The organism is Ectopseudomonas composti, from assembly GCF_900115475.1.
Classification (GTDB): Bacteria; Pseudomonadota; Gammaproteobacteria; order Pseudomonadales; family Pseudomonadaceae; genus Aquipseudomonas; species Aquipseudomonas composti.
In genome coordinates, this window is record NZ_FOWP01000010.1 from 171,988 (window position 1) to 214,335 (window position 42,348).

At 61.6% G+C, this 42,348-nt stretch carries 38 protein-coding genes, 1 tRNA gene and 3 riboswitches; of the genes, 22 read left to right on the forward strand and 17 right to left on the reverse strand.

All coding sequences use genetic code 11. The annotated features are described in order from the left end of the window. On the forward strand, positions 1–6,093 hold a 6,093-nt coding region (locus BM059_RS18110; RefSeq protein ID WP_139220765.1), incomplete at its 5' end, for a tandem-95 repeat protein. Positions 6,094–6,219: 126 nt separating this feature from the next. Further along, positions 6,220–6,561, forward strand: coding sequence for a hypothetical protein (locus tag BM059_RS18115; RefSeq protein WP_037003749.1), 342 nt, complete (start codon positions 6,220–6,222; stop codon positions 6,559–6,561). 50 nt (positions 6,562–6,611) lie between these two features. On the opposite strand, the gene lapD is transcribed toward BM059_RS18115, so the two are convergent. The 4 genes from lapD to BM059_RS18135 form a co-directional block, all read right to left on the reverse strand. Continuing rightward, complete coding sequence (lapD, locus tag BM059_RS18120) at positions 6,612–8,579, reverse strand: cyclic di-GMP receptor LapD (RefSeq protein ID WP_074940722.1); 1,968 nt, start codon at positions 8,577–8,579, stop codon at positions 6,612–6,614. An 8-nt stretch (positions 8,580–8,587) separates the two neighbouring features. Beyond that, positions 8,588–9,295, reverse strand: coding sequence for a cysteine protease LapG (lapG, locus tag BM059_RS18125; RefSeq protein ID WP_370737372.1), 708 nt, complete (start codon positions 9,293–9,295; stop codon positions 8,588–8,590). Positions 9,296–9,424: 129 nt separating this feature from the next. Next, positions 9,425–9,670: a DUF1145 domain-containing protein gene (locus BM059_RS18130; RefSeq protein WP_074940725.1), complete on the reverse strand. Its 246-nt coding sequence runs from the start codon at positions 9,668–9,670 to the stop codon at positions 9,425–9,427. Between the two features lie 194 nt (positions 9,671–9,864). Further along, positions 9,865–11,652: an alkyl/aryl-sulfatase gene (locus BM059_RS18135; protein ID WP_074940727.1), complete on the reverse strand. Its 1,788-nt coding sequence runs from the start codon at positions 11,650–11,652 to the stop codon at positions 9,865–9,867. Positions 11,653–11,749: 97 nt separating this feature from the next. On the opposite strand from BM059_RS18135, the gene BM059_RS18140 reads away from it, so the two are divergent. Then, positions 11,750–12,670, forward strand: coding sequence for a LysR family transcriptional regulator (locus tag BM059_RS18140; protein WP_074940729.1), 921 nt, complete (start codon positions 11,750–11,752; stop codon positions 12,668–12,670). A gap of 8 nt (positions 12,671–12,678) precedes the next feature. On the opposite strand, the gene BM059_RS18145 is transcribed toward BM059_RS18140, so the two are convergent. Continuing rightward, on the reverse strand, positions 12,679–13,104 hold the full coding sequence (locus tag BM059_RS18145) for a hypothetical protein (RefSeq protein ID WP_074940732.1): 426 nt from the start codon (positions 13,102–13,104) through the stop codon (positions 12,679–12,681). Positions 13,105–13,336: 232 nt separating this feature from the next. Beyond that, a riboswitch (guanidine-I (ykkC/yxkD leader) is annotated at positions 13,337–13,454 on the forward strand. A gap of 48 nt (positions 13,455–13,502) precedes the next feature. Here BM059_RS18145 and BM059_RS18150 point away from each other — a divergent pair. The 3 genes from BM059_RS18150 (at position 13,503) to BM059_RS18160 (ending at position 16,721) form a co-directional block, all read left to right on the forward strand. Further along, the gene (locus BM059_RS18150) at positions 13,503–14,564 is read left to right on the forward strand and encodes a putative urea ABC transporter substrate-binding protein (protein ID WP_074940735.1); all 1,062 of its coding nucleotides are present in this window, start codon (positions 13,503–13,505) and stop codon (positions 14,562–14,564) included. Between the two features lie 184 nt (positions 14,565–14,748). Next, a riboswitch (guanidine-I (ykkC/yxkD leader) is annotated at positions 14,749–14,849 on the forward strand. Between the two features lie 199 nt (positions 14,850–15,048). Then, positions 15,049–15,864 (forward strand): ABC transporter permease, encoded by an 816-nt coding sequence (locus BM059_RS18155; protein ID WP_074940738.1) that lies wholly within the window; start codon positions 15,049–15,051, stop codon positions 15,862–15,864. Between the two features lie 41 nt (positions 15,865–15,905). Next, positions 15,906–16,721, forward strand: a complete 816-nt coding sequence (locus BM059_RS18160) for an ABC transporter ATP-binding protein (protein ID WP_074940804.1) — start codon at positions 15,906–15,908, stop codon at positions 16,719–16,721. Positions 16,722–16,968: 247 nt separating this feature from the next. On the opposite strand, the gene BM059_RS18165 is transcribed toward BM059_RS18160, so the two are convergent. Together BM059_RS18165 and BM059_RS18170 are read right to left on the reverse strand one after the other, a co-directional pair. Continuing rightward, positions 16,969–17,901, reverse strand: coding sequence for a hypothetical protein (locus tag BM059_RS18165; protein WP_074940741.1), 933 nt, complete (start codon positions 17,899–17,901; stop codon positions 16,969–16,971). Next, the gene (locus tag BM059_RS18170; RefSeq protein ID WP_074940743.1) at positions 17,898–18,923 is read right to left on the reverse strand and encodes an isopenicillin N synthase family dioxygenase; all 1,026 of its coding nucleotides are present in this window, start codon (positions 18,921–18,923) and stop codon (positions 17,898–17,900) included. The genes BM059_RS18165 and BM059_RS18170 overlap by 4 nt, the downstream gene beginning before the upstream one ends. Positions 18,924–19,256: 333 nt before the next feature. Beyond that, positions 19,257–19,354, forward strand: a riboswitch (guanidine-I (ykkC/yxkD leader). A gap of 68 nt (positions 19,355–19,422) precedes the next feature. Between BM059_RS18170 and BM059_RS18175 the strand changes: the two genes are divergently transcribed. From BM059_RS18175 to BM059_RS18215, 9 genes are all read left to right on the forward strand, one after another. After that, positions 19,423–20,490 (forward strand): putative urea ABC transporter substrate-binding protein, encoded by a 1,068-nt coding sequence (locus tag BM059_RS18175; RefSeq protein ID WP_074940745.1) that lies wholly within the window; start codon positions 19,423–19,425, stop codon positions 20,488–20,490. Positions 20,491–20,572: 82 nt separating this feature from the next. Further along, entirely contained in the window at positions 20,573–21,301 is a 729-nt protein-coding gene (locus tag BM059_RS18180; RefSeq protein WP_074940748.1) for an urea amidolyase associated protein UAAP1, read from the forward strand. A 137-nt stretch (positions 21,302–21,438) separates the two neighbouring features. Then, entirely contained in the window at positions 21,439–22,074 is a 636-nt protein-coding gene (locus BM059_RS18185) for an urea amidolyase associated protein UAAP2 (protein WP_074940750.1), read from the forward strand. 165 nt (positions 22,075–22,239) lie between these two features. After that, positions 22,240–25,920 carry an urea carboxylase gene (gene uca, locus BM059_RS18190; RefSeq protein WP_074940751.1) on the forward strand — a complete coding sequence of 1,227 codons (3,681 nt, stop codon included), beginning with the start codon at positions 22,240–22,242 and terminating at the stop codon, positions 25,918–25,920. Positions 25,921–26,325: 405 nt separating this feature from the next. After that, complete coding sequence (locus BM059_RS18195) at positions 26,326–27,792, forward strand: sensor domain-containing diguanylate cyclase (protein ID WP_074940753.1); 1,467 nt, start codon at positions 26,326–26,328, stop codon at positions 27,790–27,792. Next, positions 27,792–27,995, forward strand: a complete 204-nt coding sequence (locus BM059_RS18200) for a cysteine-rich CWC family protein (protein WP_074940755.1) — start codon at positions 27,792–27,794, stop codon at positions 27,993–27,995. Before BM059_RS18195 ends, BM059_RS18200 begins: the two co-directional genes overlap by 1 nt. A 3-nt stretch (positions 27,996–27,998) precedes the next feature. Then, a complete protein-coding gene (locus BM059_RS18205) occupies positions 27,999–28,691 on the forward strand; it encodes a pseudouridine synthase (protein WP_074940757.1) in 693 nt (230 codons plus the stop codon). 393 nt (positions 28,692–29,084) lie between these two features. Next, positions 29,085–29,972, forward strand: coding sequence for an alpha/beta fold hydrolase (locus BM059_RS18210; RefSeq protein WP_074940759.1), 888 nt, complete (start codon positions 29,085–29,087; stop codon positions 29,970–29,972). A gap of 73 nt (positions 29,973–30,045) precedes the next feature. After that, positions 30,046–30,119: transfer RNA gene (locus tag BM059_RS18215), tRNA-Gly, on the forward strand. A gap of 25 nt (positions 30,120–30,144) precedes the next feature. Here BM059_RS18215 and BM059_RS18220 read toward each other — a convergent pair. The 8 genes from BM059_RS18220 to BM059_RS18265 all read right to left on the reverse strand — a co-directional run bounded on the left by BM059_RS18220 (position 30,145) and on the right by BM059_RS18265 (position 34,405). Further along, positions 30,145–31,170 (reverse strand): phage integrase, encoded by a 1,026-nt coding sequence (locus tag BM059_RS18220; protein WP_074940806.1) that lies wholly within the window; start codon positions 31,168–31,170, stop codon positions 30,145–30,147. Continuing rightward, positions 31,170–32,417 carry a hypothetical protein gene (locus BM059_RS18225; protein WP_074940761.1) on the reverse strand — a complete coding sequence of 416 codons (1,248 nt, stop codon included), beginning with the start codon at positions 32,415–32,417 and terminating at the stop codon, positions 31,170–31,172. The genes BM059_RS18220 and BM059_RS18225 overlap by 1 nt, the downstream gene beginning before the upstream one ends. A gap of 296 nt (positions 32,418–32,713) precedes the next feature. Beyond that, the gene (locus tag BM059_RS18235) at positions 32,714–32,962 is read right to left on the reverse strand and encodes a hypothetical protein (protein ID WP_074940765.1); all 249 of its coding nucleotides are present in this window, start codon (positions 32,960–32,962) and stop codon (positions 32,714–32,716) included. A gap of 126 nt (positions 32,963–33,088) precedes the next feature. Beyond that, a complete protein-coding gene (locus BM059_RS18245) occupies positions 33,089–33,487 on the reverse strand; it encodes a hypothetical protein (RefSeq protein ID WP_074940767.1) in 399 nt (132 codons plus the stop codon). Continuing rightward, entirely contained in the window at positions 33,480–33,821 is a 342-nt protein-coding gene (locus BM059_RS18250; RefSeq protein WP_074940769.1) for a hypothetical protein, read from the reverse strand. Before BM059_RS18250 ends, BM059_RS18245 begins: the two co-directional genes overlap by 8 nt. After that, positions 33,814–34,029, reverse strand: coding sequence for a hypothetical protein (locus BM059_RS18255; RefSeq protein WP_074940771.1), 216 nt, complete (start codon positions 34,027–34,029; stop codon positions 33,814–33,816). The genes BM059_RS18250 and BM059_RS18255 overlap by 8 nt, the downstream gene beginning before the upstream one ends. Then, on the reverse strand, positions 34,026–34,190 hold the full coding sequence (locus tag BM059_RS18260) for an Arc family DNA-binding protein (RefSeq protein WP_074940773.1): 165 nt from the start codon (positions 34,188–34,190) through the stop codon (positions 34,026–34,028). Before BM059_RS18260 ends, BM059_RS18255 begins: the two co-directional genes overlap by 4 nt. Then, positions 34,187–34,405 (reverse strand): hypothetical protein, encoded by a 219-nt coding sequence (locus BM059_RS18265; protein WP_059390727.1) that lies wholly within the window; start codon positions 34,403–34,405, stop codon positions 34,187–34,189. Before BM059_RS18265 ends, BM059_RS18260 begins: the two co-directional genes overlap by 4 nt. 120 nt (positions 34,406–34,525) lie before the next feature. Here BM059_RS18265 and BM059_RS18270 point away from each other — a divergent pair, with 120 nt between their 5' ends. Beyond that, complete coding sequence (locus BM059_RS18270; protein WP_074940808.1) at positions 34,526–34,792, forward strand: DNA-binding protein; 267 nt, start codon at positions 34,526–34,528, stop codon at positions 34,790–34,792. A gap of 55 nt (positions 34,793–34,847) precedes the next feature. Then, positions 34,848–35,315 (forward strand): hypothetical protein, encoded by a 468-nt coding sequence (locus tag BM059_RS18275; protein WP_074940775.1) that lies wholly within the window; start codon positions 34,848–34,850, stop codon positions 35,313–35,315. A gap of 23 nt (positions 35,316–35,338) precedes the next feature. On the opposite strand, the gene BM059_RS18280 is transcribed toward BM059_RS18275, so the two are convergent. Further along, positions 35,339–36,190 (reverse strand): hypothetical protein, encoded by an 852-nt coding sequence (locus tag BM059_RS18280; protein WP_139220762.1) that lies wholly within the window; start codon positions 36,188–36,190, stop codon positions 35,339–35,341. Positions 36,191–36,284: 94 nt separating this feature from the next. Continuing rightward, on the reverse strand, positions 36,285–37,043 hold the full coding sequence (locus BM059_RS18285) for a hypothetical protein (protein WP_074940779.1): 759 nt from the start codon (positions 37,041–37,043) through the stop codon (positions 36,285–36,287). 540 nt (positions 37,044–37,583) lie between these two features. Between BM059_RS18285 and BM059_RS18290 the strand changes: the two genes are divergently transcribed. The 5 genes from BM059_RS18290 to BM059_RS18310 form a co-directional block, all read left to right on the forward strand. Then, entirely contained in the window at positions 37,584–37,889 is a 306-nt protein-coding gene (locus BM059_RS18290; RefSeq protein WP_074940781.1) for a YceK/YidQ family lipoprotein, read from the forward strand. Positions 37,890–38,099: 210 nt separating this feature from the next. Next, positions 38,100–39,233 carry a mechanosensitive ion channel family protein gene (locus tag BM059_RS18295; RefSeq protein WP_074940784.1) on the forward strand — a complete coding sequence of 378 codons (1,134 nt, stop codon included), beginning with the start codon at positions 38,100–38,102 and terminating at the stop codon, positions 39,231–39,233. 428 nt (positions 39,234–39,661) lie between these two features. Further along, positions 39,662–41,113 (forward strand): high affinity choline transporter 1, encoded by a 1,452-nt coding sequence (locus BM059_RS18300; RefSeq protein WP_074940786.1) that lies wholly within the window; start codon positions 39,662–39,664, stop codon positions 41,111–41,113. Positions 41,114–41,224: 111 nt separating this feature from the next. After that, positions 41,225–41,923: an endonuclease gene (locus BM059_RS18305; RefSeq protein ID WP_037004302.1), complete on the forward strand. Its 699-nt coding sequence runs from the start codon at positions 41,225–41,227 to the stop codon at positions 41,921–41,923. Positions 41,924–42,111: 188 nt separating this feature from the next. After that, positions 42,112–42,348: helix-turn-helix domain-containing protein (locus BM059_RS18310; protein ID WP_167364585.1), on the forward strand; the 237-nt coding region annotated here is incomplete at its 3' end.

Genomic DNA, 42,348 nt, shown 5'->3' on the forward strand with positions numbered 1-42,348 from the left:
GAGTACACCTACACGCCGAACAAGGATTACAACGGCACCGACAGCTTCACCATTCGCGTCTACGATCCGTCCGGCACCTATGCCGACTCCGTGGTCAACGTCACCATCAACCCGATCAACGACGCCCCGACCGCCAGCCCGTCGAGCATCAGCACCGACGAGGACACCGCCGTCAACGGCAGCGTGATCGGCCGCGACGTCGACGGCGACACCCTCACCTACAGCATCGCCAACGGCAACGGCCCGCAGCATGGCAGCGTGGTGATGAACGCCGACGGCACCTACACCTACCAGCCGGGCAAAGACTTCAACGGTAGCGATTCCTTCACCGTCACCATCGATGATGGCAACGGCGGCACCACCACCAGCGTGGTCAGTGTCACCGTCAATCCGGTCAACGATGCGCCCGTTGCGCCGAACAGCAGCGTCTCGGTGGACGAGGATGGCACCCTGAACAGCAGCATTCAGGCCACCGACGTCGAAGGCGACAGCCTCACCTACGAAATCAAGACCGGCACTGCCAATGGCACTCTGGTGCTCAATCCGAATACCGGTGAGTACAGCTACAAACCCAACGGCGACTACAACGGTCCGGACAGCTTCGTGGTCACCGTCAGTGATGGCAAAGGCGGTGTCACCGATACCCTGGTGAGCATCACCGTCAACCCGGTCAACGACGCCCCGATCGCCAACAACGACAGCGCGAGCACCCGTGAGGACACCTCGGTCACCATCGATGTGCTGGCCAACGACAGCGATATCGACGGCGACACCCTGAGCATCACTGCTGCCAGCGCGCAGCACGGTACCGTCAGCGTCGTCGACGGCAAGCTGGTGTACACCCCCACTGGCAACTACAGCGGCGCGGACACCATCAACTACAGCATCACCGATGGCAAAGGCGGTAACAGCAGCGCCACCGTGCAGGTCTCCATCCAGGCGGTGGCAGACGCTCCAAACCTTGCCGCGCAGACCCCAGCCGGAACGCCGAACGCGACCGGTCTGACCCTGCAAAGCTGGAATGGCCTGGCTCTGGGCAGCAACGGTAATGGCGCCACGCCAACCACCCTGAAAGCCACCATCGACGCGGCTGGCGCGCCAGCCAGCAGCACCACCGCCACTGACGCCCACCTGGATAACGTCAATGCCGGCGTGGCCAACAAGCTCTCCGGTCTGATCTACCTGCAGGCGGGCGAAACCTACACCTTCAGCGGCGTGGGCGACGACAGCGTGCTGGTCGCCGTGGGCGGCACCACCGTGGCCAGCGCCACCTGGGGCGGTACCACCGGTCAGTTCAGCGGCAGCTTCACTGCCCAGGAAAGCGGCTACTACACCCTGGACATCTACCAGCACAACCAGAGCGGCCCAGGCAACCTGGACGTCAACGTCAAGGTCGGAAACGGCGTAGAGCAGGATCTGTCCAGCGCCAACGTACTGCTCTACCGCGACACCAACGACCTGAACCAGGACGGCGTCCGTGTCTCCGAACTGCAAGGTAACGATGGCAAGGGCTACTACCAGGTCTATGGCTACAACGAAGGGGCTGAGGACAGCAGCATCCCGCTTTCGCACCTGAGTGCCTCGTTGAACGATACCGATGGTTCGGAGAGCCTCGCCGTATCGATTTCTCAGATCCCGCAAGGCGCTACCCTGAGCGATGGCGTACACAGCTTCACCGCCGCAGCCGGCGCCACCTCGACCGACGTCAGCGGCTGGAACCTGAATAACCTGAGCATCACTCCGCCGGCCAACGCCAACGGCAGCTTCACGCTGAAAGTCACCGCGACCGCCACCGAAGGCGCCAACGGCGACCATGCCAGCACCAGCCTGGACCTGCCGGTAACCGTGCATGCGGTTAACGACGCGCCCACCAGCGCGGACCAGACCGTCGCCACTGACGAAGGTGTACCGCGCAGCTTCAGCAGCGCCGACTTCGTCTTCAATGATGTCGACGCCGGCGACAGCCTCAAGGCCATCCGCATCAACAGCCTGCCGGCCAGCGGCAGCCTGAAGCTGGGCAATGAAGCCGTCACCATCGGCATGATCATCACCGCGGCGCAGATCGCTTCCCTGGTCTACACCCCGGCGGCCAATGCCAGTGGCAACAGCAGCTTCAGCTTCTCGGTTCAGGATCAGAGCGGTGCCTTCTCCACCACACCGAACACCATGACCATCCAGGTCGCGGCCGTGGACGACGCCCCTGCCCTGGCCAACAGCACGGTCAGCTTCGCCGAGAACATCGCCTCGGGCAGCACCATCGCTGACCTCAGCGACCGTTTCACCGGCACCGATCAGGACCGTGACGGCGAGCCGCTGCTGTACAGCATCACCGGCGGCAACGAAGCAGGCCTGTTCGCGATCAATGCCAGCACTGGCGTGATCACCCTGGCCAGCGGCAAGTCCCTGGACTACGAGACCGCCACCCAGCACCAGTTGCAGGTCACCGCCACCGACGGCAAGACCCCAGCCACTGCGACCGTGACCGTCGACGTCACCAACGTCAACGACAACGGCGTGGTCATTACCGACGCCAACCCGGCCGCCAATAACGTCGCCGAGAACGCCGCCAATGGCAGCACCGTCGGTCTCAGTGTTCTGGGCAGCGACGGCGACGTCGGCGCGACCATCACCAAGTACGAGCTGACCGACAACGCCGGCGGCCGCTTCGCGATCAACGCCAGCACCGGTGTGGTGACCGTGGCCGATGGCAGCAAACTCGACTACGAGAGCGCCACCAGCCACAACATCACCGTCAAGGTGACCAGCTCCGATGGCAGCACCAATACCCAGGTGTTCACCATCAACCTGAGCAACGTCAACGACAACGGCGTGGTCATCACCGACGCCAACCCGGCCGCCAACAGCGTGGCCGAGAACGCAGCCAATGGCAGCACCGTCGGCCTCACCGTCCGCGGCACCGATGGCGACGTCGGCGCGACCGTTAGCCAGTACGAGCTGATCGACAACGCCGGCGGCCGCTTCGCGATCAACGCCACCACTGGCGTAGTGACCGTGGCCGACGGCAGCAAACTCGACTACGAGAGCGCCACCAGCCACAACGTCACCGTCAAGGCGACCAGCTCCGATGGCAGCAGCAACACCCAGGTGTTCACCATTAACCTGAGCAACGTCAACGATAATGGCGTGGTCATCAGCGACATCAACACCGCCGCCAACCAAGTCAACGAGAATGCCGCCAATGGCAGCACCGTCGGCCTGACTGTCAGGGGTGTGGATGGCGATGTCGGCGCGACCGTTAGCCAGTACGAGCTGACCGACAACGCCGGCGGCCGCTTCGCGATCAACGCCAGCACCGGTGTGGTGACCGTGGCCGATGGCAGCAAACTCGACTACGAGAGCGCCACCAGCCACAACATCACCGTCAAGGCGACCAGTTCCGATGGCAGCACCAACACCCAGGTGTTCACCATCCAGGTCAACAACGTCAACGAGGCCCCAGTGGTCGTCGCGGGCGCCAGCGTGACCGGTACCGAGGACAACAACTACGTCTTCACCTGGAACGACTTCAAGGTCAGCGACGTCGATGCCAACAGCACCCTCTCGATCAAGATCGAGAGCCTGCCGGTCGAAGGTAAGCTGCAACAACTGGTCAATGGCAGCTGGGCTAACGTTGCCACCAACGCCTCTGTCACCAAATCGGTCATCGATGCCGGTGGCCTGCGCTTCGTGCCTGATTCCAACGAATCCGGCCACGACAGCTTCAGCAGCACTGGCGTGGGTGTGAACAAGCAGACCTATGCCGAATTCAAGTACAGCGGCAGCGATGGCAGCCTGAGTACGACCAGCAGCACCATGAGCATCGACATCACGCCGGTCGCCGACGTGCCGACGCTCAGCGTCAAGTCGGCGGCGGCCAGTACGCTGTTCACCACCACCTGGGAATCGGCGCCGAACAGCGACAATACCTCTCAGGATGTCGCCGGGCCGGCCTTCGAAAACTGGACATTGGTCACCAGCGGCGACAAACGCAGTGGCGGCACCAACGTGTTCGAAATCTGGGCCAACAATGACCAGATGGAAAACCAGGCCGGCAACATGATCACCGTCAAGCTGCCGGGCACCGGCAACAATGACGCGCTGGAGCTCAACGATGCTGGCGGCAGCATGTCGCAGACCCTGGGCATCACCCGCGACGTTGCCACCGAAGTCGGCAAGGTCTACGAGCTGTCCATGGATTACGCCGGCCGTCTCGGTTTCGACACCAGCTACACCAAGATCGCCGTCTACCTGGGCAATACCCTGGTGGGCGAGTACAGCTCCACCAGCAGCCAGACCAGCCTGAACTGGGAGAACATCAACTTCAGCTTCGTCGGCACCGGCAATACCGAAGCGCTGAGCATCAAGCTGGCTGGCACCTCGACCACGAGCAACGGTCGCGGTGCGCTGATCGACAACATCGAGCTCACCTCGTCGCAGGGCGTGGTGGCTGGCGATGGCGGTGTAAGCGGTAAAACCAGCATCGCCCTGGCCAACTACGTGAGTGGTGCGCTGACCGATACCGATGGTTCGGAAAGCCTGCGTTACGATCTGTCCGGTCTGCCTGCAGGCGCCAGCATCGTGGTCGGCAACAGCACCCTGGCAGCCTTAGGCGGCGTGGTCTCCCTGACCGCAGCGCAACTGGCTACTGCCAAGCTGCAAGTCGGCAGCAACGTGCGTGGCGAAGTCGGGCTGGACATCAAGGCCGTATCGACTGAACCCAACGGCAGCACCGCAAGCACCACCAGCCAGCACCTTTCACTGAAGATCGTCGACGGCGGCGTCGGCCATGACAGCCTGACCACCAACACCATCAACGTGGCGGATACGGCCAGCTCGCTGTCGTCGGGGCTGACTGGCGAGTACTGGGGCTATTCCGAGAGCGGTAGCACACGACCGAACCTCACCAGCCTCAAACTGGTAGAGGACTACATCGAGTCGCGCAGCGGCAACAGCACCAGCCTGGTCGGCTCCAATGACAACGCCGCGGCCTCCTCGGTCAATGCCACCTTCGTTGCCAACCAGATCGACTACGGTCTGCGCAACAACGGCAACACGGTGTTCAGCGATGACCTGGGCGACAACCGTAGTCTGAGCAACGGTACGACGATCGGCAGTTCCAACAACAGTCAGAACAACCTGTACGACTTCCTCACGGCTGCCAGTACCAACAACGTTTCCAACCTCAAGGCTGGCGGCGCGGGCCTGGGCGACACCTCGGACGCGATCATCCGCGCCCACGGTTTCCTCGACCTGGCCCAGGGCGGTACCTACGACATTCGCGTCACAGCGGACGACGGCTACCGCCTGATGATCGGTGGTCAGGTAGTGGCAGAGGCGGACTACATTCAGAGCACCACCACCAAGGTATTCAGCGCTGTAGGCCTCAGTGGTGACCTGCAGGCTCTGGAACTGCTGTACTGGGATCAGGGCGGCGCGGCCAGCCTGAAGGTCGAGTTCAAGCTGAGCGGCAGTGCCGACTCCACCTACAAGGTGCTGGGCGCCAGCGGTAGCGGTCTGGATATCTTCCAGGCGCCGGGCAACGGCCAGGAACTGGTACAGACCGACACCGGCTGGGCATTGCACACCATTGGCACCACCAACGGCAGCGAAGCCAGCGATCTGATCAACGGCAGCAAGTACTCCGACATCCTCAACGGCGGCAACGGCCATGACGTGCTCTACGGCAACGGTGGCCATGACCTGCTCAATGGTGGTGATGGCAACGATCTGCTGATTGGCGGCGTCGGTAACGACACCCTCATCGGTGGCGCAGGTGCAGATACCTTCATGTGGAAGGCGGGTGATTTCGGCAACGACGTGATCAAGGACTTCAATGCGACCGAAGGCGACCGTATCGATATCAGCGATCTGCTGCCCGACACTGCCAATGCCAACAATCTCCTTGATTACCTCAAGGTCGATACCACCACCAACACACTGCAGGTCAGCACCACTGGCGATCTGGCCAACAACGTCGACGTGACCATCAAGCTGGAGGGTGTGAACCTCAGCCAGTACGGCGCTACCTCGTCGCAGATCGTCAACTCGCTGGTGGCCGGTGCCGACCCGCTGGTGAAGACCGAACACCACTGATGGCCTCCATTCCCACCGCGCCTCGTGCGCGGTGGGAAGTCGTGCCTAAGCGACCGATCTTGTCTGTGCGTCATCCGGCGCGTATAGATATACGCCCGGTGATCGACGTCTCATCAGGAGGCATCCATGCTTTACGTGCAGCGTGACGCCCAGGGCAACCTGGTTCGCGTCGAAGCGGCTGAGTTCGCGGGTTTTACCCAACAGCTCCCCGCCGATGACCAAGACATACTGGCCTGGTATTCCAACCAGGCCATCGAGACCAGCCTGTTGCAACTGCGTCAAAGCGATCAGGAGATGGTTCGCGTACTGGAAGATCTGATTGGCGTGCTGATCGCCAAAGGCATCATCCGCATCACCGACCTACCGCACGCAGCGCAAACGAAGCTGCTCAGCCGTAATCAGGCCCGGGAAGCACTCGGCGGCCTGTCGCGCCTGATTCAGGAAGAAGTCAGCACAGGGCTGATCTGACGCCAGCGCAGCAAACACTATCTCAGCACGTAGCGTCGGAGACCTCTAGGTCAAGCTGCAGGAGTGGTTGGCGGCCAGGGTACAGGGGCACCGACCAGCCGGCCCTGAACACCCTGAATGCCCATTTCCCGCAGCACCAGCAACTCACCTTCGGTTTCCACACGTTCAGCGATCAACGGCAGATCGATGCTGTGCGCTGCGCGCTGTATGGCGTCGATGAACAGGCGCTTGTCGGCTTCCTGATCAATGGCGCGGATATAACTGCCATCGACCTTCAGATAGGCCAGCCCCAGGCGCGCCAGGTTGCCGATCATGCTGAAGCGGCCACCGAAGTGCTGCAGACTGAGGCTGAAACCAAGGTTGCGCAGGCGCCGGGTCAGTTGCTCCAGCGCTGCCTGCTCGGGCAATTGGTCCTCCTCCAGTTCCAGCACCAGGCGCGGCGCAAACTCGGCATGCCGCTTGAGCAACTCGAACGCCTTTTCCAAAGCCTTGGGTTCACGCAACAGCGCACCGGAGAGATTCAGTGCCAGACACTGCGAGTGGCCTGCGAGATGCTGCAGCACCGTTTCCAGCATCAGCAGATCGAGACGTGACGACCAACCAAAGCGCTGCAACCAGGGCAGGAAACGACCGGCAAGAATGGTCGCGCCCTGCGCGTCACGAATGCGCGAGAGAACCTTGTAGTGCAGCACCTGAGCGGCGTCGCGAGCGCTGACCACAGGCTGGAAATACAGCTCGATCTGGCGCCGGCTCAAGGCCTGATCCAGCAATGAATGCCAGACATGACGCTCGTCACCCACGCTCGCCATTTCGTCACCCGATACCAGAGCCCAGCTCTGCTCGCCCAAGCCTTCTGCCCTGGCCAGGGCTTCGTCGGCCAAGCGTAGCAACTCGACCAACTCGTCACCCGCCCGGAACGGAGCCAAACCGATATGTGCCATTGGCGTCAGATCACTACCGCAGGTGACGGCAAGGTTGGCGAAGGCGGCTTCCAGACGCATCGCCAGTTGTTCAGCCTCCTCCACAACCAGCCCCGGAGCCACCATGGCGAAATCACCGCCTCGGCTGCGGGCAAGCAGGCATCCTGCGCCCAAGATATTCCCTTCGCGTACAAGCACTTCAGCCACTGCCAGCAGCAACTGATCCGTTCGCTGACCGCCTAACCGCTGATTGAGCCCCGCCAGATCACGAACCCTGATCATCAGCAGGTAACCCGAGTTGGTTTCATCCTCAGCGCCCAGGCGAACCTGGAACTGCATCTCGAAATAGCGACGATTGGCCAGCCCGGTCAGGCTGTCCTTGTAGGCTTCGTCACGCAGCCGCTCGCTGCGTTCCGCCTGTTCCTGGAACAGCGCCTTGAGCTTTTCCACCATCTGGTTCATCGCTTCGACGACACGGCGCAGTTCAGGGGTGCGCGGCAGCATCGGCAGGCTGAGGAATTCGCGGCGGGCGATGGCATGGGATTGCTCGACCATGTAATCCAGCGGTTTGAGCTGGCGACGCAGCACGAAGGCACCCACGCCAGCGCTGAGCAGGCCACACAGGAGCAACCAGCCGAGGCTGCCCAGGGCACTGCGCCACAGTCGGGCAATGGCGAACAACGGATGGCTCTGCACTTCCACCCGCGCCGCCTGCTCCCAGCCACGGCTGACGAGGGCGTCGCCCACCTCCGGCTCCAGGCCGATCAGGTCGACGAACCATTGCGGCGCCTCGATATCTGCCGCGTCAGGCACGCCGCTGCGCTCGACCAGGGTCTTGCCGCTGGCAATGTCGATCACCCGAATACTCTGGAAGTAGCCACTGTCGAAGATCGAGCTGACCATCAGCTCCATCATCGCCGGGTCGTCGACGTGCGGCGTCAGCGACAGGCCCAATGCGGTGGCAGCATCCTGAGCATGCGAACGCAACTGGTTGACGTACTGCTCGCGGGAGCTTTCCAGGCCGACCATGAAGCTGCCGGTAAAGGCGACCACCAGGAACAGGCAGATGGCAATCAACAATTGTTTAAACAGAGACATCTCGACTCCTATCGACCCGGTTCCACCGGGAACCCCTCGGCGGCCATCTTCTTCAACAGATCCTGCCAGCGCGACAAGCGCTTGGCGTCCCCCACCTGCTTGCCAGCGCCCTTGCCGGCCAGCCACAAACCCTCGGCATTGAAGGCATAGACCGGCAGCAGATCCGAGCGCTCACTGGCAGGGCGAATCACATTGATCAGGTTATCCAGCACCAGTGGCATTGAATCAGGCGTGGCGTAATAGGTCAGCACCATATGTGCCTGGTTCAGGCGTAGCGCCTTGACGTAGGTGATGCGCAGCTTGTCGCTGGCGACGCCGGCCTCACGCAGGGTGAAGTACTTGGCGATGGCGAAGTCCTCGCAATCACCTGCCCCCTTGCGCAGGGCCTCGACCGGAGTCGCCCAATAATCGTTCTGCCGCCAGACCTCGATGTCATCGCGAAAACGCAGGCTGGCGTTGAAGAAGCGATTCACCGCTTCAAGCTGCTCGGCCTCGTCCAGTGCCGGCAGACGCTGTAGCAGCGCCTGCCACTCGTCGATGCGCGCCTTGCCATCGCCGAGAGGCCCATAGAGTTTCTCGGCTCGCTGGCTGATCAGATTGAAATCCCAGTCTGCATGCAGCACGCCGGCAAGCAGAACCAGCAGCAACGGCGCGGCCAGGAGCGACTTGCGCCGGCCCCGCCCAAATCGACCTGCGCCTGCGCAACCTCGAAACATCGGCAATCCGTCTCGGGCCTGACAGCCCCTGGAACACGGCGGGAATGGTGCGGGCTGAAGGGAAAAAAGACAATGGCACTTCGCCGTTATGACGGCGAGAGTGTCCAGTGTTTCAGCGGGGGAAGGCGCTTAACGCAAGCGTTGCAGATGCAGCATGCCGAACAGCAGCACCTGCAGACGTTGCCACCACTGCCCCGGCAACCCCTGCAGTCGCGCGCGAAATAGCAGCAGCTCGCCGACATGTGCCAACAACACCAGCAGCGCCGCCCAGTTGACCCAGCCGCCGAGCGGCGTGGCGAAGGGGTAGAACAGGTTGAGCAGCGCCACCAGCCAGAACATGGTCAGGGCACCCTTGGCGAAAGACAGCAGGTTCATCGTGAGACTCCGATTGGATGAACCTCGAGTGTGCCGAACCTTTCCAGCGAGAGCCGCCTCCCTTTCGACTGGCGCCAAGTGCTATGCCTGGCCGATGCGGAGGCTCTTCTACAAGCTGACGCGGCCCCTCGTAGGACAGATTTAACTCGCCTTCAGCACGATGACGAGTTGCACCCGCCCTACGGGATCAGCCCTCAGCGCAGGGTCAGGCCGAACGCCTCGTCGCTGAAGTCGAAGCAACTGAGGAAGCGACGAATCTCCAGAAGGTTGCCATCGACCTGCACATCACCGAGCAGAGCGCCCTTGACCAGGCCGCCCTCACCGGTGAGCAGGGTTTCCATGAAGCGCTTGTCCATGCTCAGGCGCAAAGTAGTGCCCTTGGGAATGCCCTTGTGCAGCTGCGCCACGCCGCGCCGAACCTCCAGCGCCCACTGCTCGTCAACGTCGGGGAAGCTGAAGCCCAGGGTCAGCTCGACATCGTCAGCCTTGTCCGGATCGATACGCGTCACCCACTTCTGCAGAAAACTCTGCGGGGTGAAGCTGCGTACCATGTCCGGCGAGAGAAAGACCTTGCGCATCTCCACCGAGCGCTGGCGAATAGTGTCGCCGTCGAGCTTGCCCTCCAGTTCCATGGCGCTCATCAGGTACCAGTTGCGCCAGTTGATGTTCATGCTGGCGTAGCCCAACTTACGGAAGCTGCGCGCTTTGATCTCACGCGCCAGCTTGTCTTCGTGGTCGACGCGAATGGCGTAGCTGGCCAGCTCGGCGGCCCACTGATAGTCGCCCTTGAGGTAGGCGTTGCCGGCCTCCAGCAGTAACTTCTCACGGCCGCCGGCCAGGGCGATCAGGCGCTCGGCCTGCTGCCGCGGCGGAGTCGGGTCGAGCGCCACCGGGTCGCCCTGGAACCAGCCCAGGTAACCGTTATAGATCTGCCGCACACTGTGCTTCACCGTACCGTAGTACTCGCGCAGATAGGGCGTGTAGCCAGCCAGGTGCGGCGGCAGCTTGACCTTCTCGACCAACTCGTCCGGCGTCAGCCCCTTGTTCATCCAGCGCACGGTCTGGTCGTGGATGTAGGCAATGCCATCGCGGGTCATGCGCAGCACTTCCTCGACCTTGTCCTGGCCGCTGACCGGTCGGCCATGCAGCGGCACCATGTACTCGGCCTGGTAGGCACGCAGCTTGTCCAGGCTCTCGACCCACTGCACCGGGTCGCGGAACTTGGTACCGCGCAACGTGTGGATGTTCGGCAGCGTCGGCCCCTGATCGACCTCGGCGCTGATCAACACGCGGTTGGCCGGCAGGTACAGGGTGATTTCGTCAGGCGCCTCGCTCGGCACATGTAAGAACTGCACGTCGAGGCCGGCGATACGGGTGTCCAGGCGCTCGCCAAAGGTCACGGTCGGCGCGATGAAGGAAGATGCCTCGGGCTTGGCCAGCGGGCCGATGCCGCCATTCATGCCCTCCTGATCGCTGGCCGGCAGAAACGAGCCGAAGCTGTACGCCGAGCGCACACCGAGAATCGGCCCGACAAGTGCCCCCTGCGCCACCACGTTCTGTAGCAGCGTCTCGTGGGCGTAGATCTGCACCTCGCCGCGCTCCACCTGTTCGCGGCTGACGAATGCCTGCACGCCGTTGATGTGATCCGGATGGAAGTGGGTGTAGACCACCGCCTTGACCGGCTTGTCACTGAGCTTGCGGAACTCGGTCATGATCTTGCGCGACTCGCTGACCGACTCGCCAGTGTCGACGATGATCAGCCCCTGCGGCGCCTCGATCATCACCACGTTGCCCAGTTGCCAGCCGACCGCCGAATAGACGTTGTCGGCGACGCGATAGACCTGCTGGGCGAACACCTTGGTGTGGGCAGCCAGTTCGGCATTGATGCTGGGTTCGATACGCTCGGCCGGCAGCTCGGCATGGGCGCTCAATGGCAGGGTGGCGGCCAGTAGCAGGCCGCTGAAACGAGAGAATGTGCTCATGGCGTTGGCAGTTCTTGTTGTTGGAGTACTGGCAGGTTGGCAAAGGCCACCTGATAATTCCAATGCATTCGAATAGACCAGTTAATGCAGGAAGCGCATGAACGATCTCCGCCAACTCCGCCACTTCGTCGCCCTCGCCGAGCACGAGCATTTCGCCCGCGCCGCCGCTGCCGTGCACCTCAGCCAACCCGCGCTGAGCCGCAGCATCCAGGCACTGGAAAGTCAGCTCGGCTGCACCCTGGTGGATCGCCACAGCCGCGGCGTCAGCCTCACCGCCCATGGCCAGCTGGTGCTGGAGCATGCGCGCCGCTTGCTCGCGGGCAGCCTGGCGCTGAGCAACGCGGTCAACCAGCTGGGTAATCTGCAAGCTGGCGAACTGCGCCTCGGCGCCGGCCCCTACCCGGCCGCGCGACTGATACCGCAGGCACTGGGGCAGTTGCTGCAACGCTACCCACGGGTGCTGGTGAAGCTGGATATCGCCAACTGGTTGGAGCTGCGCGATAGCCTGCTGGACTCGGCCATCGAACTGTTCGTCGCCGATATCCGTGAGCTGCAGGACGACGCGCAATTGCATATCGAACCGCTGCGCGTGCACCAGGGCGTGCTGTTCTGTCGCCCGTCTCATCCGCTACTGCAGCGTGGCGACCTGCAACTGCGCGATCTGCTCGACTTCCCTCTGGCCGGCACACAACTGCCGCAGGTGGTCGAACGTAGCCTGGGCCTGGCCAGTGGACGAGCGCAGCCCTTGAGCGTGCAATGCGACAACTTCCTGGTACTCAAGCGCCTGGTGGCCGACAGCGATGTACTGAGCATGGCGCCCTGGGACGTGATCGCCGACGAACTTCACAACGGCCAGCTCGCCCTGCTGCCACTGCTGCCTCAAGGTCTGCATCAACATTCAGCCTATGGCCTGGTCAGCCGCGCCGGCCACAGCCTGTCGCCGGCGGCGCAGGCCATGGTCGAAGCAATTCGTCGGGTGGATGAACAGACGCCGCGTGCTGAACACGCGGCGGATTGAGGGCAGGCTTACCAGCGGCGCTCGCCGCTACGCCGTTGTTCGTTATGGCTGCGCCCGCTGGAGAAACGCTGCTGCGTCTTGCGGCCAGCGTCCCAACCACGCTGAATCTGCCCACTGCGATGTTCCTGGCGACGCTGGTCGCGGCGATAGTCGTGCCGTGGTTGTTCATGACGCTTGTAGCCATCGCGGTAACGCTGCTCATGGCCGTATTGGTAACGCGGCGGTGGTGCCGGTACGTAGCGCGGAGGGGCCGGGTAGTAGTTATGCCGACGGTCCTCGTAGTAGTAGCGTGGCGGCGGGTAGTAATCGCGCCGGTAACCGTCGTAGTACCGGTAGCCGTGGCCGTTGTGATAACCACGGTCGTAGCCATCGCCATAGACGGCGCAACCGGAAAGCAGCAAGAGCAAGGCGGAAAACAGCATCTTGTAGGGCATGGCGGCCTCCTGTGACCGCTGGGACGACGCCGACCGATGTCGGCCTCCGGGATGGTGATCCCTGAGGCATCAGACAGCGCCGACCTGAACAGGTGCGATTCACTTCGTCGGCTGTGATGGGTGACGCAAATGCGCCACTCATCCCCGCACATGAACACCGAGTGGCACGCCATTCGCTTGCAGCCGCAGCGGAAAGCCGATCCGCACGACGGATCGCAGGTGGTAGCGAATCGCAATGGCCGACTAGGGTTCCGGCTCGCCGCAGGGCGAGTGGCTGGTCCGAGAGTGGGCGACCTCACGCAGCGGCGGGAAGCCGCGGGGTTACACGGCGGGATAAAAGCCCGGGAGAACGCGCAGCACGGCTGCCCGCTTTCCCATCCCGTTGATTACTCGAGGTCATGCCCATGCGTTCTCTGCTTACCGCCCTGCTCTGCGCCTGCCTGCTCGGCACTCCAACGGCCCAGGCCGCACCGAAATCCTTCAAGCTGTGCTGGTCGATCTTCGCCGGCTGGATGCCTTGGGGCTATGCCGCCGAACAGGGCATCGTGAAGAAGTGGGCGGACAAGTACGGCATCGACATCCAGGTGCAGCAGGTGCCGGATTACGTCGGCTCCATCGAGCAGTACACCGCCGGCCAGTTCGATGCCTGCAGCATGACCAACATGGACGCCCTGACCATTCCTGCCGCCGCCGGCAAGGACAGCACCGCGCTGATCATCGGTGACTTTTCCAACGGCGCCGATGGCGTGCTGCTGCGTGGCAGCGGCAAGCGCATACAAGACCTCAAGGGCAAGACCGTGCTGCTGGTGGAGAACTCGGTTTCTCATTACCTGCTCAGCCGCGCGCTAGAATGGGCGCTGCTGGAGGAAAGCGACGTGACCATCCAGCACGTCTCCGACGCCGACATCGCCGACGCCTTCCTCGCCGGCCAGGGCGATGCGGTGATCACCTGGAACCCGATCCTCGCCGAGATTCGGCGCAAGACCGAGGTCAGCCAGGTGTTCACCTCCAACCTGATTCCGGGCGAGATTCTCGACCTGACCGTGGTCGACAGTCAGACCCTGGCGCAGCACCCGGAATTCGGCCGTGCACTGACCGGTGCCTGGTTCGAAACCCAGCGTTTGCTGGGCCTGCCCACGGTAGCCGGACGCGAAGCCAGGGCGAAGATGGCCATTGCCGCCGAGACCAGTGCCGAGGATTTCGATGCGCAACTCAGCACCCTGCGTTCGTTCTACTCGCCACGCACCGCACTGAACTTCACCCGTACCGGCAAACTGCCGGACCTGATGCAGCGCGTCGCTCGTTTCGCCGATGCGCACGGCCTGCTGGGCCAGAGCGGCCAGGGCCTGAGCAACCTGGGCATCGCCTTCAGCGGCGAACAGCCTCTGGGCAACGCGCAACGCATCCTGCTGCGCTTCAATCACGACTACATGCAGTTGGCCGCTGACGGAAAACTCTGAAAATCGCCGAACGCCCCAACAGGCAGCACGCCGCCCAAGTCGCGCACCATCACGGCGCACCTTGCCGTCGACAAGCAGCAACCGAACGCCGCCTGCTGCGGTTCACGACGCATGGCACGATGTTCGCTAAGAACAGCTCGTGCAGGAAAATCCCGGTTCGCCGGGATCGCGGCACCACAATTTGCCAATAGCCGGCTAGGGTTCCGGCTCGCCACGTGCGAGCGACTGGTCCGAGAGCTAGCGACCTCCAGCGAGGTTACACGGCGGGACAAAAGCCCGGGAGAACGCGCCCCTCAGTGGGGAACCGCCGCGAACTCCTGCCCGCCCCTGTCAAACTGGAGATTCATCATGGGTACGCCCCACTCGCATCAGCGGCAGCCAGCTGCCTACCAGAACGGCCAGACGCCCGTGCGCCTCATCCCTTGCGACCTCTTCGCACGCTAGCCACGCACGCATTCCGCCCAAGGCCCGACGAGGACTCGCCATGCGCCTGATCAACCGCCACCCGGATCGCAGCGGCCGCCTGCTGCTGATTCTGCTGCCCTTCGCGCTGTTGCTATTCGTCTACTTCAGCGCCTCGACCAGTCGCCTGGCCGAAAACCCCAACGACAAGCTGCTGCCCAGCGCCAGCCAGATGGTCGATGCCATCGACCGCCTGGCCTTTACCGAAGACAAACGCAGCGGCCAGTACCTGTTCTGGCAGGACACGGCTTCCAGTCTGCAGCGCCTGGGTACCGGCCTCGGCATCGCCGCACTGTTGGGTCTAGTGCTGGGCATTGCCGCCGGCAGCGTGCCGCTGTTCGGCGCACCGCTGTCGCCGCTGCTCACCGTGCTGTCGATGATTCCGCCGCTGGCCATCCTGCCGATTCTGTTCATCGTCTTCGGCCTGGGCGAGCTGTCCAAAGTGATGCTGATCGTCATCGGCATCACCCCCTGCATCGCCCGTGACATCGAACAGCGTGCCCGCGAGATTCCCGGCGAACTGCTGATCAAGGCGCAGACCCTCGGTGCCAACTCCTGGACGCTGATCCTGCGCCTGGTGCTGCCGCAACTGATGCCGCGCCTGCTGATCTCGCTGCGCCTGATGCTCGGCTCGGCCTGGCTGTTCCTCATTGCCGCCGAGGCCATCGCCAGCACAGACGGCCTCGGTTACCGCATCTTCCTGGTACGTCGCTACATGGCCATGGACGTGATCCTGCCCTACGTCGTGTGGATCACCCTGCTGGCCTGGCTGATGGATCTGGGCCTGCGCCAGGTACTGCGCCTGTGCTTTCCCTGGCATGAAGGAGGCAAGGCATGACCCTGTTCAGCCAACACGTCGTCCCGCTGAGTGAACCTGCCATGACTGACTCAAGCGCCGCCGCCAGCGGCACCTCGACAGCCGCCTTTATCGAGGCGCGCAACCTGTGGCAGGAATACGGTGACCTGGTCGTACTCGAACGCCTCAACATCAAGGTCGACGAGGGTGAGTTCTGCACCCTGGTCGGCGCCTCCGGCTGCGGCAAATCCACCTTCCTGCGCATGCTGCTCGGCCAGGAACGCCCGAGCCGTGGCGAGCTATTGCTGAGCGGCCAGGCGCTGCCCAACGAGCCTGACCCGAGCCGTGGCGTGGTGTTCCAGCGCTACTCGGTATTCCCGCACCTGAGCGTGCTGGACAACGTCGCCCTGGGCCTGGAGCTGCCCCGCTCGCCTGTGCTTGGCCGGCTGTTCGGCACAGCCAAGCGCGAAGCGCGCGAACGCGCCGCCGAGATTCTCACCAAGGTCGGCCTCGGCCATGCCCTGAACAAGTACCCCAGCGCGCTCTCAGGTGGCATGCAGCAACGCCTGGCCATTGCCCAGGCGCTGGTGATGCAACCGCGCATGCTGCTGCTCGACGAGCCGTTCGGCGCCCTCGATCCCGGCATCCGCAAGGACATGCACGCGCTGCTGCTGGAGCTGTGGCAGGAAACCCGCCTGACGGTGTTCATGGTCACCCATGACCTGTCCGAAGGTTTCAGCCTCGGCACCCGCCTGCTGGTATTCGACAAGGTGCGTCACGACCCGCAAGCGCCCAACGCCTACGGCGCACGCATCACCTACGACATCCCACTGAACGAAGCACGCCGGGCGCAGGCGCAATTGCCCAGCGAGTTGGCCGAGCGTATCGCAGCCCGTTGATTGCAGCGGCCATCTCGGTGCGCACAGGGCACCCTACGCAGCGCAAACCGCGCGATAACCCGTAGGGTGCGCCGCGCGCACCGCCTCTTCAGCCACAACGTCGCGGCTACGACTGCATGGATGCAGGAGGTAGAGCAAAACAGGATGCCCGAGCCGAAAACCCCTCCCACAGATCGAGCAGACCCGAGCTGTGGGAGGCGCTTCAGCGGCGAGCTTTTCAGCGGTGAATCAGACGGTCAGCATCTGGCTAACTCAACACTTCGAGATAGCGCGACAGCGTTTCGCCCTCGGCGGCGAACCAGCACTGCGCCTCAGCGGTACTCGGCGTGACAAGATCCGCGCGCCAATCCGGCTCCAGCGTATCGATGAGAAAGGTCCGCACCACCGCACGGCCGTCCGGGCGTTGCAGGTGCTGACAGACGCGCCCAGCGCCCGGCAGCTCGAAGCCCTCCAGCGAAACCATCTGCCCCACCCGCGCCGGCACCGTGGACAGCGCCACCTGATAACGCCCCTGCTGATCGGCGTAGGCCAGCGAGGTCTCGCAGTCGAACAGCGCCGACAGGGCCTCACCATCACCTTGCGCCCGTTCAGCTCGCTCGCGCAGTTGCAGCGCTGACTCGCCAGGCTCCCTACCGCGGCCATGAACCCAGCCGAGTTGTTCGCCACAGAGAATCAGACCACCGCCACGTTGCAGCACTTCGCCGCTTTCGGCGTCGCATTCCTCCAGCAAACGCAGGCCGATCAGCGGCCCACGGCTGGCCTGCAAACGCCAGTCCTCGACATAGGCGCCCGTGGTGCCGAACTCGATCATGCAATTGCCGATGCGCTGCAACTGCGCCGGTTCCGGCCAGCGGTTGTGCAGCTGCAGGGACACGCCGCCGTGCCAGCTCAGGTAGCCGTTCTCCCAGACACTGTCAGCCACCCAGCCCTCGTGGTTGGCGAGTTGGCGCAATTCGGCAGCGTCGTAGTCCTGCCAGGCCCGCACTGGCAACGCGGGCGCATCCGGCAGGCGCAGGTCGATGGTGAAGCTGCGACTTTGCAGCCAGTGCACCTGGGTACGCTCATCACTGCGGCCATCGGCGAAGCTGATGGTGCGCCGACGAAAGTGCCCGAGCATCCAGTCCGGCACGCCACCTTCGGCGCGCTGTGGGTAACGTGCCGCCAGTTCCAGCAGGTTCATGCCGTCACCTCCCGGCGGCCTTGACCAAAGCTGGACAAACCTGCCGACCCATCCGGCAACTGCAGCGAACCGTCCTCCAGCCGCTGGCGCAGATAGCGAAAAGTCTGCGCGGTCTGGGCGAACAGGTGGTCGCCGCAACTCACCGGCGTGTACACACGCTCGCCGCGCGGCGGCAGGCCGGCAATTGGGGCGATGCGCGTCGGGTAGTCGCAAGCGCAAAACAGCGGGAAGGCGAAACGTTCCTCGCTGACCTTGCGCACGCGGTGCGAGGTGGCGACGAAATGGCCGTTGCTGAGCACTTCGAGCATGTCGCCGATATTGATCACGAAGGCGTCCTCTACCAGCGGCACATCGATCCACTGACCGTCGCCATTGAGCACCTGCAAACCTTCGGCGGTGGGCAACAGGATGGTGAAGCACTCGTAGTCGGTGTGCGCGCCGATGCCGGGACGGTCGGCCACAGGATCGGGATCGAGCGGGTAATGGATCATGCGCAACTGGCTGGTGGGCTGCCGGGTGATGCCGGCGAAGGTGTTCTCGGCCAGCCCCAGCGCCAGGGCAAAGCCGCGGAACAACGTGTCGCCCAGCGCCAGCGCCGCGCGGTAATAGGCACTGACCTCGCGTTTGAAGTCCGCCGAGTCCGGCCACTGCGTCGGCCCCAGCAGCGGGTAGACCTGGGCCGCCTCGGTGTAGTCGTAATTGACGTCGTAGGCCTCTTTCAGGTCTTTGCTGCCACCGGCGAACTGCTCCTCGCCCTCCGGCACGTAACCGCTGTGGTTACTCGACTGGCCGATGTAGAAGCGCATCTTCTCCTCCAGCGGGCGGGCGAAGAAACTGCGTGCCTGGCCGATCAGCCCATCGCGCAGCTCACGCGAAATGCCGTGCCCGATAATCTGCAGAAAGCCGATGTCGCGCGCCGCGCGGCCCAGCTCATCGGCAACGCGCTGGCGCTGAGCCAGGTCGTCGGCATACAGGCCGAAAACGTCGATCAGTGGAATGGACGTGAAATGGGTATGCGCCATGGCAATCTCCCTTGAACAAGTGAGTTACCTGGTCGTCCAGACGAGCAGCGGGTCGGGTCGTCCCGAGGGCGATAGCGAGGTCGCCCCTGCACAAAAGTCGATAGCGATTTCCATGCCATCGCCTGAATGCCATCGAGCGGCGATGCCGCAAGCCAAATCGCCCTCGAACGGTGCAGCGCACACCATTGAAGCCCCATCAGGCAGCACGCAAACGGCAGATAGTGCTGCCGCAGCGCCCAATCACGGGCTTTGGCGAGCTGGCACGCTATTCGCTACGACCTAGGTGTGCAGGTTCTAACCGGGGTTTCCCGGAATCGCGGCACCACAATTTGCGAAATGGATGACTAGGGTTCCGACTTGCCTGGCAAGTGCTGGTCCGAGAGTCATCGACCTCCAGTGAGGTTACACGGCGGGATAAAAGCCCGGGAGAACGCGCCTTTCGAACGATTCGAAACGTGCCGCGACTCCTGCCCGTACTCAACAACACTGGAGGTTCCAAATGCGCAAGTACCGTCTGCTCTCCTTCGCCGCTGCCAGTCTGGCCGCGGTGCTCAGCTTCAGCGCTCACGCCGAGAAGAAAGACAACTTCAGCGTCTGCTGGACGCTCTACGCCGGCTGGATGCCCTGGGGTCAGGCCAGCACCTCCGGCATCATCGACAAATGGGCGAAGAAATACGGCATCAGCATCGATGTCGTGCAGCTCAACGACTACGTCGAATCCATCAACCAGTACAGCGTCGGCCAGTTCGACGGCTGCACCATGACCAACATGGACGCCCTGACCATCCCCGCCGCCGGTGGCGTAGACAGCACCGCGCTGATTGTCGGCGATTACTCCAACGGCAACGACGGCCTGCTGATCAAGGGCGAAGGCAAGACCCTGGCCGACATCAAGGGCATGCAGGTCAACCTGGTGGAGCTGTCGGTCTCCCACTACTTCCTCGCCCGCGCGCTGGAAACTGCAGGTCTGAGCGAGCGCGACGTGAGCGTGGTGAACACCTCCGACGCTGACATCATCGCCGCCTACTCCACCTCCAGCGTGCAGGCCGCCGCGACCTGGAACCCGATGCTCGCCGAGATCAACGCCCAGCCTGGCAGCACCCAGGTGTTCGACTCCTCGAAGATCCCGGGTGAAATCCTCGACATGATGGTGGTCAACACCCAGACCCTGAAGGACAACCCGGACTTCGGCAAAGCCCTGGTCGGCGCCTGGTTCGAGATTCTCGAACTGATGCAGGCCGGCACCCCGGCAGCCACCGACGCCCTGACCGAAATGGCCAAGGCCTCCGGCACCGACCTGGCCGGTTACCAATCGCAGCTGGCGACCACCAAGCTGTTCTACACGCCGCAGGAAACCCTCGACTTCATCACCAGCCCGGCCCTGCCGGAGACCATGACCAAGGTCGCCAATTTCAGCTTCGAACACGGCATCCTCGGTGAAGGCGCCCGTAGCGCCGACGCCATCGGCATGACCTTCGCGGGCGACGTGAGCACTGGCGACAGCGCCAACATCAAGCTGCGCTTCGACCCGAGTTACATACAGATGGCCGTCGACGGCAAGCTCTGAAGCGTACTCCCCCACTCCCTCGCAACGATGATCAGGCGCCCCTGCCGGCGCCTGACGACCAGGCTTTGATCCCGAGGTACTCATGAACACTGCCCTCACTCTCCGTCCCACTCTCTATGAGGAAACTGTCCCCGGTGGCGGCCATACCTCCTTCATCCTCAAACGTGGCCAGCTGCTACGCATCACCGATATAGAAGGCGGCGCCAACGTCAGCCTGCTGCTGTTCAACGCCGCCGAAAAAAGCGAGCGCCTGAACCTTCCCGATACTTTGAAATGCCAACACACCGCCAAGCTCACCGCCGGCCACTGCCTGTACTCGGACATGGGCAAGGTGCTGGCGGCGATCACGGCCGATACCTGTGGCTGGCACGACAGCTTCGGCGGCGTACTCAACGCCGAAGAAGTCAGCGAGAAGTACGGCCAGGGCCGCTACCAGGAACTGCGCAACGGCTTCTTCCGCAACGGCATGGACAACCTGTTGGTGGAAATGGGCAAGTGGGATCTGAACCTGCTCGACCTGCTGATGAACCTCAACCTGTTCAGCCGCGTGGATGTCGACACAGGCGGCGCCTTCCACTTCCAGCCGCACAACAGCGAAGCCGGTGACTACATCGAGCTGTACGCGCCGATGGACACCCTGGTGGTGCTCACCGCCCTGCAGCACCCGATGGACCCGAACCCGCAGTACGCGCCCAAGCCAGTGCAGCTTCGCTGGAGCAAGGTCGACAGCGACGGCATCACCGTGCTCTGCCGCACCTCGCGCCCGGAGAACGGCCGCGGCTTCCACAACACCGAACGCCAGTACATTTGAATGGGTGACTCGCTGCGCTCGTCCTTCGGGCCGCCCTGAAGGGCGTTCGGCGCAAGCACCGTCCCGCCTGTGGGGGACGCCGAACTCGTCACTCCCGCGAAGGCGGGAGCCCAGTAAATGCGATTGAGGACACTCCGATGAGCCTTACTGCCAGCACCCTGCATCCCGAAACTGCCAGTTTCCGCCACACCATCCCGGCGGGCGAACCCTACCTGTTCGAGGTCAAGGCCGGGCAGACCCTGCGCCTGCACGACTTGGAAGGCAACCAGGCGATCGACACCCTGTTCTTCGCCGCGCGCAATCCGCGCGAACGCTTCGACCCGCAGCGCACCCTGCGCAAGCAGAACAACGTCTACCTGACCACCGGCACGGTGCTCTACTCCAATCTCGGCAAGCCGCTGCTGACCATCGTCGCCGACACCTGCGGCCGCCACGACACCCTCGGCGGCGCCTGCGCGCAAGAGAGCAACACCGTGCGCTACGCCCTGGACAAGCGCTACATGCACAGCTGCCGCGATAACTTCCTGCGCGCCAGCCTGCACGACGGCCGCCTGAGCAAGCGTGACATCGGCGCCAACATCAACTTCTTCATGAACGTTCCCGTAACCCCGGAGGGCAGCCTGACCTTCGAGGACGGCATCTCCGCGCCCGGCAAGTACGTGGAGCTGAAGGCCGAGACCGACGTCATCGTGCTGATCTCCAACTGCCCGCAACTGAACAACCCGTGCAACGGCTGGAACCCAACCCCCGCCGAAGTGCTGGTGTGGAACTAACGTAGGGCGGGTGAAACCCGCCGAGCCTTGGCGGGTTTCACCCGCCCTACAAAATGCGTCCCGCCAACACGCGCAACACGCATCACCGGATTTTCACCACGGACGACCGTGGCACATAACGAATGACAGCGGGACGGCCCGCCATGACCTTCGAGGGTCACCCTGATGTTTGAGAAACTCCTGATCGCCAACCGTGGCGCCATCGCCTGCCGCATCCTGCGCACCCTGCGTGAGCTGAACGTCGGCGGCGTGGCCGTGTACTCCGAAGCCGACGCCGCCAGCCTGCATCTGCAGCAGGCCGATGAGGCCTTCTCCCTCGGCGACGGCCCGGCCGCGCAGACTTACCTTGTTGTGGAGAAAATTCTCGACATCGCCAAACGCAGCGGCGCCCGAGCCATCCACCCCGGCTACGGCTTTCTCTCCGAAAACGCGGCCTTCGCCGAAGCCTGCGAAGCCGCCGGCATCGCCTTCGTCGGCCCAACGCCCGAGCAACTGCGCGTATTCGGCCTCAAGCACACTGCCCGCGCCCTGGCCAAACAGCACGGCGTGCCGATGCTCGAAGGCACCGAGCTGCTGGAAAACCTCGATGCCGCGCTGGTAGCCGGTGAGCAGGTCGGCTACCCGGTGATGCTCAAGAGCACCGCTGGCGGCGGTGGCATCGGCATGCGCGTCTGCCGTTCGGCCGCCGAGCTAAGCGAGGCCTTCGAGGCGGTCAAACGCCTCGGCCAGAACAACTTCAGCGACAGCGGCGTGTTTATCGAGAAGTACATCCAGCGCGCCCGTCACCTGGAAGTGCAGGTGTTCGGCGACGGCCAGGGCGAAGTGCTTGCCCTCGGCGTGCGCGACTGCTCGGTACAACGGCGCAACCAGAAGGTGTTGGAAGAAACCCCGGCACCGAACCTGCCGGCCGGCATGGCCGACGAACTCTGCGCCGCGGCGATCAAGCTGGCCAAGGCGGTGAGTTACCGCAGCGCCGGCACCGTCGAGTTCGTCTACGACAGCGAAGCCGAGCGCTTCTATTTTCTCGAAGTGAACACCCGCCTGCAGGTCGAGCACGGCGTCACCGAACAGGTGTGGGGCGTCGACCTGGTGCGCTGGATGATCGAGCTGGCCGCCGGCGACCTAGCGCCGCTGAGCGAACTGGCCAAAGGCCTGAAGCCATCCGGCCACGCCATCCAGGCGCGGCTGTACGCCGAAGACCCGGGCCGCGATTTTCAGCCCAGCCCCGGCCTGCTCACCGCCGTGCAATTTCCCGAAGCCGACGGTAAAGCCCTGCGCATCGACACCTGGGTCGAAGCCGGCTGCGAGATCCCGCCCTACTTCGACCCGATGATCGCCAAGCTGATCACCTGGGCGCCGACCCGCGAGCAGGCCAGCACCGCGCTGGACAAAGCCCTGGCCGACTCGGTGCTGTACGGCGTGGAATGCAACCGCGACTACCTGCGCCAGATCCTCAGCGATGCCCCGTTCGCCAGCGGTAACCCGTGGACCCGATGCCTGGAAAACCTCGTCTACCAGGCGACCACCTTCGAGGTACTCAGCGCCGGCACCCAGACCAGCGTGCAGGACTTCCCCGGCCGCCTCGGCTACTGGGCTGTCGGTGTACCACCCTCCGGGCCGATGGACAGCCGCGCCCTGCGCCTGGGCAACCGCCTGCTCGGCAACGAAGAAGGCGCCGCCGGCCTGGAAATCACCATGAGCGGCCCGACCCTGCGCTTCAATACCGACGCCGTGGTCGCCGTCACCGGTGCCGAGATTCCGCTGAGCATCGATGGCGTGGAACAGCCGATGAACACCGCCCTGCTGATCAAGGCCGGCAGCACCCTGACGCTCGGCACCATTGCAGGCGTAGGCGCGCGCAGTTACCTGAGCATTCGCGGTGGCATCCAGGTGCCGGATTACCTGGGCAGCAAGAGCACCTTCACCCTCGGCCAGTTCGGTGGCCATGGCGGCCGTGCCCTGCGTGCCGGCGACGTCCTGCACTTGCTGCCGCTGAGCGATACCAGCAGCGGCACGCAACTGCCTGTCGAACTCTGCCCGGCCCTGCCGGCCGTGCGCGAATTGCGAGTGATCTACGGCCCACATGGCGCACCGGAATACTTCAGCGAGCGCTACATCAACACCTTCCTCGCCACCGACTGGGAAGTGCACTTCAACTCCAGCCGTACCGGCGTGCGCCTGATCGGGCCGAAGCCGGAATGGGTGCGCGACAGCGGCGGCGAAGCCGGCCTGCACCCGTCCAATATCCACGACAACCCCTACGCCATCGGCGCGGTGGACTTCACCGGCGACATGCCGGTGATCCTCGGCCCGGACGGCCCCAGCCTGGGCGGCTTCGTCTGCCTGGTGACCATCATCGAGGCCGACCTGTGGCAGCTCGGCCAACTCAAGGCCGGCGACAAGGTGCGCTTCGTACCGGTGGATACCGCCACGGCGCGGGAATTGGCCAAGGCACGCGACACAGAGGTCAGCAAACTCGCGCTTGTCTCCCCTCTCCCGCTTGCGGGAGAGGGGCCGGGGGAGAGGGCTGCGCCTGCCATCTCGCACGCGCCCTCTCCCATAAATGGGAGAGGGGGCTTGTCCGTGGTCGACCTCACCTCGCCCATCGTTCTCGACATCGGCGAAGCCGACACCCGCCTGGTCGCACGCCTGTCCGGCGACACCCACCTGCTGCTGGAAATCGGCCAGCCGGAACTCGACCTGGTGCTGCGCTTCCGTGGCCATGCGCTGATGCAGGCACTGGAAGCCAAGCAACTGGACGGCGTGATCGACCTAACCCCCGGCATCCGCTCGCTGCAAGTGCACTACCAGCCGGAAACCCTGGCGCTGCAGACGCTGCTCGATATAGTCGCCGGCGAGTGGGACGCCGTGTGCGCCGCGCAAGACCTGCGCGTACCGTCGCGTATCGTCCACCTGCCGCTGTCCTGGGACGACCCGGCCTGCCAGTTGGCCATCGACAAGTACATGACCACCGTGCGCAAGGACGCGCCCTGGTGCCCGAGCAACCTGGAGTTCATCCGCCGCATCAACGACCTGCCGAACCTCGACGAGGTATACCGCACCGTATTCGATGCCAGCTACCTGGTGATGGGCCTGGGCGACGTCTACCTCGGCGCGCCGGTGGCCACGCCGCTCGACCCGCGTCACCGCCTGGTCACCACCAAGTACAACCCGGCGCGCACCTGGACGGCGGAGAACTCCGTCGGCATCGGCGGCGCCTACATGTGCGTGTACGGCATGGAAGGCCCCGGTGGCTACCAGTTCGTCGGCCGCACCCTGCAGATGTGGAACCGCTACCGCGCGGTCGAAGCTTTCGACGGCAAACCCTGGCTGCTGCGCTTCTTCGACCAGATTCGCTTCTACCCGGTCAGCGCGGACGAACTGCTGCGCATCCGCCGCGACTTCCCGCTCGGTCGCTACCCACTGCGCATCGAACACAGCGAACTGGCCCTGGCCGACTATCAGCAGTTTCTCGATGACGAAGCCGACGGCATCGCCGCCTTCCGCGAGCAACAACGCGCGGCCTTCGACGCCGAGCGCCAGCGTTGGATCGACAGCGGCCAGGCCCACTTCGAGGTCGAGGAAGCCGCGCCCGAACAGGGCGAGGATGCCCCGCTCGCCAGCGGCCAGCACGCCATCGAAAGCCACGTCGCCGGCAACCTCTGGCAGGTGCAGGTCGAACCCGGCGCGCAGGTGCAGGCTGGTGACGTGCTGGTGATCCTCGAGTCGATGAAGATGGAAATCCCGCTCACCGCGCCGATGGCCGGCACCGTGCGCGAAGTGCGCGTGCAACCAGGCTCACCCGTACGCGCCGGGCAGCGCGTGGTGGTGCTGGAAGAAGCCTGAAAAGCTCGCCGCTGAAGCGCCTCCCACAGGGTCCGCGAACATCCTGTGGGAGGGGCTGGGCGGCATTGCGCTGCAACAGCGATCACGTAGGAGCGGCTTCAGCCGCGATCCACACGAACGCCGATTCCCTGCCGAAGAAGTGTTGGTCGCGTTTTCACAACACTCCCCAATCCACCGATTCCCTGTGGGAGGAGCTTTAGCCGCGACATCCTCATGCGCCACCGCAATACCGGTAACCTCAATCGCGGCTGAAGCCGCTCCTACAACAGACCCGTAGCCCCGATGCAATCCGGGCATCTCACCCAGCATTCGCAACCGATAAACCGCGCCGATTGTGATCACAACTGGCGCTATCCCCTTCCGGCAAGCTAGCATCACGCCATCAACCCGCTCCCGGATTCACCCATGTCCCTGCGCCCCAAACGGCACACGCAAACCTCGTTGGTGTTACTGCTCCTGTTCCTGCTCGGTAGCGGCTTTCTCACCACTTCGCTGCTGAGCTATTACGCCTCGCGCGACTCGATTCGCGACAGCATCATCAACACCGAACTGCCGCTGACCTCCGACACCGTCTACTCGGAAATCCAGAAGGACCTGGTGCGCCCCATCCTCATCTCCTCGATGATGGCCCGCGACACCTTCCTGCGTGACTGGGTGCTGGCCGGCGAACAGGACAACGGGCAGATGACCCGCTACCTGCGTGAAGTGCAGGAGCACTACGGCGCCTTCACCAGCTTCTTCGTCTCCGACAAGACCGGCACCTACTACCAGGCCAAGGGCGTGCTCAAGCAGGTCAAGCCGGACGAGCCGCGCGACGTCTGGTACTACCGCGTGCGCGGCCTCAAGGAGCCCTACGAGATCAACGTCGACGTCGACATGGCCAACGCCGACCGCCTGACCATCTTCATCAACTACAAGGTGCTCGACTACGACGGCAGCTTCATCGGCGCCACCGGCGTCGGCCTGGCGGTCGATGCCGTGGTCAAGCTGATCGACGAATACCAGGCGCGCTACGAGCGCAGCGTCTACTTCGTCGACACCACCGGGCGCATCACCCTGACCGGTGCCCAGGGCGGGCCGATGGGCGCCCAGGTCGGCGATTCGCTGGCTGACGTACCCGGCCTCGATGGCCTGATGGAAAAACTGCCGACGCCACAAAGCGGCCAGTTCGAATACCAGGAGCAGGGCCGTGAGCACTTCCTCAACGTGCGCTACATCCCCGAGTTGGAGTGGTACCTGTTCGTCGACAAGCAGGACAAGGCCCTGGCCGGCATCCGCCAGGGGCTCTACATCAACCTGCTGCTGTGCCTGCTGGTCACCGTCATCGTGCTGACCCTGGTGAGCCTGGCGATTCGTCGCTATCAACAACGTATCGCTGCCCTGGCCACCACCGACAGCCTCACCGAACTGCCCAACCGCCGCGGCTTCGACATCCTCGCCGAACAGGCCCTGCAGGAAGCGCAGCGCGACAGCAGCCCGCTGTGCGCCGTGCTGCTGGACCTGGACAACTTCAAGCTGATCAACGACCAGCACGGCCACCTCGCTGGTGACCAGGTGCTGCACGACTTCGCCCAGCAACTGCGCGGCGCGCTGCGCCAGTCCGACATTCTCTGCCGCTGGGGCGGCGAGGAATTCATCCTGCTGCTGAAGAACACCGACCGCCAGGCCGCCCATGACCTGGCCGAGAAACTGCGCCAGCAATGTGCCGAACAACGCTATGCAGTCGAAGGCCATACCCTGCAAGTCACCGTCAGCCTCGGTCTCAGCCAGTGGCAAACCGGCGAAAGCCTGCACGCCCTGCTCGGCCGCACCGACCGCGCGCTGTACCGCGCCAAACAGGCCGGTCGCGACCGCGTCTGCGTCGACAGCTGATGGACACGCAACGCTGTCCGCTGTGCGGCAAGGCCAACCAGTGCAGCGTCGCCGCCGGGCGTGAAGAGCCCTGCTGGTGCTTCGACGCGCAAATCGACCCAACCGCGCTAGCGCGTCTGACGCCCGAACAACGTGACCAGGCCTGCCTGTGCCCCGCCTGCGCCGGTGCGCTGGATGCGGCCGAGCGCGGCGAACAGAACTGAGCCATGCGCCTGGATCGTTTTCTCAGCAACTTTCCCCGCTTCAGTCGCCAGGACAGCCGCCTGCTGATCAGCGCCGGACGCCTGCGTGTGGACGGCGCGGTGGTTCAAGACCCGCGCCATGAAGTACGCGACTTCCAGCGCATCGAGCTGGATGACGAACTGCTGCAAGCCGGGCGCAGCGCACGCTACTGGATGCTGCACAAACCGGTCGGCGTGGTCAGCGCCACCGAGCACGACGAACACCGCACCGTCCTCGACCTGCTCGACGAGCCGGACAAGCACGACCTGCACCTGGCCGGCCGCCTCGACCTCAACACCAGCGGCCTGCTGCTGATCACCAACGACGGGCGCTGGTCGCGCCGCATCACCCAGCCACAGCAGCGCAAACCCAAGGTCTACCACGTCACCACCGAACAGCCGATCACCGCCGAGTACGCCGAGGTCTTCGCCCAGGGCCTGTACTTCGCCTTCGAGGATCTCACCACCCTACCCGCCCAGCTCGACCTACTGAGCAGCCACGAAGCACGGCTGACGCTGTTCGAAGGCCGCTACCATCAGGTCAAGCGCATGTTCGGCCACTTCCGCAACCGCGTCGTCGCCCTGCACCGTGAAAGCATGGGCGAAATCGTCCTTGACCCGCAGCTCGCCCCCGGCCAATACCGCGCGCTGACAGCGGCAGAAATCGCCAGCGTCTGATCCCTCCCGCGCAGCAAAAAACACGAACCGACCAACGGCACCGCTAAAGCATGATAAAGATGTGACTCACCCTTGCGTGGCTGCAAGGTAACTGCTTGAATCGAACCATAAGTCTTGAGATGACCAATCAGTCACTACGAGACAGCTAAGCCTTCTTTCAGTTGCTGGCGCTCTGCGCTGACTGGATTCCTGCCTGGTAACACCGCCCTCTCCACGGCCTTGCAAAAGGTCTGGAGTGCTCGCCTGTTTCGATCCTAACTGCTTGAAATTCAAATACTTACAAAAATCTCCAGCCTGACATCAAGCTGTCACGCTCAGGCGCTTTTCTGACTGCTCAATCAAATGCGAACGGCCGCCGCTCGCCTTGACACACTTGCGCCAGGAGGAAACGACATGAGGCCAGAAACCGCAGTCGTCGAGATCAACAGGAAGCACAAGGTACACACGGAGTTCTACGGCAACCCGGCAGCAAGCAAGACCATCATCCTGGTCAATGGCTCTCTGGCGACCACGGCCTCGTTCACGCAAACGATCAAATACCTGCAACCACAGTTCAACGTAGTGGCCTTCGACCTGCCCTATGCCGGCCAGTCGAAACCCTACAACAGCGACTTCACACCCATCACCAAGGAAGACGAAGCGGCGATCCTGCTGCACCTGATCGACCACTACGGTGCCAACTACCTGATGTCCTTCTCCTGGGGTGGCGTTGCCTCCCTGCTCGCCATGGCCCAACGCCCGGCGACCCTGGAGAAAGCTGCCGTCTGCTCCTTCTCGCCGATCCTCAACGTGCCGATGCTCGACTACCTGCACAAGGGCCTGCGCTTCCTCGGCTCGGTAGACCGCGACAACGTCGCCCTGCTGGTCAACAGCACCATCGGCAAGCACCTGCCGTCGCTGTTCAAGCGCTTCAACCACAAGCACGTCAGCACCCTGGATGAGCATGAGTACCGGCAGATGTACGCACACATCAAGCAGGTTCTGAGCATGGAAGCGAACTGCGGCAAGGAATGCCTGCAGGCCATCGACATCCCGCTGATATTCGTCAACGGCGACCGCGACGAATACACCTCGGTGGAAGACGCCTGCCTGTTCGCCCAGCACATCGACCACGCCCAGTTCGCCGTGATCAACGACGCTGGCCACTTCCTCGACATGGAACACAAGGCCGCCTGGCTGCAGACCCAACGCGTGCTGCTGAACTTCTTCAACGCCCCCAGCAAACGCCTGCAACTGCCAGTCAAAGGCGACCTGCGCGACCTCCAGGCGATGGCGGTATGAAAGGCACCGAGCGCGGAGCGGATGCGCTTTGCGCTTCATTTCCGCCGCCGCTTCCGGTATAAAGGCGCCCGCTGCGGGTGTCGTATAATGGTAATACCCTAGCTTCCCAAGCTAGAGCCGTGGGTTCGATTCCCATCACCCGCTCCAAAATTGCAGCTTTAAGGCCCTGTTTTTACAGGGCTTTTTCGTTTCCGGGTTTTGGAAGTGTCGATAAAGTGTCGACGATGGGATTCAGGCGTAGCGCGTCCTGCAGGTGATCGGGCGACAAGTGTGCATAGCGCATGGTCATCGTCACCGAGGAGTGTCCCAGGACCTTCTGCAAGGTCAGGATGTTGCCACCGGCCATGACGAAGTGACTGGCGAACGTGTGCCGCAGAACATGCGTGGCTTGTCCTGCCGGTAGCGTGATCGACGTCGATTGCAGCACGCGACTGAAATGCCGGATGCAGTTCGGGAACGCCCCGTATTCCTTGAAGTAGTCCAACAGCATCCGCTCCAGGGCCGGCGCGATGGGCACGGTTCGTGTGCGTCTCGACTTGGTATTGGCGAAAGTCACCGCACCATTCTTCACCCTGGATGGCACCAGCCCCTGAGCCTCACCCCAACGTGCCCCGGTGGCCAAGCAGACGCGAGCGATCAGCGCCATATGCGTGCAGTTCGGGTAGTTGTCGAAGGCCTCCAGCAGCTCGGTTATCTGTTCCTGGGTCAGATACGACAGCGGGCGTTCCTGCAGGCGTAACGGACGCACCTTGGCCAACGGGTTCGGGTAGTCGATATCGCCCAGGCGATGCAGTTCGTTGAATACCGACTTCACGTAGCCCAGGCGGTTGTTCAGCGTCTTGCCGTTGATGCCCTCAACCAGCAGCTTGCCGCGCAGAGTGCAGAACTGGTCAGCGGTGAACTTGGCGGCTACCGGGTCGCCCAGGTCATGAGCGATGTTCGCCAGCACCTGCTTCAAACGCTTGGAGTCGGCCAGGGTGTGGCCGTGCAGATCGTAATAGCGGGTGAACACCTCAGAGAGCTTGCGGCGGTCCTTTGGCTTGGGTGCCCAGTCGGGCGTTTCCATCACCTTGGCCCTGCAGGACGTTTCGAACCGTTGCGCCTCAGCCTTGGTCTTGAAGGTCTTGCGGAAGCGCCGCCCCTTGATGGGTTCTACATCGACCTTCCAGCGCCCGTCAGGCTGTTGGATGATCGCCATCAGATCGCCCTGCCCCACCTTACGTGCCGTTCCTCCAGGATGTTCTTGAGGTGCTTGTACAGCCCATCCTCGTCCATCCCCTTAGCGGCGTAGTGGTCACGAATCACCGGCCAGCATTCCCAATCCTTGAGCCGGTAAAAGCCCTTTCTAGCGCCCACTCGCTCCCGTGCCAGCAGGCTTACGAAGTTTCCCAGGAACAATTCCACATTCTTGCCGGAGAAGCCTCGAGACGTCTTGTAGTTGCGCTTGTACTCGGTGTCATCCAGCAGAGAATCGACCGGCAGATCAACGCGGGCGTCTTCACGTAGCAGGGTCCAAATCGGTTCGTAGTACCCAGGGCGAGCCAGCAACTTGAACTGCTGCATGCCGTAGCGCCAGAGGCCATCCAAGTGAGGCGTGAAGGCGGCGTAGCTGTTGGTATCGATGGCGTTGCCGGTGTGCAGATCGACGGAGCCAGAGGCAAACTGCTGGATCACCGAGTGGTGGTAACGCAGCTCTACGCGCCACACGGTCTGGTCCCGGTTGTAGTTGTCCGGGTCGCCTTCGTCGAAGCTGTCACGACGCCGCCAGACGCCTTCCCAGTAGTCGAGCTTATCGGTGGCCTTGGCCTGCTCGGTCTTGTTGTAGATCGCCAGTTGCACGCCACCGGCAGAGCCGAACATGTAAGTCTCGCCACGGCCGTAGACGCTGCTTTTCGTGTCCCAGGTGATTTCCTTGATACCGGAGATATCGCGAGCAGATCGGGCGCGGCAGTGCATGCGGGCGACCAGATCAGCGGGTGGTTGCCAGCCTTGAACATCCAGGGCGAGATGCACCGCGCATTGGTTGCGTTCGATGTGGGTGAGGATCTGTTCGGCGTAGAAATCCATGCGGGCCTGCAGGCGCTCGGGCGACAGGCTGTCGATGGCATGGGGTGACACTTCGATTTTCAGGTGTGGGCCGATGTTCTCGACTTTGGCGTTGTAGTTCTTGAGCAGCAGCACAAAGCCCAGGTCGGCGTTCTGCAGCTTGTACTGGTAGCCCGAATCCTTGCTGACACGGCCTGCATGCCAGCGCTCTCCCGCGAAGTCGACGATGGTGCCGGGTTTGTCGAACAGGCACAGCAGCTCCGGCCGGAGCAGGCCACGGTACAACTGGCGAACGGTATCGACGCCGCAGTGCAGCAGGCGGACTTTCGACAGGTCAACGATACGGGCGTTGCCCGGGTCTACGAACAGCCGGCCAGTCGCATCTTCACGCGCCAGCATGTCGAGTCTCAGGAAGTCTTTTGGCTTTTTCACTTGGTCACCTATTGCTGATTACTGCGGAAGTTTTCGTCTTACTTTCTGACGTGTTACAGGGGCGTCAGCGGCGCGCTTGCCGCTCGCTCCCTCTGAACTGAACCGCTCGCTCGCGGCGCGCACGCCACCTCCTCCTCAAGCCATCTAAGCGGACGTAGATCGTTTGGCTGCTGGCTGATGGACTGACCAAAGCTGTAGGCCAGGGAGAGGAGAAACAGAAGGCAAGAGAGAGGGTGAAAGGCTTCCATGGGAAACGCTCCGGGTTAGCGCATGCGGCGCAGGACTGAGGCGACCATGCCGCCTGAAATACCGATGGCGAAGGCAAGCAAGGTGCCGCCAAAGCCCACCCCAAAAGCCTCAGGAGAAAAGCCACCGGATACGAGAATGTCGACGTATCCTGCCGCTTCGGGCGGAATCAGATAGGCCTGTTGCCAGCCAAGCAGGGAGCAAGAGAGCGAGCCGTCAGGGTGGTTCACCCAGCTCATGCACACTTGCACGGCAACGGTGCTCATTCAGCGGCCCTCACACACCAAGGGCTTTGCCCTTGTCATCCCACTCTTGCCGCCGAGGGCTCGGGAGCGCGGGGTGGTGAAGCTACCCCACACTCCCGTTGTCAGGCTGATATTCATGGTGCGCGGTCAAGGGTTCGCTGCGCCCGTGCTTCCGTTCGCCGGAACGGTGGAGCTGTTCCGACGAGCCGGGAGCGCGGCCCCTGACCCGGAACCATCGGCGGAATGGGTCAGGGTCATGCGGCCCAGTACGTTGCCGGAACCATGCCGGTCGCGGTACCGCATCGCCCTGATAGAGCAAATGTCGTCGAAGTAGAACTCGTTCGGGTTGCGCGTGCTGGAGCTGAGTTCGACACCCAAGAAGCACGGGGCGCCTTGCATATCCGGGGTCGGGATCAGCACGCCGACAATCTGGATGCATTGCCAGAAGGATTCCGGCTCAGCGTCCCAGGCGGTTTCAACCAGCACAGTCTTGCCGACATAGCTCAGAGCAGTGGCAGCATCGAGATGGATACGTGGCTTACGCATGGCTGCACTCCCCTTCCTTGGCGTGGCCCTGGAACAGGGGCGGCAGCGGCAAGCGATCCAGCACCTTGCCGGTTGCGTGACGATCACGCACGACGCGGAGGGTGTTGATGCTGTCGAAGTAGACTTCGACCGGCAGGTCTTCGCTGCCATCGAACGGCATGGTGAGGAAGTAGCCTTCTTCGAACACGCCGGGCACAGGCAGCACCACGCCGACGACGTGATAGCAGCGCCAGAGCATTTCGTTGTCGTCGTCCCAGCGCAGTTCGACGAGCACGGTCTGGCCAATGAAGCCGATAGCGGTAACGGGATCGAACACCAGGGCAGGCTTAGACATGGGCGTAGTCTCCTGCCTTGAATACGGTCTTGCCCTTCTCCAGATCGGCGCGGAGACGGGCAAGGTTGACCATGCGGAAGTCGGCCAGCTTCATGCTGGGGATGGTCTGGCTGTCTACCCAGTTGATGACCTCTTCGACCGTCACACCACTTAGCTCGGCGAAGGTCTTCACGCTGCACAGGTCGAGGCTTTCGTTAGTGGCGGTCATTGGTTGCCCTCCTTGGCGGCTTTGTCCTGGGCGTAGCTCGCTTCCAGGCGAATGACGACTTCCGAGTTCATCGAACGGCGCGAGGCGAAGGCGGACTGTTCGATCTTGGCGCGCAGCTCGGGCGGTACGCGCAGCTTGAATTGCGGGTCTGTTCGGCTCACAGCGTCCACTCCTGTTCCAGTAGCTGGCGGGTCAGCAACGCCACGTTGACCATGGTGCGTTTGCCGACCTTCTGCGAAGGCAGGTAGTTACGTTCTACCCAGGTGCGTACCACGATGGGTTCGTCGCCCATGCCGATCCACTCGGCAAACTTCTGCCACGGCATCAAGGGCGGTGCACCGTGCAGCTTTTGCGGGTCGAGACCTTCCGTATCCATAAGCTTTAATCCACTATGTTCGGCATTGATCCCACTGGACATGGGAAATATTTAACCACTGAGGAATTATTTACCACCGTGGTTCGGATGGCAAACTATTTCCCAATCGCAATTTCTTATATGACGACATCAGCAGATAGAGCCAGGCTATTACTAAGAAAACTCGGCCCGAAGAAGACCAGCGAATACGGCGGGGAATACGAGAGATGGAGAAGCGTGAGCAAAGGGATTGTCAGGGTCAGCACTGAAGAAATAGACGTGCTCGTGAAGATCTATCCGCAATACGCCCTCTGGCTGGCCAGTGGTCAGATAGCACCGGAGTCTGGTCAGACCAGCCCAGACTACGACGAAGCCAACCGAAACTTGAGCCAACCCAACGCGGGATAGCGATCACTCAGGAAGCAGCTAGGCGCTGGTACGCCCGAAAGGAGCTCGGAAAACCATGAAGAAACTGATATGCGCCATCCTATGCCTGATCGCGTTCACGCAGGCAAAGGCAGCCGAGGAAGTAGCGTTCTACGTCGGACAAGCCCATGACGAATGGGCTTTCAAAGTAACAGGAAAAGGTCGAGCGCTAGTAGGAAATAGCCTTATCTATACAAGGCTCGACGAACTGCAGATCGTAAACAATCCAAAGCACTCAAAAACCAGATACATAGAGAGCGTTGAAATCACATACGGCTATAGAATCGACAGTGGAAGATGGAACTTCAAATCAACAAACAAATTCTACCCTATAAACAAAAGCCTTAAACCAGGGGAGAAAATTATGCTTGAAGACCTTGAAGCAGCCCTAGATATAGGCAACCAAAAACCAAACGACTACTGGATAGTAGTCAATGTTGAATTAAGCAAAAAAGAGTTAGTGCACGCACACTCACGACGCGACATATTCAAACAACGCCCATAACAGCGGAGCGTTAACGCGCCTGGCTACCTTTGCCTGTTAGATTTTTCTTTCTTGCTTCTGCCAACAAAATGCCAGATCACTGTAGCTATTAGCGAAGCTAGAATACCCAACAAAAAACTTATCCCCCGCTCTACCCAGATATTTTCATCGATATCTCTTCTCTGCTGAAGAAATATCGCATCAACAACATCTTGGTTTGCGGTAACAATTGGCTCAAGTTCAGATTTTTTTGTCTCCAAGTCTTGGATAAGCGACTTGGCGGCCTCAATTTCGCTTTTCTGGCTAGAAATAAAAACAGATAAATCGTTTAGGTTTTTCTCGGTACTTCTTAGCAACTCAAATTGCTCAGAGTAACTTTGGAAGTTTGCGAGCTTTTGAGCTCGAGCTTGTTCTGATGTGTATATAAAGAAACCCAATCCAATAATAGAAAACAACGCCCCAAGAATTGAGATCATGGTTGTTGGGCGAGGAGATTTTTTGTAGCTTTTTACCCAAAACTCAACGAACGTCTCAGCGAAAGCATCAAAGCGAAGCAGGACTAGCGATTTTACAAGTCTTACAGCTTCTTCATGTTCTTCGTGAGGCGGAGCGTGATAAATTTCGAAGTAACTTTCTAAAATTTCGGCTCCAGAAGAATCCTCATTGGTCATATTAATTATACCAACGGGATATTCCCACACTTCAAATTTCAGGTGAATTTCGTTATTGCAATAATTGCATGGCTCATCAACCTCACAGACGTACTGGGTTTCTTCACCCATAACTCTTTCAGAACCTGATTCAGCCTCAAAGCAGAAGTCATCATCATGTAGAAAGTGTTTCGCACCACACCGATCACATTTGTATGTGGCTTTACCTATTATCCCGTCGCTCATGATACTTACTATGTATTCCTTGAAATCTAACGATTGGTTAAGGAGCGAGCTTTAGCCCGTCCCAGTGAGCGTAGCGAAGGGCTTGAACCAGTTTTTATATGAATACTGCATATGTCGTGATTAATGCAGAAGCGATAGCGATGATAAAAGGGAGTTGGTAGTCGGTAAAGTATGATTCGCTCAACATGTACCTGCAACCCCCAACTAAACGCATAATGTTGAATCTTATTATGCTGTAAGTTAAGTAATTGCGGTAAAAGCTTGGCGGGTGGCTCGAGTCATCGGAAGTTCGTAGGGCGATCCATCCAGCGCTTTCAGCCTGAGCCATATCTGAATGAAACTTCTTTATTTGTTCTTCTTTGTGCCCCTCGCGATCATTGGCGGGGTAAATATAGAATTCACACTTTCTACGAAATGGAAAGACCACTTTGTCTCGATTTTCCGGGATTGCTACATAACGACCGCTCCAAGAATATCTAGGGTCTGCAAAGCAAACCCTCACAAAGTCCGACTTAAGAAAGCCTGCCATTTGTCGGGCCTTCCTGCTTAGATACCTGTTTTCCCACGTATAAAGGTATTCATGGATTCTTCTATGCATGTCTTTAACATAAGTTTCTTCAAGATAATACTGTAAGTATCTCCAGAGAAAATATAAAAACAAAGCTACAAGTGAAAACCTTATTGCTTCAGGATTTTTTATGGTGATGACGGTTCCCAGGATATTTATATTTTGGATATCCGCACCACTAATAAAAAATAGTGGAAGCATTAGAGAAATAAGAAGCAGGTTCCTTCTTTGGCGTAACAAGCCATCGGAGATATCTCGGTATCGAGCTTTCCTATCGTCGGCCATGAACCTTCCTATTTCATATAACTATTAATTAGGCGACATTGCTGTCTCACAACAGACCTTGGCGATGTCGGATAACGTTCCTTGCCATGCAGTAAAGCCTTGATTCGCTTGAAGACAAGACGAAGGAACGCGACTCCAGTTTGGCGGAAAAGACAACGCAGCCGATAAGCCAAAGCAACGTAATGGCCAGACGCTACTAGCAGGATTGAAAGCTGTCCAGACGACGTGTCGAAAAAGTGTCGAAATCACTGCAAGAGATAGCGGAAAAATGCTGTAGCTGCTGGGCTGCAAGGCCAGAAAAGCCGGGCTTTGCGGATCACAGCGAGGGGCCGGAAAGGGTTCGATTCCCATCACCCGCTCCAGACAGCCAAGCAAAAGCCCCGTCATCACTGACGGGGCTTTTTCGTTTCTTCTTTGCGCATAGCAGGGTGAACCGAGCCACGTCTCCGCCTTGGGCTGGTGAACTGAAGTTGTGACGTGACGCTGAGATGCGTACTCTTCGGCGCGGCCAAGGTGGCCTTAGTCGGAAAAGGATGTCTCATGCTAAAGCGTATCTATCGAATCTTCGCGCTAGCCGTTCTGGTGAGTGCGCTCGCCGGTTGCGGCACTCTGTTCGGGCGAAATGGCAGTTACTACGGACCCGATTACTACTCAGGCACTGCGTACGACTTCGGCGTACTGTTCGGCTCTGACGAAGTCAATCGCGGATACTTTCCAGCCACGGCCTGGTGCTGGCTATCGGTCGTTTGCCCAGTACTGACGATCTTTTCCCTGCCTGTGGACGCTGCTGTCGATACCGTCATGCTCCCGCATGACATCTATCAGGCGAACAAACCGATCAAGTAACCACGGAAACGAAGAACCCCGTGCCTTCTTGCGTTGTTAGCGTGGGGAAATCCTAGCAGCTCGATGCACGGCTCTCCGCCTTGTAAAAGCCATACAAGCAAAGACCACCTCATCATCACGCCAGCACCAGAACCACTCGCACTGTCCCCGGAACTTCTGCCACCCAACGCCACCAGAACCCTATGTGTCTTTTTCTGGAGGCCCCTGGCGATGGAACAGTGGAATATCTGGCTTGAACGCGATGTCTGGCTCAACGTGGCGATTGTTCTGGTTGCGACGGCGCTTATCTACAGCGTGCTGCGTACCCTAGTGAACACCCTGCACAAGCGTCTGAAGGCCGGGTCGGCGGATCAGGAGAGCAGTTGGTCACACTTCATCGCCATGGTCATCGGCCGCACCAGCCGCCTGTTGTTGCTGGCGTTCTCCCTGCTGTTGGCGCTGCGTCTGGCGGACTTACCACTTAACTGGCAAAGCGCGCTGAGCCATACCTGGTTCGTCGCCCTGGCCTTGCAGGTAGCGCTGTGGGTCGATACTGGTGTGCGCCTGTGGTCGCGCAGCCTGGTGATGGGCAAGAGCGGCGGCAGCTACAACCCGGTGATGACCACCATCATCAGCATCATGATTCTGATCGTGGTGTGGTCGGTGATGCTGCTGTCGATCCTGGCCAACCTGGGGGTGGATATCACCGCGTTGGTGGCCAGCCTGGGTGTCGGCGGTATCGCCGTGGCGCTGGCGGTGCAAACGGTGCTCAGCGATATGTTCGCTTCGCTATCGATTGGCGTCGACAAGCCGTTCGAGATCGGCGACTTCGTCGTGTTCGGCGAAGTCGCCGGCTCGATCGAGCATATCGGCCTGAAGACCACGCGTATTCGCAGCCTCAGCGGTGAGCAGGTGGTGTGCGCCAACGCCGACCTACTACGGCAGATCGTGCACAACTACAAGCGCATGGATACCCGCCGCATCGTCTTCAAGTTCGGCATCAATTACGACACGCCCAGCGCCAAGGTGCGCCAAGTGGCGGAAAAGGTCGGCGATATCATCCGCGCCACGCCCAAGGCCCGCTTCGACCGTGCGCACTTTCTCGGTTTCGACGAAAGCCAGCTGACCTTCGAGGTGGTGTATATCGTGCTGACCTCGGACTACAACCAGTACATGGACATCCAGCAGGAGATCAACCTGCAGCTGCTCGACGCCCTGCGTGAGCTGGATGTGCGCTTCGCCCTGCCGCGTCGCGATCTGCGTCTGGTGGGTGAGAAGGTGCCAGTACTCAAGGTCGCCGGTTTGCCGCAGCAGGCCGAGGGTGCCGAGAGCGCCAGCGATGGGCGCCTGCCACGCTTCAGCTAGCCCAGCCTCGCAACATCAAGATGGTGAGGTGGGCGAGCGCTGGTCAGCGCCCTTCGCTCGCCTCTCCCGCAACGCCTGACGCCGTTGCGGCGAATATCGGTGCTGACGACAAAGCACATTCGTAAAATATCCACAACGGCTATCCGCAAAAAATTCCAGACAGCCTGATTTGGCCGCATCCCTAGCCCAACGGGCCTATCGTTTATCATTTTTTACGCTCAACAGGCCTTTATCTGTTTGACATATTTTACGGCTTTGGCAGACTGCTCGCCCGTTGCGGCAGGTGGCCGTGAACCCGACACGGCGAATGCCCGCCGGGTACCGCTCGCCACGCGTGACGCGCCATGAAAACAACAATTCTGTCTGTCCAGGCGGCCTAGCGGGCATTGCCCACGCCGGACGACGGGCGAGCCACTGGTGTTCATCCCATGCTGATCTGGTTTGTTGCGATCTACCTGCTGTTCACCGTCGGTGTCGGCTTCTACGCATCCACTCGCGTCAAAAACTCCAAGGATTTCGCCGCTGGCGGCAGGAGCATGTCCTTCCCGCTGGTCGCGGCCATGGTGTTCGCCACCTGGTTCGGCTCGGAAGCGGTGCTGGGTATCCCGGCCACCTTCATCGAGGAAGGTTTCGCCGGCATCATCGAGGACCCGTTCGGTTCCTTCGGCTGCCTGATGCTGGTGGGCCTGATCTTCGCCCGGCCGCTGTACCGCATGAACCTGCTGACCATCGGCGACTTCTTCCGCAAGCGTTACGGCCCGCACGTGGAGATTTTTACCAGCCTGGTGATCATCGGCTCCTACCTGGGCTGGGTGGCCGCGCAGCTGACCGCGCTGGGCGTGGTGTTCAACGTGCTCTCCGATGGCTCGATCACCACCACCCAAGGCATGCTGATCGGCACCGCCATCGTGCTGCTCTACACCCTGTTCGGTGGCATGTGGTCGGTGGCGCTGACCGACTTCATGCAGATGATCATCATCGTCGCCGGCCTGGGCTACCTGACCTGGCTGATCGGCGACATGGCCGGCGGCGCCGACGTGGTGATCAGCCACGCCGCAGCCGAGGGCAAGTTCACCTTCATGCATGCCTTCGAGCCACGGGATATCGTCGCCTTCATCGCCGCCGCGGTGACGCTGATGCTCGGCTCGATTCCGCAGCAGGATGTGTACGCACGGGTGATGTCGGCCAAGACCGAGAACATCGCCGCGCGTGCCTCGATGGCCGGGGCGGTGTTCTATCTGTCGTTCTGCATGCTGCCGATCTTCCTCACCTACGCCGCCTCGCTGATCGACCCGGCGATGGTGCAGAAGTGGCTGGCCGAGGACGCGCAGATGATCCTGCCGCACCTGATCATGGAGCGCACGCCGCTGTTCGCCCAGGTGATGTTCTTCGGCGCGCTGCTTTCGGCGATCATGTCCACCGCCTCGGGCACGTTGCTGGCGCCGTCGGTGACCTTCACCGAGAACATCCTGAAGAACTTCGTGCCGGTGATGAGCGACCGCCAGTTCCTGCTGGCCATGCGCTTGAGCGTGGTAGCGATGACCATCGCCACGTCGATCTTCGCCTTGAACTCCACGGCGAGCATCTACGAGATGGTCGGCAACGCCTACAAGGTGACCTTGGTGGCCGCCGTGGTGCCGCTGTTCGCCGGCCTGTTCTGGAAGCGTGCAACCACCCAGGGTGCGCTGCTGGCGATCTGTTTCGGCCTGATGAGCTGGGTTGCACTGGAGCTGACCTACCAGGAAACCGACTTCTGGCCGCCGCAATTGGCCGGGCTGCTGTTGAGCCTGGCGGGCATGCTGATCGGCTCGCTGCTACCGCAGTTCAGCCGTCACCGTGGCGACAGCGTGCAAGCCATCACTGCCTCGGCCAACGCTTGAAAGCGGGCGCCCTCCTCGTTTGAGGGGGGCGCTTTGCCACTATATAAGCCATTGAAAATCATGAATTTTCCGACTTCACATCGGTGTCGGTGACGGCTACTCTGCCGCCCCATGATTCGATCTCTACTGCTCCTGCTCTGCTGTTTCACAGCCCTTTCTCTGCGCGCGGCACCCGCCACGTTCGCCGAGGCCAAGCGCCTGGCCTGGCCGCTGTATGCCCAGCAATCCACCGAGTTCTATTGCGGCTGCAAGTACAGCGGTAAACGCGTCGACCTGCGCTCCTGTGGCTACACGCCGCGCAAGAACGCCAACCGCGCCCAGCGTATCGAGTGGGAACATATCGTCCCGGCTTGGGTGATCGGCCACCAGCGCCAGTGCTGGCAGAAAGGCGGACGCAAGAATTGTGCAGCCAACGATACGCAGTTTCGTAAGGCCGAGGCCGACCTGCACAACCTGGTGCCGAGCATCGGTGAGGTGAATGGCGATCGCAGCAATTACAGCTTCGCCTGGCTGCCGCAGAAGCCGCATCAATATGGCCGTTGCGAGACGGTGGTGGACTTCAAGGCGCGCAAGGTGATGCCGCGCCCGGCCATTCGCGGGATGATCGCGCGCACCTATTTCTACATGGCCGACCGCTACAAGCTGCGCCTGTCGAAACAGGATCGGCAGCTCTACGAAGCCTGGAGCAAGGCCTACCCGCCCAAGGTCTGGGAACAGCAGCGCAACCAGCAAGTGGCCTGCGTGATGGGCTGGGGCAACCCCTATGTGAGCAAGGTGGATATGAATCGCTGTGCGCGCAAGCGCGCGTAGCTCGCGCTTCACGTAGGATGTCGCGGGGTCGCCTAGGCCGTGCGCACCAATGACAGTAAGGCTGGTGCGCGCAGTGTTCAGCCGGGGGACATAGGTAACGGGTGTCGGGAGACATAGGTAACGCATTTAGGCTTACGGGGTTCATCGAATCGGGAGATCGAGTGATGCCGTGGCCGGAGCGCAGCACTATGTCGATAAGGCGTGAATTTGTTCTGTTGGCGGGGCAACCCGAAAGCAATGTGCGGGAGCTTTGTCGCCGGTATGGCGTCAGTCCCAGGACTGGTTACAAGTGGTTGGATCGGTACCGTGAGCAAGGTGATACGGGCCTGCAGGATCGATCTCGGCGGCCTTTGAGCAGCCCAGGGCGCAGCGATCCGGAGTTGGAGCAAGCGGTGGTGCAATTGCACCACCGCTACCCCTACTGG

Excerpts from the sequence above, each read along its gene's own strand:
- BM059_RS18290 (WP_074940781.1), top strand. The coding sequence starts at position 37,584 with ATGCTAAAGCGTATCTATCGAATCTTCGCGCTAGCCGTTCTGGTGAGT.
- BM059_RS18130 (WP_074940725.1), bottom strand. The coding sequence starts at position 9,670 with ATGAACCTGCTGTCTTTCGCCAAGGGTGCCCTGACCATGTTCTGGCTG.
- BM059_RS18255 (WP_074940771.1), bottom strand. The coding sequence starts at position 34,029 with ATGACCGCCACTAACGAAAGCCTCGACCTGTGCAGCGTGAAGACCTTC.
- BM059_RS18250 (WP_074940769.1), bottom strand. The coding sequence starts at position 33,821 with ATGTCTAAGCCTGCCCTGGTGTTCGATCCCGTTACCGCTATCGGCTTC.
- BM059_RS18160 (WP_074940804.1), top strand. The coding sequence starts at position 15,906 with ATGACTGACTCAAGCGCCGCCGCCAGCGGCACCTCGACAGCCGCCTTT.
- BM059_RS18210 (WP_074940759.1), top strand. The coding sequence starts at position 29,085 with ATGAGGCCAGAAACCGCAGTCGTCGAGATCAACAGGAAGCACAAGGTA.
- BM059_RS18220 (WP_074940806.1), bottom strand. The coding sequence starts at position 31,170 with ATGGCGATCATCCAACAGCCTGACGGGCGCTGGAAGGTCGATGTAGAA.
- BM059_RS18200 (WP_074940755.1), top strand. The coding sequence starts at position 27,792 with ATGGACACGCAACGCTGTCCGCTGTGCGGCAAGGCCAACCAGTGCAGC.
- BM059_RS18205 (WP_074940757.1), top strand. The coding sequence starts at position 27,999 with ATGCGCCTGGATCGTTTTCTCAGCAACTTTCCCCGCTTCAGTCGCCAG.
- BM059_RS18150 (WP_074940735.1), top strand. The coding sequence starts at position 13,503 with ATGCCCATGCGTTCTCTGCTTACCGCCCTGCTCTGCGCCTGCCTGCTC.
- lapD (WP_074940722.1), bottom strand. The coding sequence starts at position 8,579 with ATGTCTCTGTTTAAACAATTGTTGATTGCCATCTGCCTGTTCCTGGTG.
- BM059_RS18185 (WP_074940750.1), top strand. The coding sequence starts at position 21,439 with ATGAGCCTTACTGCCAGCACCCTGCATCCCGAAACTGCCAGTTTCCGC.
- BM059_RS18180 (WP_074940748.1), top strand. The coding sequence starts at position 20,573 with ATGAACACTGCCCTCACTCTCCGTCCCACTCTCTATGAGGAAACTGTC.
- BM059_RS18305 (WP_037004302.1), top strand. The coding sequence starts at position 41,225 with ATGATTCGATCTCTACTGCTCCTGCTCTGCTGTTTCACAGCCCTTTCT.
- BM059_RS18235 (WP_074940765.1), bottom strand. The coding sequence starts at position 32,962 with ATGAGCACCGTTGCCGTGCAAGTGTGCATGAGCTGGGTGAACCACCCT.
- BM059_RS18295 (WP_074940784.1), top strand. The coding sequence starts at position 38,100 with ATGGAACAGTGGAATATCTGGCTTGAACGCGATGTCTGGCTCAACGTG.
- BM059_RS18285 (WP_074940779.1), bottom strand. The coding sequence starts at position 37,043 with ATGGCCGACGATAGGAAAGCTCGATACCGAGATATCTCCGATGGCTTG.
- BM059_RS18300 (WP_074940786.1), top strand. The coding sequence starts at position 39,662 with ATGCTGATCTGGTTTGTTGCGATCTACCTGCTGTTCACCGTCGGTGTC.
- BM059_RS18265 (WP_059390727.1), bottom strand. The coding sequence starts at position 34,405 with ATGGATACGGAAGGTCTCGACCCGCAAAAGCTGCACGGTGCACCGCCC.
- BM059_RS18225 (WP_074940761.1), bottom strand. The coding sequence starts at position 32,417 with ATGCTGGCGCGTGAAGATGCGACTGGCCGGCTGTTCGTAGACCCGGGC.
- BM059_RS18170 (WP_074940743.1), bottom strand. The coding sequence starts at position 18,923 with ATGGCGCATACCCATTTCACGTCCATTCCACTGATCGACGTTTTCGGC.
- BM059_RS18115 (WP_037003749.1), top strand. The coding sequence starts at position 6,220 with ATGCTTTACGTGCAGCGTGACGCCCAGGGCAACCTGGTTCGCGTCGAA.
- BM059_RS18155 (WP_074940738.1), top strand. The coding sequence starts at position 15,049 with ATGCGCCTGATCAACCGCCACCCGGATCGCAGCGGCCGCCTGCTGCTG.
- BM059_RS18245 (WP_074940767.1), bottom strand. The coding sequence starts at position 33,487 with ATGCGTAAGCCACGTATCCATCTCGATGCTGCCACTGCTCTGAGCTAT.
- BM059_RS18135 (WP_074940727.1), bottom strand. The coding sequence starts at position 11,652 with ATGAGCACATTCTCTCGTTTCAGCGGCCTGCTACTGGCCGCCACCCTG.
- BM059_RS18175 (WP_074940745.1), top strand. The coding sequence starts at position 19,423 with ATGCGCAAGTACCGTCTGCTCTCCTTCGCCGCTGCCAGTCTGGCCGCG.
- BM059_RS18140 (WP_074940729.1), top strand. The coding sequence starts at position 11,750 with ATGAACGATCTCCGCCAACTCCGCCACTTCGTCGCCCTCGCCGAGCAC.
- BM059_RS18195 (WP_074940753.1), top strand. The coding sequence starts at position 26,326 with ATGTCCCTGCGCCCCAAACGGCACACGCAAACCTCGTTGGTGTTACTG.
- BM059_RS18280 (WP_139220762.1), bottom strand. The coding sequence starts at position 36,190 with ATGAGCGACGGGATAATAGGTAAAGCCACATACAAATGTGATCGGTGT.
- lapG (WP_370737372.1), bottom strand. The coding sequence starts at position 9,295 with ATGTTTCGAGGTTGCGCAGGCGCAGGTCGATTTGGGCGGGGCCGGCGC.
- BM059_RS18165 (WP_074940741.1), bottom strand. The coding sequence starts at position 17,901 with ATGAACCTGCTGGAACTGGCGGCACGTTACCCACAGCGCGCCGAAGGT.
- uca (WP_074940751.1), top strand. The coding sequence starts at position 22,240 with ATGTTTGAGAAACTCCTGATCGCCAACCGTGGCGCCATCGCCTGCCGC.
- BM059_RS18145 (WP_074940732.1), bottom strand. The coding sequence starts at position 13,104 with ATGCCCTACAAGATGCTGTTTTCCGCCTTGCTCTTGCTGCTTTCCGGT.
- BM059_RS18275 (WP_074940775.1), top strand. The coding sequence starts at position 34,848 with ATGAAGAAACTGATATGCGCCATCCTATGCCTGATCGCGTTCACGCAG.
- BM059_RS18270 (WP_074940808.1), top strand. The coding sequence starts at position 34,526 with ATGACGACATCAGCAGATAGAGCCAGGCTATTACTAAGAAAACTCGGC.